The organism is Affinundibacterium flavidum, from assembly GCF_014284175.1.
Lineage (GTDB): Bacteria > Pseudomonadota > Gammaproteobacteria > Burkholderiales > Burkholderiaceae_D > Undibacterium > Undibacterium flavidum.
Genome location: NZ_JACOGA010000003.1, coordinates 288358 through 345743, shown reverse-complemented (window position 1 = coordinate 345743; position 57386 = coordinate 288358). Strand labels below are relative to the sequence as shown.

Genomic DNA, 57386 nt, shown 5'->3' with positions numbered 1-57386 from the left:
GCTTCAGGCTGGATGTGTTGATGAATTGCTGTTGTATTTCGCGCCGAAATTATTGGGACGGGGTGCATCCATGTTCGCTTTGCCCGAGTTGCAGAAAATTGCTGAAGCGCAGTCTTTGAAAATCCATGACTTGCGTCAAGTCGGTGAAGCAATCCGGGTGTTGGCTCGATTCAAATAAGTTGCACTTAATAATTTAGCCGACAATCTTAAAATAAGCCTGCTTAATATAAGTCGACTTCATAAGTCGATTTCAAATCAGCTAATATCAAAATTAGCCAACTCGACATCCAAACAAAAAAAGCCTCGCCGATTTCTCAACGAGGCTTAAACTTGGTCGGAGTACAAGGATTCGAACCTTGGACCCCCTGGTCCCAAACCAGGTGCGCTACCGGGCTGCGCTACACTCCGAAAACTGCTAGCAAATGAAAAATCATCTGCGATATCATTTACTGTAATTGGTGAAACTAAAAAGGATCGTCGATTTCTCAACGATCCTTCAAATTTGGTCGGAGTACAAGGATTCGAACCTTGGACCCCCTGGTCCCAAACCAGGTGCGCTACCGGGCTGCGCTACACTCCGAGAAGCGAGATAATACTTCGGGCTGCGATTCTTGTCAACCGCCTGCTAGTAATTTGATCAGCGTCATTATCGAATGTGGCTAAGTTCAAAGCAGTCCTAAAGATTTTGCTCACTATTAAATTCTCTTTTTTTGTGACTGATAGGATCGATAAAACTGATGGATTTTGCCAGTAATTTCAATGGTCGATTGTAGTCATCACTGCCAACGGGCAGGGCAACCGGATAAAACTGATCATTCAATATAGGCGCTCCCAAGCTCGCCATGTGCAGTCGTAGTTGATGCTTTTTACCAGTGTGTGGCTGTAATTGATATAAATCAATTTCTTCACGTCGTTCTAGTACGCTGATGAATGTTTCGCTATTCGCTGTGCCTGCAACTTCATGCATGATAAAGAAGCGATCGCTTTCCTCCATGCGGCTTGTTTTGCGATAAGGGAAAGTTTGCTGTGGCAAATGCGCAGCCAGTGCGTGATAGGTTTTTTCGATCTGGCGCATTTGAAACAAACTTTGATAGGCACCGCGACTTTGAATTTGTTTGGAAAATAAAATGACTCCCGCAGTTTCTCTATCTAAGCGATGCAAGGGAGTCAGATGATCGATACCGGTACTGGCTTTTAGTCTTGTTAATAAAGTCTCGCGCAAATATTGACCGCCAGGCGTCACTGGCAAAAAATGCGGTTTATCGACAATTAATAAATGCTCGTCTTCAAACAGTATTTTTTCTTGGAATGGAATCGCGACTTCATTTTCAATTTCGCGATAATAATAAATACACATGCCGCGCTTTACTTGACTATCTGCTTGCAAGCAATTGCCATCAGCGTCGCGAACCTCCAATTTTTCCATGCGCCTACGCCAGATGTCGGCGTGAATGTATGGAAATTGTTGGGACAAAAACGCTAAAGCATTTTCCCACTGGCCTTCGGGTAGCCAGATATAGCTTGGGCTAATGCCATTACGTGTAGCTAGCGCCGGAGCGACGACGAGTGGGGAGGTATGAAGTTGGTTCACGATTGCAGAAAATTGCTGATGAATTACATGTGACGAATTAGGCAAGATGATAGGCGCGTTTGTCATACTAACATTGCGAAGTGGTGCTAGGTATCTTCTCAGGTGTTAAGGCGGTAAAATAGCGTTTTTAATTTACTTACTTTTGCGCGACCCTTTCATTGAAGAATAGTTTTGACGATTTTTATTCTCGTTATTGCTTAAATTGAAATTCGCCCTGTATCCATGACTGCTTCTCATTTACCTACTCCTACCACACCGGTGCGCACGCGTTTTGCGCCTAGTCCTACTGGCTATCTTCACGTCGGCGGTGCGCGCACTGCTTTATTTAGCTGGGCATTTGCACGCCATTTTGGCGGCACCTTCGTCTTAAGGATTGAAGATACCGATGTAGAGCGCTCCACGCCAGAAGCAGTACAGGCAATTTTGGACGGTATGAACTGGCTAAATTTGCAGCATGACGAAGGTCCATATTATCAAATGAAACGTATGGATCGTTATACCGAAGTGCTGGCAAAAATGCTGGTCGATGGTACAGCCTATCATTGTTATTGCTCGACAGATGAAGTTGAAGCGATGCGTGAGCGTCAGCGTGCTGCCGGTGAAAAGCCGCGCTACGATGGCACTTGGCGTCCAGAGTCTGGAAAGACTTTGCCGGCAATTCCTGCAGATCGCAAACCTGTGATTCGATTCAAAAATCCACTTGATGGCGAAGTTAGTTGGAACGACGTTGTCAAAGGTACGATCACGATTTCAAACCGCGAATTGGATGACTTGGTGATTGCCCGCCCAGATGGCACGCCTACTTATAATTTCTGTGTGGCGGTCGATGATAGCGATATGCAAATCACGCACGTGATTCGCGGCGATGATCATGTGAACAATACACCACGTCAGATTAACATTCTGAATGCCTTGGGTGCGCCTTTGCCATTTTATGGACATGTGCCTATGATTCTCGGTACGGATGGCCAGAAACTTTCTAAGCGTCGTGACGCCGTTAGTGTGATGGATTATCTGGACAAGGGATATTTGCCAGAAGCTTTGTTGAATTATTTGGCACGATTAGGTTGGAGCCATGGTGACGACGAAGTTTTCAGTATGGAGCAAATGATCAGTTGGTTCGATCTCACGCATTTGTCTGGTTCGGCGGCACAATTTAATCCAGAAAAGCTCGCATGGTTGAACAATCACTATATCAAGGCAGCGGACAATCAACGCTTAGCCGATTTAATCCGTGCTGATATGGAAAAACTCGATGCGCAATTTGAAGGGGCGCCTGCACTAGCTGCCGTCATCGCATTGCTCAAAGAACGTACGAATACCACGGTGGAATTGGCGCAGTCTGCGATGCTGTTTTATCGCCAACCGACCCCTGATGCAGCTTTAGTGGCGCAGCATATTACCGATGCGATCAAGCCGGCTTTGCAAGAGTTCACACAAGCTTGCGCTAGCGTCGAGTGGAATAAAGCAGCGATTTCAGCAATGATGAAAGAAACTTTAGCAAAGCATAGTTTAAAAATGCCGCAACTCGCGATGCCTCTGCGTTTGCTGTTGACCGGTCAATTACAGACGCCATCGATTGACGCGGTGATTGAATTGTTTGGTCGCGAAGTCGTGTTAGAGCGCCTCGCCAAAGCTTGATCATTCCGGTTCAATACGGAATGAGCGAATAGTTTGTCAAGCGTTTAAGCTTTACAAGCAAAGTCGAAACTTGCTATACTCCCGTTTCTGTTTTGTGCGGGGGTATAGCTCAGTTGGTAGAGCGCTTGCATGGCATGCAAGAGGTCAGCGGTTCGATTCCGCTTACCTCCACCACGATCGGTTTATAGCTCAAATCAACAAAGTATTTTTTTAGAAGTTTAAGAAAAGTGCTTGCCAGAATGAAGAAGTTGAGTATATAATCTTGGTCTTACTTGATCGAAAACGTAAATAACGAAGCGAAAAAATCAAGTAAAAAGCAGTAAAAAAGGTCAGTAATACGGACAGATTTTATGTCCCCATCGTCTAGAGGCCTAGGACATCACCCTTTCACGGTGAGTACAGGGGTTCGAATCCCCTTGGGGACGCCAGTTAAAGCCGCTAAGTTTAAATACTTAGCGGCTTTTTTTTTTGGCGAAGAAAATCGAGCACTGCTCGCGCAGGGGAATCGAAGGGATAATCTTGTGTGGGAGAACCCCCTTGTGAGTGCAATATTGACGCAAGTGATTGATTTTAGAAATAAATTAATCGTTGATATCCGAAAATATACCAAGGTCTATCAACGAGATACATCGTCCGTGTACCTCGTTTTTATGCGCGAATAAAGAGCTGGACTATACGAAGTTTCAACACTACGTCGATGCTTTGCTAAGACTCTGCCTCATTACCTTCAGCCGTCGGATCAGGACAGATCAGACAAAGACAAATAATCAATTTTTTGGAAAATAAATATGAAAATCTACCTTAAATGCATCAACGTAGCATTGTTATTTGCGGTGTCTTTTTTCATGATGTCGGGGTTTGCTGCTGAACGTGAAGAAAAAGTTATTTATCACATCAGTGACAGCGCAAATGCCGCAGCTGGTTTGCGCAATGCCCGTAATCATCTAGAACAAAGCCCAAAAGCCAAGATCGTGTTTGTGACACACGGTGCGGGAATTGATTTTTTGTTGCTTGGAGCAAGCGACAAAAATGGCAATCCATACGACGTTCTTGTACAGGAATTGGCTGCACGCAAAGTCGAGTTTCGTGTATGTAATAACACTTTGATAGGCCGAAAAATAGATAAATCGCATGTCCTGTCCGAAGCTAGCATCGTGCCTTCGGGTGTGGCGGAGGTCGCTCGATTACAGATTCATGAAGGCTATGCTTACTTGAAGCCTTGAAGCCTAAATGCCTATGTGCATAGCGCGCATGATTGAGCATCTCGTAGAATAGACAAGAGCAAAAGTGAATATGCACTATATGTCTTAGCCGATGCTTGTAATCGGTGGATATTTTTCTGTCCATCAGCGGCATCGTCGTGAGCATTGCGACCCTAACTGATCACAGTGAGCGAGAAATTTTGCGTGGTTTAGTCTGAAAAAAACAGGCGATTTGTTATGATCGATTCCGTCGTAGTGCTAATCGGTACGAGCTTTATTTTGTAGAGTTAGCTTGCTGACGTAATTTTTCTAACTGTAGGTATAGCTTTTCCGTTTTGTCTGAACACGCATGTTTTACATGTGCTTGCGGGTCTCCCAGAAAATTTTGCTGAGGATGTTTGGAATGATATTGTGAACGCGCCTTAACTTGTTCGAGCTCTTCTAATGTCAGTGACAGATTTAGTTGGGACAACAGAGACTCCCATACTAATGCAGGCAATTCATGATAGTTCAAGAGTCGTAAATCGTGTTCTAGATGGTGAGAAATCGCACAAGTATAAAACTGATCTAAGACGCGCAAGCAGTAGCCATCTAAATCACCTGGCATTAAGTCAGTAAGATCCGCACAAATATTTCCTAAATTCACAAAGCCTGGAATCATTTGTGGTCCGCGTTGGCGCTGGTGGGATGCCAGAACTTGCTGCGGATCTCTATATAAAAAGAGCAGCGGCGTTTGTGGAAACGCTTTGCGAATAAAGGCCAACCGGCTGATATGCCAGCTGTCAAATTTAACGATGAAATGCTTTTCTTCGCCAGCCCTCCGTTGACCCAAGGCTGCAATAAGTTGTTGAAAAATAAGAATGCTTTCCGGAGAATTTTCCGAATAAACACGGAAAAACGCATCGATCACTGGAGGTTCGGACAATACTATGCACTGTGCTAAATGACTGAACATCTGCGTCAACAACGTAGAACCGCAACGTGAAACGTGAAAGATAAACGCGGTAGGGGCGACGCATTCAGTGAATTGAGATAAGGCGCTCACCGGAGTTCTGCAAACGCGTCTTTGATCGCGTGGCTGAGTGTTCAGGCTATTTTGAAAGAACGATTCAACAAATCTCTGCTGTCCCATATCGCGCCAATAGAGTTCATTACTCTGATGGCAAAATGTGATCGGATACCAGTTTCTTAGAGAATCGAGTGTCGATGAATCAACTGGTTCTCCGCGAATAAATGAACGTTCTTCTGAGACAAATCCGTCATATGCTTGCATAAGTGCGCTTGGAATAAAATAGCAATATTAACATCATGATCTGTATTTTCTTTACCTATTTGATTTATCTAACTTGGGTAGGTGTTCAGCGCAGTGCGAAAGCATAAGCAGGTAAAATTATCTGAAATGCAAATATCGATCAAAATCCAACGTTGAAAAAAATTTTCAAAAGATGCTTGCACAAACTACTGATTTTTTATACAGTGTCGACATGCAGTGGTTTGGAGCTGCAAATTCATAAAAATTGTAGTCAATTGCATTTACCTGAGAGAAATTATGGACGATAGAAAATCTGATAACGGCAACGATAAAAGTAAAGCATTGGCTGCCGCGCTAGCGCAAATTGAAAAGCAATTTGGTAAAGGTTCCATCATGCGCTTAGCGGATGGTGCAACAGTTGAAGAAGTACAGGTGGTGTCTACAGGCTCTTTGGGCTTGGATATCGCTCTTGGTGTTGGTGGCTTGCCACGTGGCCGCGTGATCGAAATTTACGGCCCAGAGTCTTCAGGTAAGACGACAATGACTTTGCAGGTTATTGCGGAAATGCAAAAGCTGGGTGGCACTTGTGCGTTTATCGATGCGGAACATGCTCTCGATGTTGGCTATGCGCAAAAATTAGGTGTAAATCTGAATGACCTGCTGATTTCTCAGCCAGATACAGGAGAACAAGCCTTAGAAATTACAGATGCTTTGGTACGCTCTGGTAGTGTTGATTTGATCGTTATCGACTCGGTTGCTGCACTGACACCAAAAGCTGAAATTGAAGGCGATATGGGGGATTCTTTACCTGGCTTGCAGGCGCGTTTGATGTCACAGGCATTGCGTAAATTAACCGGCAGCATCAATCGTACTAACACAACCGTGATTTTCATTAATCAGATTCGTATGAAAATTGGTGTGATGTTTGGTAGCCCTGAAACCACAACTGGTGGAAATGCACTCAAATTCTACGCTTCTGTACGTTTAGATATTCGTCGCACTGGTTCAATTAAAGCTGGCGATGAAGTGATTGGTAACGAAACTAAAGTGAAAGTCGTAAAGAATAAAGTCGCGCCACCATTCAAAGAAGCGCACTTCGATATTCTGTATGGCGCAGGCACTTCACGCGAAGGTGAAATTCTGGATTTGGGCGCTGATTGCAAGATCGTTGAAAAATCGGGTTCTTGGTATAGCTATAACGGCGAAAAAATTGGTCAAGGCAAAGATAATGCACGTAATTTCTTGATCGAGCGCCCAGCATTGGCACACGAAATTGAAAACAAAGTGCGTGAGCAATTAGGCGTGCCATTGTTGCCAGCACTCGCAGCAGAATAGATAGATGGCAGGCTCTGGATATTTTGAAGAATATTGAGCCTGATTTAGAGGCTGTTGGAATATATTCTGAGCCCTAGTACTGATCACGGTAGTCTTAAGTCGATTTACTTGGTAACAGGTAGTCGACTTTTTTTGTTCTTATTTGTTTTTTTTGTTTTCCACTTGCTGGCTATTAGTTGTAAGTAGAAGGTGGTAAGTTGTATTTTCAGTTTAATGGCTTAACCTATTTGGTTTTTAATTTCCATCAATGATCAGACCCAAGCTGAGCCTAAAAGCGCGTGCTTTGCGCTTTCTTTCTATGCGTGAGCACAGTCGTATTGAACTTGCTCGCAAGCTTTCTCCTTATGTTGAGGAAGTAGACGAGTTGAATACCTTATTGAATTGGCTGGAAGAGTCAAAATTCTTATCCGATCAACGCTTTTCAGAGTCATTGGTGCATAAGCGTCAGGGGCGCTTTGGGAATCAAAAAATATTGGCTGAGTTGCAAAGTCATAATTTGAGTAAAGACGATTTAACTGACATCAAACTTGAATTGCAAGAAACCGAAATGCAGAGAGCCGTGGATGTTTTATGGCGCAAATTCAGAGAATCACCAGTCGATCAACGCGAAAAGGCTAAACAAATGCAGTTCTTGGCGCAACGAGGATTTTCTAGTCGCGCAATTAGTCATGCACTGCGTCAATCTCGTGACGTAGACCAAGAGTAGATTCTTGCTTTCCTGCTATGAAAAAAGCATTTTCTGTGACCGTCATTCAATTTAAGCCATTTGAGTAAGCACAATATCTCGTTGAAACTTGTGAAAATTGGTATTTTTAAGTACTGGTTCTATTAAATTGGCCTAACCAAAAAATAGAAATCATGCTTTAGCTGTGCTAGAATCCACAGGTTTTTTGCAATGCCGCAAGAGCGGCTGTGATCGTAGAAGCTGCGAACACGCACGCAATTGTGGCTTTTTATATTCGAATTGCCGCCAGCAGGCATGATGCCTTTTTTAAATTGATGACTTTTTCTACCCCCTTATTCGGGTCTGATTTCCTTCTCCAAGTAGATGTTACCTACTTGGAAGAGTTGAATTGTGGTCAAGCGGATCGTGTTTTTGCTCGTATTAAGTTGATGCAAACAAAATTTTCCGAAGCTCTCAAGTAATTGCTAAATGAACGTGACATCCAATTCGGTTGTTGCGTTTTTTTGTTTGGGCTAGCGGTTTTGTATTGCTGACTTAATGAATATTCGAATGTTCCATGCTGTACAGTGTTTATAGAATTCCGTTTTTTTTGTTTTACTTTTTAACTAATACCTCAGTGTCTGAAGGGAAGTCGTATGAAAATCCATGAGTATCAGGGTAAAGAAATCCTCCGTAAATACGGAGTGACCGTACCGCGCGGTATCCCATGCATGTCCGTTGAAGAAGCAGTCAAAGCTGCTGAAACTTTAGGCGGTCCAGTATGGGTAGTCAAAGCACAAATTCACGCCGGTGGCCGTGGTAAAGGTGGTGGCGTTAAAGTCGCTAAATCCATGGAGCAAGTACGTGAATATGCGGAAGCAATCATGGGCATGCAATTGATCACGCATCAAACTAGCCCTGAAGGTCAAAAAGTTCGTCGCTTATTGATCGAAGAAGGCGCTGACATCAAAAAAGAACTGTACGTAAGTATGGTCACTGACCGTATCAGCCAACGCGTGGTGTTGATGGCGTCTTCTGAAGGCGGTATGGACATTGAAGAAGTGGCTGAATCTCATCCAGAATTGATTCACTCTATCGCGATCGATCCAACTGCTGGTTTGCAAGATGCTGAAGCAGATGACATCTCCCGTAAAATCGGTGTGCCAGAAGGCTCTATCGAAGACGCACGTGTTCAGTTGAAAGGCTTGTACAAAGCTTTCATGGAAACAGATTGCTCCTTAGCTGAAATCAATCCTTTGATCTTGACTGGCTCGGGCAAAGTTATCGCGCTCGATGCGAAATTTAACTTCGACGCGAACTCCCTATTCCGTCAACCAGAAATCGTTGCGTACCGCGATCTGGATGAAGAAGATCCAGCCGAAATCGAAGCATCTAAATTTGACCTGGCTTACATCTCCCTCGACGGCAACATTGGTTGCTTGGTGAACGGTGCAGGTTTGGCGATGGCAACGATGGATACCATTAAGTTGTTCGGCGGTGAGCCAGCTAACTTCTTGGACGTAGGTGGTGGCGCGACTGCAGAAAAAGTCACTGAAGCATTCAAGATCATGTTGAAAAATCCAGGCTTGAAAGCAATCTTGGTCAATATTTTCGGCGGCATTATGCGTTGTGACGTGATCGCTGAAGGCGTGATCACTGCATCTAAAGCAGTGTCCTTGCAAGTACCTTTGGTGGTACGTATGAAAGGTACCAACGAAGAAATCGGCAAGCAAATGCTGGCTGACTCTGGTTTGCCTATCATCGCTGCAGACACGATGGAAGAAGCGGCGCAGAAGGTTGTTGCCGCTGCTGCCGGTCAAGCTTAATTTTCGCAAGGAATCAATATGTCCATCCTGATTAATAAAGACACTAAAGTCATCACCCAAGGTATCACTGGCAAAACTGGCCAGTTCCATACACGTATGTGCCGCGATTACGCAAACGGTCAAAACTGTTTCGTTGCTGGCGTTAATCCTAAGAAAGCTGGTGAAGATTTCGAAGGCATTCCAATTTTCGCGAATGTTTCTGAAGCTAAAGCGGCTACTGGTGCAACTGTTTCCGTAATCTACGTTCCACCAGCAGGTGCAGCGGCTGCGATCTGGGAAGCCGTTGAAGCGGATCTCGATTTGGCGATTTGTATCACAGAAGGTATTCCTGTCCGTGACATGATGATGTTGAAAGACCGTATGGCAAAAGCTGGTAGCAAAACAAAATTGCTCGGACCTAACTGCCCAGGTTTGATCACACCAGACGAAATCAAAATCGGTATTATGCCTGGTCATATCCACCGTAAAGGTCGTATCGGCGTGGTTTCCCGTTCCGGTACATTGACTTACGAAGCGGTTGGTCAATTGACTGCACTCGGTCTGGGTCAATCTTCCGCAGTTGGTATTGGTGGCGATCCTATCAACGGTTTGAAGCATATCGACGTCATGAAGATGTTCAATGATGATCCTGATACAGACGCTGTCATCATGATCGGTGAAATCGGTGGTCCAGATGAAGCGAATGCTTCTTACTGGGTACGTGACAACATGAAGAAACCAGTCGTTGGTTTCATCGCTGGTGTGACTGCGCCTCCAGGCAAACGTATGGGTCATGCTGGTGCATTAATTTCTGGTGGTGCTGATACTGCGCAAGCAAAATTGGACATCATGGAAGAATGCGGTATCAAAGCAACGAAGAATCCATCTGAAATGGCACGCTTGTTGAAAGCCATGCTGTAATTTAGAAGATTGGTTGTTTTAAAAAAAGGGAGCTTGTGCTCCCTTTTTTGTTGCCGTCACCAGACCGATGGTGCAAAAAGAATGTTGTAGTTGCGCGATTGAAACATCAAAATTTCCACTCCAGGCTGATATTTCTCTCTGTTAATGGTAAGCTCGATAACTTCAGATTTGGTTGCGCCTTTCACTAGTTTTGGCTATCGTCGATTTCATTTCGTCTAATTCATACATGCATGCACATACTGTTTTGGAGTTTGCTAGTCATACTGACACAGGTTTAGTCCGCAGTCATAATGAGGACGCGATTGCTATTTGCCCTGAGGCTGGCTTGGCGATCCTGGCAGATGGAATGGGCGGGTATAACGCAGGAGAGGTAGCAAGCCAAATGAGTGTTGATTTGGTCAGCGAGCAGATCCGCCAAAAACAAGCAAATTCTTGGCTGCCTCGTATGCCGTGGCAGTCATCGATGCCTCAAAAATGGATACATGATGCCATTGTGTATGCCAATGAAAAGGTTATTGAACTAGCCAATGCAAATCCCGATAATTTTGGGATGGGGACCACCATAGTAACCGCATTGTGTCATCATGATAAGTTGGTGATCGGACATGTTGGTGACTCACGTGCGTATTTGTTTCGGGATAATTTTCTGGAGCAAATAACGCGCGATCATTCTGTGTTGCAGGCACAAATCGATGCGGGGCTGATTTCTCAAGCGGATGCACATTTGTCGCCAATTAAGAATCTTATTACACGTGCAGTTGGTTCACACGAAGAAATCGAAGTCGAAGTGCATGATCATCAATTGAGGCAAGATGATATTTTTGTTCTTTGTTCAGATGGTTTGAGCGACATGCTAGACCAGATTTACATTCAGACCGTACTGCGCGAGCAATCTGCAGATTTAGACACTTGTTGCAAGACTTTAGTGTATTTGGCAAATCGGCAGGGAGGCTTTGACAACATATCCGTTGTTTTAATACGTGTGAAAGAATTGCATGAGCGTGGCTTTATGGAGTATATTTTTGCTAGTTAAAAAACAAGCAATTTCATTCTAATTCAATTTATTTTCTGTATCCGGTGGGCATAATATGGCAAAAGTTGTGGTGACTTTTAATGGTCAGGTTCAAAAAGAATTTAATATTGACCGTGCGCGTCTGAATATTGGGCGTCGACCTGGTAATGACTTGGTCTTGGATCATCTCGCGGTAAGTGGACGCCACGCAGCTATAGACACGACCTCTGAAGGAACTTTTATCCTAGATTTGGGTAGCACTAACGGTACATCAGTGAATGGGCAGCCAATCAAAAAGCATTTGTTGCAAAATGACGACGTGATTGAGTTGGGTAAATATCAATTGAAATTTGTGGTCGAGGTTGACAACTATCAAATTTCTCCAGATGAGACTTTGAAGGTCGGAAAAATCAAGGTATTGAATGGTGCGAATGCTGGCAAAGAAATGATACTGTCTAAGCCTGTCACCACCTTGGGTAGTCCCGGTATTTTAGTCGTGTCGATTGCGCGCGAAGGGAATCGTTTTAAGATCACTTTCGTAGAGGGAAAAGTATTTCCAAAAATCAATGGTGAAACAATTGATGCGCGACCACGTATTTTGGCGCATGGAGACGAAATCGATTTATCAGGAACAAAGATGGAGTTCCAACTAAACTAGATTTACTTGAGCGGCAAAACGTCTAGCAATATTCTCAAGTGTAAAGAATGGCGAGGTGCTAAGCAACCTCGCCATTTTTGTATGTGCTTAGTTGATTGTGAGTGCATCTCCGTTACTCGCATCGACCACAACAAACAGTTGTTTAGCCTTAGTTTTTATAGGGCAAAATAGTACTTTCTTACCCTGCTTCTCGAAATTAAGTCGAATTTCTTCAAGTTGAGTTTGAGTTGTTTTATCAATATTTTGTTGTGCTAGTTCTTTGCTAGCGGTCAGCACCTGAACCTTAACTTGGGCATAGTCAACATAGTATTGCGGCAAATTCTCTATCCCCATATTCCACAATCCTGCGAATAAGATCTCTTGGCGTTTTTGCAGAGAGTCTGGTAGTTGTGTGCCAGTGAATATTGGACCCAATTGTGGTAATTGCTTAAATTCCTCAAGGCTCACTTTCGCAATATCGATATCGTCAATTTCATTCGCTTTAACTAGCACAAATTGTTTCTCGACAAACGCTAGATAGACTGGCCTTGCTGTGTACAATGCCCACACACCATAGCCGAGGAACAATAATTGACATATCAGTACCGCAGCAACATCAAATTTCAGAGATTTTTTTTGCGGATTGAAAATCACCAACATGACCAACGGGCCTAAAATTAGGTCTACTGCTATCAGTATTTTTAATAGTTCAAATCCATTTGCAACCTCGAATAGCTGATGGGGATACCAGACCAATTTCACGAAACTAAAAATGCAGGTAATGACGATCGCACTCGCCAGAAAGTGGAGGCCAAACGCTTGATAGCGGTTTAAGCTGGATAAACGGTTAGTCAGCATGTTATTCAATCGAAAGTTGGTAATGAAAAGGTGATGTTGGAGCCTTCCACAGATGCTCTATTTTGCACTAACAATGGCGGCTATAAAAAATCATCGATTAAAATAGTAGAGCTACTTCCAAAAATCAAGAGCAATCGGCTCACTAATTTTTTCTAAAAAAGATGTTTCCTATAAATCGCAGTTATTTATCCTTGTTTGTTTTTAGTGCCAGTGTGCTATTTGCGCAGCTTTACACCGGACATGTACATCCCTATCGTAGCTTTTATCATGAATTCGCCGTGTGCTTGGGGGTATTTGTGGCGATGATTCCGCTCTGGGGTGTAGGACAAGGAAGGTTCGTCCTGCCAGCCAATAGTTTATTGGTCTTTGCGTTAATCGCCTATGTCGGACTGCAAATGTTCATGGGGCTCAGTAGTTATGCCGCGCTTGCGTATCCCCTATTTATTTTATTTAGTTTGATATGTGCGATGTGTCTCGGGGCGACTTGGGTAACACTCGCAGGAAATATGCGAAGCTTATGCTGGGCACTGTCGTTAGTTTTTTTAGGTGCAACCTTGCTCTCAGTCGCCATGCAGCAAGTTCAGATTATGGGATTGGATTGGCGTCCATTCGTGATGTATATACGTAATGATGGTGTTAGCCCCATCCGCGCATTTGCCAATGTGGCACAGCCGAATCAATTGGCGCTGTTGATTTGCTTTGGATTCGCTTCACTTTGGTGGTTGCTGCAAGTGTCACGTATGCCTGGTTTGCTCGCGTGGTTGCTGGCTTGCTTTATGTTGTGGGGATTGGTTTTAACGCAATCGCGTATCGCCTGGATTATTTTGCCTCTGTTCGCGGGATTGAGCATATTGCTGCGCCAGCATAGTCGTAAGGCGAGTTGGCTGGGCGTGGCGAGTCTGTTGTTGATCTATGTCTTATTGCTGCTGAGTTTGCCAATATTGGCTAAGTGGATGGGATTTGTTGTTGGAACTTTGGGCGAGCGCGTTGGTGGTCGTTCTGAACGCACGGTTTTGCTTCAACATGCTTGGGCAATGGCGACCACACATCCTTGGTTTGGCGTTGGCTGGTTTGGATTTGGCGCGCAACAGGTGGCGATCGCGGCCGACTTTTCTTCAACGACGTATGCCGAGCATGCGCACAATATCGTGCTGAATTTCGCGGCGGAATTAGGGTTTCCATTTACGCTGGCTTTTTTTTCGGCATGCATAATCTGGTGTTGGAAGACCTGTTGTAACAAACTTGCGTTGCAAAATAATACCGTCGTCTTTGTGCTGATGATTTTAATGGCCGTTGGTGTGCATAGTTTGGTCGAATTTCCATTGTGGTACGCCTACGTATTGCTGCCAGTCGGGGTGTTGATGGGCGCTGTGCATCAGTTCCGTTGGCAGAATGCTGGAGTGTACATATCTCGTCGCGTTGTCGTGTTAATCGTCCCTATTTGTCTGGGTTTGCTGACGTGGGGTTGGATCGATTACCACCGTGTAGTTGACGGTTTCATCGCCTTTCGGCAAGTGAAAGACTATGCCGATATTCCGGCGCAAAAAATTACCGCACCTGCCGTCAGTTTCATGCCTGACTACTATGATTACTTCAAATTGCTCAGAGTGACGCCGCACTCAGGCATGAGTGACGTTGAAATTCAATTCGTAGAAAAAGCCAGCCATCGTTTTGGCTATGTACACATCTTAGATAAGTTGGCGCAGGTGTATTGCCTGAATGGACGTACCGATGCTGCTCAACGGACTATGCGGACTCTGCATCGCCTGCATCCTTTGGTATATACCGAGTATTACGATTATTGGAATGATCTGGCAAAAACGAATCAATGCTACGCAGATGTTTTCGCAAAAATGCCGCCCCGTGATGCTCAATAAAATGTTAATGCGTTTCTTCACCGAAGCCAGATTCAGTTCGGAAAAATAGTTCCCGTCGAAGAAGCGCATATCTATTAATCGCAATACTAATCTCGTCAAATTTGATTTGAAATTCCGCTGAGAAATCCGAATGTCAATTTGGAGGGAGTTTCCTCCTTGAGGGGGGAAGGAGCCGAATAAGGCGCGCTGAATTGCCAAGAAACTTATTTTGAACTGCATTGTGCGAAGGCGAGAAAATACCTCTTGTTACGTATGTCTTAATCGGCACGTATCAATCAATAACAGCAGTCCAATCCCCCGATTTTCCACCATGTTTTTCTAACACGCGAATATCGCTCATCACCATCCCGCGATCAACTGCTTTACACATATCGTAGATAGTCAGTAAGCCAACTTGCACGGCGGTTAGGGCTTCCATCTCTACGCCGGTTTTTCCGTAGGTTTCCACTTGCGCCTGACACTCAACGCTATGGTTTTCTGGCACGAGTTGAAAATCCACGGTAACGCGGGTGAGCGCAAGTGGATGACATAAAGGAATTAGATCACTGGTACGCTTCGCTGCCATGATCGCGGCAATCCGGGCAATCCCGATAACGTCGCCTTTCTTGGCATTGCCGCTTTGGATTAATTCGAAGGTGGCGGGTTGCATGCGTATTTTGCCTGCGGCAACAGCGATACGGTGCGTGCTATTTTTATCGCCAACATCAACCATATGCGCCTGACCACCTTGATCAAAATGGGTTAAGCCACCATTTGCAGGTGATGGAGAACTTGTAGAAGTTTTGCTAGTCATAAATGAACATTCGATTCGATTGTGAGCGATTGTGAGTTAATATAAGCTGTCTGTTTGGATAGGCGTCGCTTAGTCGCTGTAATAGCTGTAGTGACGGTGTTATTCGACTTTTAGCTTTGGTAAAGCAACATTATTTCGTGATCATATCACCGTGAAAAAAGATTTCCCGCAATTTCGTCTTAAGTTGATCTCGCTCACATTGCTGGCGAGCTTTACTTGTTCGACTGTATTCGCCCCCTTCAATGTCGCTACGGCACAGCCGCAATTTAGTGCCAAGCCCGGACCGCAGACGCCTGCGCCGAGTACCACGAAGAACCAAACTTTGCCCACCTTAGGCGATACCGCGCGCGGTGATCTCTCGCCCATCATGGAACGCAAAATTGGTGAGCAAATCATGAGTAGCGTTCGGCATGATCCGGACTATTTAGAAGATGGCCCGGTGACTGAATATCTGACTAAGCTGGGTAATTCTTTGTTAGATAAGCGTCCCGATGCACGTGGTGAAACCTCTTACGAATTTGAATTTTTTGCGGTCCGTGATCCAGTCTTAAATGCGTTTGCGTTTCCTGGTGGATTTTTGGGATTTCATTCTGGATTAATTTTAGCAGCACAGACCGAGTCTGAACTGGCGTCGGTAATGGGGCATGAAATAGGTCACGTCGCACAACGCCATATTGCGCGCATGTTGGGTAACCAAAAGCAAGATTTCTTGATTCCCATTGCAGCTCTAATCTTAGCCGCATTGGCCGCACGTTCTAGCCCCGATGCCGCGATGGCGATGGTGATGGGTGGACAAGGATTGGCGATCCAGCGCCAGCTCAGCTTCAATCGAGATGCCGAACGCGAAGCCGACAGGATGGGTTTTCAAATTCTGCGAGACGGCGGCTACGATACCTCGGGCATGCTCGCCTTCTTTGGACGCATGCAGCATGCCTCGCGTAATTACACCGATACCGGGATGTCGTACTTGCGCAGTCATCCTTTGACCAGTGAGCGTATGGCGGATATTCAAGGGCGTTTATTTGGTGAACGTTACCGGCAACGAGCAGACGGCCTCGATTTTTATCTGACTCAAGCGCGCGTGCGCGTGCTGCAAGACAGTAAGGCGCAAGGTTTGATTGATGCCACGGTAGCGTTTGATAATCAAATTAAAAACGGTAATGAAGAAAGTCGCTTAAGCGCGCAGTATGGTTTAGCCTTCGTCGCCTACAAAAAGAACGATTTTCTGAAAGCCGAAAAACTCTTAAACGAAGTCGTAGCGCAAATTGCTCAGTCGCCATCACAGAAGAAATGGTTGAAAGAAACCAGCGCCTTCGCCAGCCTCGCGATTGATATTGAGATGGGTAAGAAACGCCCAGATCTGGCTGTCCTTAAAGCCAAGAATGCTTTACGTGAATTGCCCCTAGCACGAGGACTGGCGCATCAATATGCCGAAGTCTTAATTGAAGCAAAAAACTATACCGAAGCAGAAGTCTTTTTACGCGATCAAATCGCCTTATACAGGCGCGAAGCCAAGTTACAACATCTGCTAGCCAAGGCCTACGCGGCGGAAGGCAAGCAAGCCCTGCAACATATCGCACTGGCCGAAGCCTATGCCTTAGAAGGCGCGCTACCAGCAGCTTTGGCACAATTGGATATAGCGCGACTTGATCCTGATGTGAAGTATTACGACTTGTCTGTGATCGACGCCCGCGAACGTGAGTGGAAAGAAAAGCGGCGTGAAGAAATGGAAGATGAGAAGAAGGGGAAGTAGGGGAAGTAGGGGGATGTTGTTTGAATTGTTAAAGTGTTTGGTAAAATGCAAAAAATCGTGACGCATTTCACAGAAATTTTAGTAGTGATGAAATGGACAGTGCAATGCCGGAAAGCCCATGTTTAAAAGCCTTTGGAGACGATGAATGAAAAGTGTTATGCGTCACGTTAAATTTTTATGCGACATCGTGTCGCCTATATCTAGTTAGGCTCGCGTATGAATCAAATTAATCTTGTAATTTCAGCACTCGAAAAGTTTGAATTGGAAGATGAAGATACAAATATTTGTAATCTCTATGAAATCCTTGAGGGTTTCAAAAGTCATCCTGATAGGGAACTCGCCATAGATGCTATATTTTCTTTTCTTGAAAAATATCCAGAAGAATTATTTGGAAGTCCGGGCCCTTTAGTTCACGCGCTAGAAAGTACACCTGAATACCAAAACAAATTAAGTGCTTCGCTAAAGAGGCAACCTACCGAAGCAACTGTGCATATGGTGAATCGAATCCTGAATAGTGAAATTCCAGCTTCTCAAAGAAATTTTTGGTTACTTGAGCTTGAGCATGTAAAGAGCAATATAAAATGTCCAGATTTCGTAGCTGAGTCAGCTAGAGAATTTCTGGAATATCAACGTAACAACGGTAATGCTTAACAAGTCGTTGCAGCACCGCTCCGGCACTACGTGCCTGCGCTGGACAGTTTTTAAGTCGCGGCTTTGTGGTTTTGCTGCGCAAAAGTATCCCACAAAACCACAACTTAAAAACTGCCGCTGAACTCGGCGTTAGGTGCCAGGATGCTGAATGAGTGAGGCTAATTTTTCTATTACTCCAGAAGGGTTCGTTCAGGAATTTAAAGACTTGAAGAACTATCTGGTTAGTAATTATTTTTCCGGTGATTCAAAGATTTCACGAATTGATAAATTGCAGAACGCTGGCCTAAGTGAAGAGCAAATTGAAATAACCAAACGAATTGTCAATGAAGCGCTTACTGATGCTCTTTATACTGTTTTACTTGGGCTTGATGGCTGTGCTTCAATTGGTCGACATCAAATCAACTATAAATTATTCGATGAAAAATCCAATGAACTGACTGGTGAACTCGAATCTATCGCTTGGGAGAAACTCCATGGCGAAAACACATAACACGACAATCGATAGGGAGTTGCATATGACAATTTCGTTCTTATTTAAATCCACGAATGCGGTCCCTTCATCTAAACGTTAGAGACATGGACGAAATTAACTCCAGCGCGGATGTTGTTCTCAAGTTCACCAATGAAATGAACGATTGGGAATCAAAAATGTATATCGTCAGTCGCATCGAAAACGGTAAATATGTATCTGACGAAAAGCGGGCATACGTAGCCGCCAATTCAAGATCCGATCTCGATCAGTACTACTTCAACATCCTAAGCAAGTACTGCACTTCAAAGGAAAGAAAGTATGGGGGGCATCCAGACCATTATGGAATGCCCACCAGATATGCCGGAATATGCGAAAGCGCTATCCTAGAGAAGAATACGTTGAATAGAAATCGAATCGAAATTACTGCAAAGAGCGAGTACTTGGACACGGTGTACATGTTTGTGTTGCTCAAAAAGACAGATGGTTGGCGAATAGACAGCCTTAAGACGAAGCGTAGCGAAGGTTGGGACAATGCCCTACTGTAACTCGGTAAGGCGTAATTACGTCGTAGGGCGTCAATAGCCGTAGGCGTATTGCGCCGTATGAAGCTTGATTATGGTGACCAATGATTTTCTTCGCTTCTTTTGATCGATAAATAAATTGCTTCGCCGTTGATCGCACAATCTTCGGACGGTGCAATACGCCTTTGGCTACTGCACCCAACTTATTATTGTGACTTGTCCTCAGAGAAGCGCGGCTGCTGGCAATTTGCAGCTTCGCGCATCAAACTGATCAAATCACTTTTTTCCAAACGAACTTCCTGATCAGCTATCCGCGCAGAGATGGTGAATTTTGAAATATCGTCAGCCGATGATTCCATAAATTTTAGTAAGCGCGCCTCACTCAAAGGCAATTGATTTTCCGTGAGCGCCTCTAGAAATAAAGCGATATCTCTATCGTCGAGCTGGCATAAAAACTGATCAGCCTGACACACAATATTTCCATCATCCAAAATCCAAACGCGCTCTGCGGGAGGCATGATCTGACCAGTATGCAAACGCCAGCTATTGTCAGGCAAAATCTGGGCGATATATGGCGTTGCTGCTAAGTCGACATAGACTTTTTGCGGGCCGTTTTGAAAGTACCAATTGCCGTCGTTATCGCATAGATAATTGCGATTGATAAAGCCTTGCAAAGTGGGATTGCGAATCAAATCACCTGCCAGATTGAGTGCCTGTGCGCGCTCATCGCGCATGCGCCAGTGACCGCGGGCATCGAGTGCTAGCCAGCCGTAGCAATGCGGTACATCTGGCCATTTGGTCATGGCGGCTAGAACGATGTCATCCATACGATTCTAAGTGGTGAATAATTTTTTCCGGTAGCCAATCTAATTTGCCTGGGAAACTGCCTTGCGCAAAGCCCACATGGCCGCCATGCTGTGGATAGTCGAGTGTGACATAAGTTGAGGCGACTTTGGGTAAGAATTGCGCTGGCATGAAAGGATCGTTCTGTGCATTCAACACTAATGTCGGAACTTGAATATCGTTTAATACCAGACAGGCGCTGGCGCGGTGCCAATAATCATCGACATCGCGATAACCATGCAAAGGCGCGGTCACGATATTATCGAATTCGTACAAATTCTTTGCGCTCAGCATGCGCTCACGATCAAATAGTTTGGGAAACTGTGTGAGCTTGTGCAGGCATTTTGGCTTTAAAGTCTGCAGGAAATTTTTTGTATAAATGCGGTTAAACCCGCGTGATAGTGTCGCGCCGCTATTGGTTAAGTCCAATGGTGCAGAGACCGCGCAAGTGGCATCGACGATGCTGGCGCTCGCTTGCGATTCACCCAGCCAACGTAACAATGCATTCGCGCCTAGCGAGACGCCGCTGGCATAAAACTTTGCCTGCGGATGTGCTGCTTTAAATTCGCTATGCAAGCGCCGGATAATCCAGTTGATTTCTTGTGCATCACCAGAATGATAAAAGCGCGGTGCCTGATTCGGTTCTCCTGAGCAGCCGCGGAAATGCGGTACCGCACCTGACCAGCCTAAAGCCTTGAGCTTATGCATCAAGGCACGCGCATAGTGACTATTGCTAGAGCCTTCTAAGCCATGAAACAAAACCAGAAAGGGCTTGCCCGCTTCACCATCCAGAAAATCGACATCGATAAAATCCTGGTCATGCGTCGTCCAGCGTTCGCGTCTGAGTTGGACTTCAGGTTTATGCATTAAAGTTGCAGGATAAATCGTTTGAGCATGACCACCAGCCAGCCACCAGGGAGAAGAATAATGCATTAGTGTAAAACGTCGCCTTTGGATAAATCGACAGGAGTAGGTCCGGCAGCAACGGAGGCGTGATGCGTCGCAATGCGCCAGCCGCGTGGTGTTTTGACATACACATTCGTAGCGATGATATGCACGTCTTGGGCAATCTGATCTTTGGGATGGAATTCTTCAATCAGGCTGTGCACCGCCGTCAACATATTATGCATGGCGTGTAATTGACGGATATGAATATGGACGCTACCGTTTTCAAAAATCGTTTCCCACGAAGCGCGGATTTCTGCATGCCCAATTAATCTCGATGAATTGGGATGTACGCAAATGATTTCTTCATCTTCTGCCCACAGCGCCATTAAGCCATCCAGATCGCCGCGCGAGATTGCATCATAGAAGGCAATTTCGACTTCGTCGGCACTTCCGTTGAGTTGCTTCTTGGCTGGCATTTGGGGTTCTCGGATTTTCTCTGGCGGGTGATTTCAGTGGGGTTTTAAAAATTAATGCGCCTTCAGGACAGTGCCAGGAGCTAGTTTGTACACGGTGCCGCAATAGGAGCAAGTGGCAGAATCACTGTGGGATAAGTCTAAATACACACGGGGATGTGATGACCACAAAGGCATCGCAGGGTTAGGGCAGTGCGCGGGCAAGTCGCTGGCTTGCAATTCAACTGCAGCGGCGGTAGATGGCTTATTTGACATATTTTTCTCCTCAATGAGTGAATTTTCTCTAGTGCATGATTTTAACGGATTCCACTGCTTTTGCGGAGAGCGATTATCGGTCGAGGTGGTGATTCGCAGCAGTTTTGCGTTGATGCTGAGCAAGTATGCAAGTAATTCAGCACGGCGTTACAATAGCGCTTTTGCTGCAAGCACTTGTCGGTAATCATTTCAGCAATCATTTTCAATTCAGACGCATTGGCGTTTTCCACTATGTTAAAAGATTGGCATTCCGCTCTCTATCGCGAAGGCTTTAAGGCTTCCGCGCCGTCTCTATTTGGGATGGCAGCCTGGGGGATGGTCGTAGGCGTTGCTATGATCAAAGCCGGTTTGACTCTGCCGCAGGCATTGGGTATGACCTTGTTGGTCTTTGCCGGCTCAGCACAATTGGCCGCTTTGCCCTTGATCGTTGCGAATGCACCAATTTGGGTGATATTTGCGACGGCCTTGATCGTGAATTTGCGCTTCCTGATTATGTCCGCTTTGATAGCACCGCGATTTGCCCATTTGGCTTGGCCCAAGCGCATTATGTTGGGATTTTTGACTGGAGATATTTCGGTGCCTTTGTTTATGCAACGATTTCCTGCCATGTGGCAGAACGCTACGGAAGAACGTGACCAAGTTTTATACCTAAAAGGATTGATTATTCCTAACTGGTTTGTCTGGCAGGCTGGGTCTATTTTGGGGATTTTGGCTGGAAGTCAGGTGCCTATGCACTGGGGCTTAGGGTTTGCCGGAACCCTGGCAATTTTGTGTATTTTATTGCCCATGATGCGCAATCGGCCCGGGTTTGTTGGCGTGGTAGTGGCTGGTGTGGTGGCAGTTGCCGCACATGCTATGCCGTATAAACTGGGATTGTTATTGGCCGTTTTGATAGGTATGGCAGTGGCGATGTGGGTAGAAGAGCATTCTGAATTACTCACTCCATCTATCGATAGCAAGCAGGAGCCGCGCGATGAATGACATCGAAATTTGGATAGTTATTATCCTGTTGACCGTTGCTACGATTATCAATCGCAGTGCATTTTGGGTAGTTGGTCATCATATTAATTTACCAAAGCGCGTACAAGAAGCATTGCGGTATGCGCCTAGCTGTGCCTTGGCGGCGATTGTCGCCCCTGATTTGTTCATCAGCGACAACCAACTCGTCACCTCGCTGCATAATCCTAAATTGATTGCTAGTGTCGCTGCGGCAATGTTTTATCTTTGGAAGAAAGATATGTTGCTGACCATTGTTTTCGGCATGGGAATATTTACCTTAGCGCGCCTCTACTTTTAATTCATCTTGCCATAAGGGGGGGGCAAAACCGCCGCGCCGTCGTTGTCATCACCTCTCCGTGCTTAAGCGCTGTCTTCATTGGCACGCCTAAGGAGCGGCAATTTTGAGTAAGCCATGCCAAATCTTAACTTTCTTGAAAGTTAAGATTTGCGAGAAAATTCGTGAATCGGGCTCGTGATTTGGTAAAATACGCGATTAATTTAAAAAATCACGGAATTATTGTTTGTCTTGCTTCAAATGCAATTTTGAGCGAGTCAGTGCAAATTAGCTAATTCGCTTATCCCGTGATTTCATGCCTCGATTTAATTCCTTCTCATCTTAATTGGTCCTGCTATGCAATTTAATCGTCTGAGCGATCTCATCGCTGCTAATAAACTCCAAGCTCAACGTGTCTTTATTCGTGCAGATTTGAATGTTCCGCAAGATGATGCTGGCAATATTACGGAAGACACGCGTATCCGCGCTTCAGTGCCAGCGATCCAACAAGCCTTACAAGCGGGCGCAGCGGTGATGGTGACTTCGCATTTAGGTCGTCCGACTGAAGGGGAATTTAAACCAGAAGATTCTTTGGCTCCGGTTGCAAAACGTTTGTCAGAACTCTTGGGTGTGGCAGTTGAACTCAAACAAAACTGGATCGACGGCGTCGAAGTGGCCGCAGGTCAGGTCGTCTTGTTAGAAAATTGCCGTGTCAATAAAGGCGAGAAAAAGAACGATGACGCGCTCGCGCAAAAAATGGCGAAGCTTTGTGACATCTACGTCAACGATGCGTTTGGTACTGCGCATCGTGCCGAAGCAACTACCCACGGTATCGCGAAATATGCGCCTATCGTTTGCGCTGGTCCTTTACTGTCAGCTGAGCTTGATGCTTTAGGTAAAGCGCTTGGTCATCCGGCGCGACCATTGTCCGCGATTGTGGCGGGCTCTAAAGTGTCGAGTAAATTGACGATCTTGAAATCGCTCGCAGAAAAAGTTGATCAATTGATCGTTGGCGGTGGTATCGCGAATACTTTCATGTTGGCCGCTGGTTTGAAGATCGGTAAATCTTTGGCGGAAGCCGATTTGGTTGGCGAAGCAAAAGCAATTATGGACATGATGGCAGCGCGCGGTGCGATTGTGCCTATTCCAACGGATGTTGTGTGCGCGAAAGAGTTCTCTCCAACGGCGGTCGCTACTGTCAAAGCCGTCGCAGATGTGCAAGACGATGACATGATTCTCGATATCGGCCCAGAGACTGCGCAAGTATTAGCCGCACAAATCCGTCAAGCTGGCACCATCGTTTGGAACGGCCCAGTTGGTGTGTTCGAGTTTGATCAGTTCGGTAACGGTACCAAAGTATTGGCTGAAGCCATTGCCGATTCCACAGGTTTCTCAATCGCTGGCGGTGGCGATACTTTAGCCGCAATTGCCAAGTACAACATCACAGAAAAAATTGGTTATATCTCGACTGGTGGCGGCGCTTTCTTAGAGTTCTTGGAAGGTAAGACATTGCCAGCAGTAGAAATTTTGTTGCAGAGAGCTGCAGCTTAAGAAAGCCAAACCTCTCAACACAGAGGCTCAGAGACACAGAGGAAAAACGGAGAAACGCTAAGAAAACACCAAAAAATATTCAAAGTTTTTTTGAATTCTCATGCTTTTCTCCGTGTCTCCGTGCCTCTGTGTTGAGAGGTTTTAAAAAAGATTTTTAGTTTTAAGCCCGACCTTGTAAAAATTATCCATCAGGAGATTCAATGTTACGCGGAACCAAAATTGTAGCGACAGTAGGCCCGGCATCCAATGATTTGGATACCTTAGTGAGCATGTTGAAAGCTGGTGTGAATGTAGTGCGTTTAAATTTTTCACACGGCAAAGCACAGGACCATATTGATCGCGCAAATCTGGTGCGCCGAGCTGCCGAAGTTTGCGGTATTGAAATCGCGATTATGGCGGATATGCAAGGTCCAAAAATCCGTATTGGTAAGTTTGAAAACAGCAAAATTCAAATCGAAAACGGCGATAAATTTATTCTGGATGCGGATTGCACATTAGGGAATCAAGAGCGTGTCGGCCTAGATTACAAAGCCTTGCCACGTGATGTCAAACCAAAAGACGTGTTGTTGGTGAATGATGGCTTGATCGTTTTGATCGTTGATAAAGTCATTGGCAATGAGATTCACACCACAGTCAAAATTGGTGGTGAACTGTCGAATAATAAGGGCATCAATCGCCAAGGTGGCGGCTTAACCGCGCCAGCATTGACAGCGAAAGACATGGAAGACATCAAAACAGCGATGTCTTTTCAAGCCGATTATTTGGCGATTTCTTTCCCGAAAAATGCCACGGATATGGAAATGGCGCGTCAACTCGCGAATATCGCTGGCGAGCCTTACAATCATAAACCGATGCTGATCGCGAAGATAGAACGTGCGGAAGCGATCCCCGCATTGCAAGAAATTCTCGATGCCTCTGATGGCATTATGGTTGCTCGCGGTGACTTGGCAGTTGAAGTCGGTAATGCAGCAGTGCCAGCTTTGCAAAAGCGCATGATTAAAATGGCGCGTGCATCGAATAAATTAGCGATCACCGCGACCCAGATGATGGAGTCCATGATTGTGAATGCAGTACCAACGCGTGCTGAAGTCTCCGACGTTGCGAATGCGGTTTTGGATGGCACTGATGCGGTGATGTTGTCAGCAGAAACAGCGTCCGGCAAATATCCAATTGAAACGGTAGAAACCATGGCAGCAATTTGCTTGGAAGCAGAGAAATTCCAAGAATGTAAATTGGATGCTGACTTTTTGAATTTGCAGTTTACCCGTATCGACCAATCCATTGCCTATGGCGCTTTATTCACAGCGCATCATTTGCGCGTGCAAGCGATCGCGGCTTTGACTGAATCAGGCTCGACCGCACTGTGGATGAGTCGCCAAAGTATTGATGTGCCTTTATTTGCCTTGACGCCAAGTGTGGCAACGATGCGTAAAGCCGCTTTGTACCGCAATGTGCAAACCTTCAAATTGCCGTATAACCCAGATCGCGATTTGGTGTTGAAAGAAGCAGAAAATGTCTTGCTCGATAAAGGCGCGGTGAAAAAGGGCGATTTGATCGTGGCGACTTGGGGTGAGCAAATGGGTAAGGTCGGTGGCACAAACGCCATGCGGATAGTCAAAATCGGCGAATAATTTCGGTACCTCTATAAATCCAATTATAGGGCGCATTGTTTCGTTGCAAATACTCGCAATACCGACGTATTGCTGCGTTTTGCGCCTTGCACTGCATCCCTAAAATTCAGTTTCTAGAGGTGCCGAGTAAGAAGAATAACGAACAAAATTCAAAACTGGCGAAGTCTAAAGGCCACAAGCTTAAAGAAGTGCTGAGTAAGCGTAGCGAGCGGTCACAGTTTGGATTGAGAAGCGCAGCTGTACTTGAGTACAGCGAGCATCGCCAATTCAAAATGTGGTCGCGCAGTAGCTTAATCAGCATTTCGACTGAAGATTTTTTTATTTGGAGTAAAACTATGTCTCTCGTATCTATGCGTCAATTGTTGGACCATGCAGCTGAAAATGCGTATGGTATTCCAGCGTTTAATGTGAATAATTTGGAACAAGTCACAGCAATCATGGAAGCGGCGAATGAAGTCGGCGCGCCGGTGATTATGCAAGCTTCTGCTGGTGCACGTAAATACGCTGGTGAAGCTTTCTTGCGTCACTTGATTTCTGCTGCGGTTGAAGCGTATCCGCATATTCCAGTTGTTATGCATCAAGATCATGGTCAATCGCCAGCAGTCTGTATGGCAGCGATCAAATCTGGCTTCACTTCTGTGATGATGGACGGTTCCTTAATGGAAGATGGTAAGTCTGTTGCTAGCTATGAATATAACGTTGCTGTATCAAAAGAAGTGGTGAAGTTTTCTCACTCTATCGGCGTAACAGTCGAAGCGGAATTGGGCGTATTGGGTTCTTTGGAAACCATGATGGGCGATAAAGAAGACGGTCACGGTGCAGATGGCAAGATGACGCGTGAACAGTTGTTGACCGACGTTGCGCAAGCAGCAGACTTCGTCAAACAAACACAATGTGACGCTTTGGCGATTGCGATTGGTACTTCTCACGGTGCGTATAAATTCTCCCGCAAGCCTACCGGTGATATCTTGGCGATAGACCGTATCAAAGAAATTCACACACGTATTCCTAACACGCATTTGGTCATGCACGGTTCTTCTTCCGTACCACAAGAATTGCTCGAAGAAATTCGTCAATTCGGTGGCGACATGAAAGAAACCTATGGCGTGCCAGTCGAAGAAATCGTAATTGGTATTCAAAACGGCGTACGTAAAATCAATATCGATACCGACATCCGTTTGGCAATGACTGCTGCGATCCGTCGTTACATGTTTGAAAACCCAAGCAAGTTTGATCCACGTGATTACTTGAAGCCAGCACGCGAAGCAGCGAAATTGGTGTGCAAAGCACGCTTCTTGGCATTCGGTTGCGAAGGTCAAGCGGCGAAGATCAAACCTTTGACTTTGGAAAAAGTTGCAGAACAATATAAATCAGGTGCTTTAGCGCAGCTTGTGAAGTAAGCACATAAGAGTAAATTTAGATTGAAGTAAACGGGCGCGTGCTGTGCCCATCGGGGAGTTTCAAAAGTGGTTCGATGACGAGTGTCTATCGAGTTGCGGATGAATCTCCCTTCAGCATTTTTTTTGAGACCACATTATGACTACGCAAATAAACTCCACTTTACATTCGCTACCACTGTTAGGTCGTGGCAAAGTCCGTGATAACTATGCCGTTGGCGAAGATAAATTGTTGATCGTGACGAGCGATCGCTTGTCCGCATTTGACGTGATCATGAATGAAGCGATTCCTGATAAAGGTCGTGTACTCAATCAAATGGCCAACTTCTGGTTTGAAAAGCTCGGACACGTTGTGCCAAATCATTTGACCGGCATCGATCCAGTATCCGTCGTTGCAGCTGATGAAGCTGAACAGGTCCGCGGTCGTGCGGTAGTTGCTAAGCGCTTGAAACCTATCATGGTGGAAGCGGTAGTACGTGGTTACATCATCGGTTCAGGCTGGAAAGATTACCAAGACACAGGCGCGATCTGTGGCATCCAATTGCCAGCAGGTTTGCCACAAGCAGCAAAATTAGAAGCGCCAATTTTCACACCAGCGGCGAAGGCTGAAATGGGTGAGCATGACGAGAACATCAGCTTTGCCGAAATGGAAAAACGCATAGGCGCCGAACTCGCCGCCAAGATGCGCGATATCAGTATTCAGCTCTACACCGAAGCAGCAAACTACGCAGCGACACGCGGCATCATCATTGCCGATACGAAGTTTGAATTCGGTCTCGATGACAATGGCGTATTGCATTTGATGGATGAAGTTTTAACAGCCGATTCCTCACGTTTTTGGCCTGCAGATTCTTATGCAACAGGCATCTCTCCACCATCCTTCGACAAGCAATTCGTACGCGATTATTTAGAAACGATTACGACGTGGAATAAGACTGCACCTGCGCCAACTTTGCCGGATGAAGTCGTGCAAAAAACCGCAGCGAAATACCGTGAAGCCTTAGAGCGCTTAACGGGTGAAAGTTTGAAGGCGTAATATGAGCGACGCAACATTAAATGCAACACCTATCATCGGCGTGGTAATGGGTTCGTCATCCGATTGGGATGTGATGCAGCACGCGGTGAATATGTTGAAAGAATTCGGCATTCCTTTCGAAGCGCAGGTTGTGTCCGCACATCGTATGCCGGATGAAATGTTTACCTATGCAGAAACTGCACGTAGTCGTGGCATACGCGGGATTATCGCCGGCGCTGGCGGTGCTGCGCATTTGCCAGGCATGATCGCGGCAAAAACCATCGTGCCAGTGTTTGGCGTGCCAGTGCCATCCAAATATTTGCGTGGCGAAGACTCATTACTGTCTATCGTGCAAATGCCTAAAGGTGTGCCGGTGAATACCTTCGCCATCGGTGAAGCGGGTGCAGGTAATGCCGCATTAGCCGCGATTGCCATGTTGGCGACGACCGATGATGCAATGGCAGCCAAGCTAGAAGCCTTCCGCGCCAAGCAAACACAAGTCGCGCGGGATATGCATTTGCCTTTGTAATACTGCGGCAAGCGCTTTTGATGTTTTTTCAGAGTTCGTGTTTTTCAGAACTTAGGCAAATAAAGTAGGGTGCGCCATGCGCACCGTTTTACTTTAGTTATTGATTGACGATGGTGCGCACGGCGCACCCTACCAGATACTGTTTTGTGTCAGTCTTATTCGTTTTAAATCGCATTTAATTTGTATCGCACCAGTATGGAAAATCCAACGATGTCCTCTTCATCAATCAACAACTCTCCGCAATTTCCAAATACCGAATCCAGCATGTTAGGCATGGTTGGTGGTGGACAATTAGGACGCATGTTTGTGCACGAAGCGCAGGCTTTGGGTTTTAAAGTGATGGTGCTGGAACCAGAAGTTGGCAGCCCAGCGGCACACGCAGCCGATGCGCATGTTCAAGCAGCTTATGATGATGCGGCTGGCTTGCAGCAACTCGCAGATGCTTGTTCTTCATTTACTACAGAGTTTGAAAACGTCCCAGCCGCTAGTTTGGCAAAACTTGCAGAAACTGGTTTTGTCGCGCCAAGCGCCGACTGTGTTTCGATAGCCCAAGACCGTATAGAAGAGAAAGCATTCTTCACTCGTTGCGCACCACAAACCGGCATCTTGCCAGCACCGCATGCGATTTTGCGCACAGCGGATGACCTTAATCATGTCAGTGCAGATTTATTTCCAGGTATCTTGAAAACAGCACGCATGGGGTATGACGGTAAAGGTCAGGTGCGCGTGAAATCCATAGAAGAGTTGCGCGCTGCCTTTGCTAATCTCAACGACGTAGTTTGCGTACTCGAAAAAATGTTACCGCTGGCGTATGAAGTTTCGGTGTTGGTCGCGCGTGGTGCAGATGGTCAGGCGGTCGTGTATCCGATTGCAGAGAATGTGCATCGTGATGGCATCTTGTTCACTACCACCGTACCTAGTCCGCACGTCTCGGCAGAAGCCGCTTTGAAAACGCAAAACGCGGCATTGAAACTCATCGCTGATATCAATTATGTTGGTGTGCTCTGCATAGAATTTTTTGTCTTGCAAGATGGTTCTGTCGTCGTCAATGAAATGGCGCCACGTCCACATAATAGTGGGCATTACACGATAGACGCTTGCGTAACCAGTCAGTTTGCGCAGCAAGTGAGAGCGATGGCGCGTTTGCCTTTGGGCGATGTACGTCAACATTCACCTTGCGTGATGTTGAATATCCTTGGTGATATCTGGTTTGACGGCACCACAGAGCAAGATAAAGAACGCCAACCAGCATGGGATAAAGTCTTAGCCTTACCATCGGCGCATTTGCATTTATACGGCAAGGCAGAAGCACGCCGTGCACGCAAGATGGGGCATATCACTTTCATCGCACCCACATTGGAACAAGCGCAAGACGAAATGCGTCAGGCTTGTGAAATCCTCGGCATCGCTGTTTGATCAAGACTGAGGTTGAGATTGGATTCTTCTGAACAAATTCTTGCCGCAGCACGTGCTTTAGAGCACGGCGCATTAGTAGGCTTTCCGACAGAAACCGTGTACGGTCTCGGCGCGGATGCTGAGAACATCGATGCGGTTGCGAATATTTATAAAGCCAAAGGTCGCCCCTCGAATCATCCAGTGATTGTGCATGTCGCACCGGAGGCTGATATTACTTACTGGGTGAAAGAAGTTCCCGCTCTAGCGCAAACATTAATCGATGCGTTTTGGCCCGGTCCTTTGACTTTGATTTTAAAGCGCGCAGAACAAATTCCTGACGCAGTGTCTGGTGGTCAGGATTCCATTGGGATTCGCTGCCCATCGCATCCCGTCGCACAAGCTTTATTGCGTGCATTTAAAGACGGTAAAGGAGGTGTGGCCGCACCATCTGCGAATAAGTTTGGGCACGTTAGTCCAACTAAAGCCGAACACGTCTTAGAAGAATTTCCCGCTGAAGTGGCAAATGGCATGATCGCAGCGGTACTCGATGGCGGGCAAAGCGATGTCGGCATAGAATCGACCATTGTTGATATGAGTCGCTTAGCCACGCATGGCCCCGTCTTGCTACGCCCGGGGCATATCACTGCAGCACAATTAGAGCACGTGCTGGGCATGTCTGTGAATGCGCCGGATCAAGCAGCACCGCGCGCATCCGGCACTTTGGAAGCACACTACGCACCAAGCACGCCAGTCGCGATGGTCGCGGTAGATGAGTTAGAAACGACTATTTTACAATTACTCTCTGCTGGCAAGCGTGTGGCTGTCATGGCCTATCAACCGCACACAGCGAACGCACAATTGCAAGGCTGGCGTCAACTTAATCCTGATCCAGTTTCCTATGCTCATGATTTATATGCCGACCTGCGCGAGCTAGATCATGTCGGTGCTGACATTATCTTGGTGGAAGCTTTACCGACTGAACGTGAATGGCAAGGTGTCGCTGATCGATTGCGCCGCGCTGCCTTTGACTCGCAAGGCCTGTTGCAAACTATGCTTACTGCTTGAAGTTTGTGCCAAGTGTGAATTTCGATACATGAATTGCTGTGCTTACTTGAATTAAAATTTAATCTCGAGGTTTACATTGGTAAATAGCACGCCACGACTTTCGCTGCGCACAGTGGTTTTTTCTTGTTGATTGAAGATACTGCTTTGAGTTCGAACTGGTTCTAGCAGCAGATTCGATGCCGACATTCGCAGCGTGCTCTCCTTGTTAATAGCCCAATGTGCATAAGCCGAAGTGGTGCGTCGTACTTGTACTAAATTGATTCGATCTTGCGCGACGCGTAGAGGTCCGCCAGATACGACGCCATAGTTGGCACCCATCTTCCAAGCGTCATTGAACTTGTAATCCAAATTCAAATTTGCATTAAATTTTGCTTGCTCAGCAAAACGATTGTTGGGGCCAGAGACATTGTTAACAGTCGACCAATTCCGTGACATATTGGCTTTTATATTCATGTTGGGTGCATTGTTAAATACGATGGAAATTGGGAAGCTGGTGTCGAACACCAAGCTTTGAGCTAGTGCGTTACCGTCGTTGATGGTCTGTTGCAGCCATAATTCATTGCTTTGAAATAGTCGATCTCGTAATAGATGTTTGACTTGTTTTAGGTAGTGGGAAATCGAATAATTGAAGCCATTCTCGCCGAAATGTTCGAAGGCACTATCAAGCCCCCAAGCAATTTCTGGTCTTAGATTAGGATTGCCGATAGTGTCCGGCGATGTTAGATCATTATTGAAGTGTGGTAATGTTGTTGTAATCATTTGGATTGCTTCTGGACTCTTGAAAGTGCGTGCTAGAGCAAGTCGAAACTGATTTTCCTTATTGCTTGGATTTTTCCAACGTGTTTGCACAATAGGACTAAGTATTGTGGCTATTTTATTGAGTTGTTGACCTTGTTCATTGTCGAGTTTCGATCGAAATGCTTCCCAGCGTAGACCGAGATAGTGCGACCAAATATCAGATTCATTCCATTCGTCCTGTGCGAAGAATGCCATATTTTGAGTTCGAATTTTCGTATGAGACTTTAATAGCGACTCTTGAGATTCGAGCGAAGTGGAATCGCGCGATTCTAGATTCCAACCAGACTTAAATGTTTGCGTTGAACTGAAATCATGGCTAAAGTTGCCGTTCCAAAGTACGTTCTTGTGACGCTCCAAGATTTTAGAAATGCTTTGGCGGCTTTGACGCTGAACATTTGAAATTGCCATCTGGCTTTCAGAATTGATTGATGCACGGTAGACGCTAACAGTGTTAGTGAGCTTGGTTTTCTCGCCAAGTTGTTTTATCCAAGATGTTTCTAGATATTGGACGCTTGGTTTCCAGGTACTCAGTTCATCTTCTTGCTGTAGTGAGTTTGTTGGAAGATCGTAAGACTGACGTTTTCCTTGAGTTCCAGAATTCGATGTGAGTTCCGTGATTCTTGATTTAAGTGACAGGCTATCTTCATCAGTCAATTTCCAATTGAAACTAGGATTGAGGCTGTATATCCAGTTATCAGTCGCAGTTTGCCGGCGAAGTGTTTGAAATAAGTGTAAGTCCTCTTTAGAGTCATCTTTTTCAATTTCTGTCAAATTCAATCTGCCAAATCGTGTCTTAGTCGTAAAAGCGTAGATGTCGTAAGACATATCATCGAATTTGTTGGCGATGCTGAGATTCATTCGCTTGGAAAATCCAGATTCATCTTGGTGCGTTAGTGCCAGTTGTAGTTTACGGTTGGCAGCCTTGATTTGTCGCTTGAGTACAATATTGATTGTGCCACCTATTCCTTGTGTGCTGAATTCGGCAACGGCCGAGCGAATAATTTCGATGCGCTCAACCTGACTGAGTTGGATATCCTCTAAACGAAAATTGCGGGGCGGTGATTGGCCATCAAGCAGGTATTGCGTGTAACCGCGTATGCCGTTGAGGTTGCCGTTAGTGATGCCTGGCTGGCGATTCAAAATATCGATCACATTAGTATCACCGTACTTTTCTATTTCTTCTTTGGTGACAACGAACTTTGTGGCTGTGTCATCGCGGCGCGGGTCGTATTTCTTAGTGCTGCCATTGATTTCGATTTGTTCGATTTGTTTGACTTGAGCCTTGCTATTGCTAGTCGTCGAGCCTGGATTTTCTTGTGCCCATGCACAATCCATAACTGCGCCATTTAAAATGTTAAAGGCAATAAAATAGGTGACTTTCGACCTTGCATAGGCGAGGAAGCTTTCTAAACTCATAGATGAATCTTAATTTCTTTGAAACGTGAAAGTATATAGTGTTCTCGTAATTAAAAGTCGTAGAGTTAGAGTCGGCCATTTCATATTTACTCGCTGCTAGCAAACCTGTCATGGTGATCGCGTATCAGCCGCATTCAGCCAATGCGCAAGTGCAAGGCTGGCGTTCTCGATCTTGATTCAGGCCCGTTTGCTCAGAGCGTGTTGGTAAAAATGTTGACGCTCTAAGTCGTACACAAGAATTCTTCAATCACAGCGCCAAGCGCCACATAGTTATCCACCACGCGATACGCGCCTTCAAACGCGAAGTGGCGGCTTAGGTGATTGCGTATCACGACGCAATTTAATCCAGCCGAGATCGCAGAACGTAAGCCACGTGGTGAGTCTTCTATCACCATGCAATGTTCTTTGGCGATTGCCAGTTTCTCCAACCCGAGTAAATAGGGATCGGGTGCGGGTTTGCTATTGACGTAGTCGGCGTCAGTCACAACGAATTCAAAATGAGGGAGCAGATCGAGTTTGCTATGGATCAGATGAAAGTGATCTGGGCGCGAACTCGTGACTATGCCCATTTTTACTTTAGTTTGCAGACTGGTGAGCAAAGGTTTTACACCAGTGATTTCTAAATCAGAAGTCGATTGTAAAAGTGCTGAATAACGTCGATTTCTCTCATCGCGTAGCAACCCAATTTCATCTGCATTCATGCCGCGCGCTTCGAGCAAATGCCAAGCGCCCAGATTCTCCAACAGAAACCAATCGAAAAATAATTCTGGCGTCAAATCGATATCGTGTTCGGCAAATAAGCTGCGATTGGCTTGATAGAACAGACCTTCTGTGTCCACCAAGACGCCGTCGTTATCCCACAATATTCCGTGTTTCATTGTTTTATTGTGGGATTATTTATAGATCAATTTCATTGCCAGAATGAAAGCAGACAGTGAGAGTGAAATCACGTTAGCCACAATAATTGGCCAGGCACCGAGCATTAATCCGTAGGTCAGCCAGCCAACCGTGCCTGTCACCATAATGCAATACATGCCGAGCGAAACGCCTTCGGCACGTTTGCGCCGCCAGGTGAGCCATGCTTGTGGGATGAACGCGCTGGTGGTTAAAAACGCGGCAATATAGCCGACGAAATCTAATTGAGTCATAAACTGAGTTATTAAGTAAGTTATAGCGCTTTACTAGTCAGGAAATGACCATGATGAAATACTAATGGCGGCTGATTTTTGAAGGCGCACTGCTCGACTTCACCGACAAAGATCACGTGATCGCCTTCTGGATAGCGGCTGCGATTGAAGCATTCAAACCAAGCCGAGGCTCCTTTGAGTATGGGCAGCCCAGTGCGTGATAGGTTGTATTCGACGCCTTCAAAACGGTCTTCGCTACGGCTGGCAAATTGTTCTGCGAGATGACGTTGATCAGCCGATAATACATTGATCACATAATGCGAATTTTTAGCGAATATCGGCATGCTCTGAGCGCGATCACCCAAGCTCCAGATCACCAAAGGCGGGTCGAGTGAGACTGAGTTGAAGGAGCTCGCAGTCAGTCCCAAGAACTTGCCATCTTCCAAACGTGTCGTAATGACCGTGATGCCAGTCGCAAACTGCGAAAGGGCATGACGAAAATGGCGGCTATCAAAATCAGGGGGGAGTGCGGTACTAGTTGGACTTAACATTGGTTTTCCAAGAACATTTTCCGCCATTATCCCAGATTTTGACTGATTGGATGGTGTTGCTAATTTGTGCATACCTGTGTGCAGGGGAATGCGCGTTGATCGTATCCGTCTGTGTTAAACTATCGCCCTTATTGCTCTGTGATTGCATTCGTAACTAATTGATTTTTAAGAAAATTATTGAAATCGTTTAAGCGGGATACTGCCATGCTAACTAGTAAATCACTGCGGTTTGTTGTTATTGCCTGTTTGTTCAGTTGTCTGAGTGGTTTTTTTAACGCCAGCGCCATGCAACTAGAACGTAAGTTTCCGCCAGAAGTGAAGCGTGGAAAATTGAGTACGACTGATCTGGCCGAGCTGGTAATCGACGGCAAATTGCGCATGTATTCACCGGCTTTGCGCATTTATAGCGAAGATAATCTGACGCTGACGATTGCTAGCGTCGATGTGCGCAATATCATCATTAATTATGTCGAAAATGAATTTGGTGAAATCCAGAAGATTTGGGTACTAACAGCGGAAGAAGCGCGTCAGCCTTTGCCTAAGAAGAACTAAGTCAAGAAGAAACCAAGTGAGCTAAGCTCGAAGATAGTATTTATTTTTATTTTATTTATTCAATAGTAGGAAGAAACTGGTTCCATGCAGAAGAAAGTATTCATCAAAACCTTTGGTTGCCAAATGAACGAGTATGACTCGGACAAAATGCAAGACGTGTTAACGGCAACTGACGGCATGATCAAAACCGATAATCCGGAAGACGCCGATGTGATCTTACTCAACACCTGTAGCGTGCGTGAGAAGGCATCGGAGAAAGTGTTTTCTGATCTCGGTCGCCTGCGTGAATTGAAAAAATCCAAGCCAGATTTGTTGATAGGCGTTGGTGGTTGTGTCGCCTCGCAAGAAGGTGAAGCTATCGTTCGTCGCGCGCCTTATGTCGATGTGGTGTTTGGACCGCAAACTTTGCACCGCTTGCCGCAATTGATTAAGGACCGTCGTGATTCTGGTCGTTCGCAAGTGGATATCAGTTTTCCTGAAATTGAAAAATTCGATCACTTGCCACCGGCGAAAGTAGAAGGCTCAACCGCTTTTGTCTCGATCATGGAAGGCTGCTCTAAGTATTGCAGTTATTGCGTGGTGCCTTATACGCGTGGCGAAGAAGTCTCGCGTCCATTTAATGATGTCTTGGTCGAAGTCGCAGGCTTGGCAGAACAAGGCATTAAAGAAATCAGTTTGCTGGGACAAAACGTCAATGCCTATCGCGGCGTGATGGATGATGGCGAGATCGCCGATTTTGCTCTGCTATTGGAATACATCGCAGAATTTCCACAAATCGAACGCATTCGTTTTGTCACGAGTCACCCGAAAGAATTTAATCAACGCTTGATTGATGCCTACGCCAAGATCCCGAAATTAGTCGATCACGTGTATTTGCCGGCTCAGCATGGATCTGATCGCGTGTTGGCAGCGATGAAGCGTGGTTACACGTCATTGGAATACAAATCGGTCGTGCGTAAGTTGCGTGCGGTGCGTCCGAATATGCACATCTCTTCGGACTTTATCGTTGGCTTCCCGGGTGAAACCGATGAAGATTTTGATGCGCTGATGAAACTGATTAAAGACGTGGAATTTGATAATAGTTTCAGCTTTATTTTCAGCGCCCGCCCGGGTACACCGGCAGCGAGTTTGGAAGACAGCACACCCGCGCCATTAAAACTCAAGCGCCTACAGTTCTTGCAAGCGGTGATTGACGCGAATACCAAGAAATATAGCAACGCGATGATAGGAACCATCCAACGCATTTTGGTGGAAGGCCCATCGGTGAAAGACCAGAATGAATTACAAGGTCGCACCGAAAATAATCGCGTGGTCAATTTTGCAGGCGGTAAAGAGTTGATCGGTACCTTGGTGAATACGCGAGTCACGGAATCTTATAATTATTCTTTGCGTGGTGAATTGGTCGATTAAGGCTTCAAGTACAAAAGATGTAGGGCGGGCGCAACCCGCGCCGCCAACACTAAGATTTTCTCTGCGTCTCTGTGTCCCTGTGTTGAGAGGTTTTGACTTTCACCTAAATTAATTTTAGAAAATAAAACATTTTGAAAACGAAAACGCCAGTTCCAGTTTTGTATTTTGTTCCTCAGCCCTTAGATAATTTACGGCTCGCGCATTTGTGCGGCCCTTTGGATGAAAATCTGCGACAAATTTCTGCTGCATTAGATCTCAGTATTTTCCGTCGCGGTGAGAAATTTATCGTGAGTGGACATAATGCAGAAAAGGGTTTGGAGTTACTCGAAAAATTTTACGCACAGGCGAAAAAAATCATCACGATCGATGAAGTGCAATTAGCCTTGGTTGAGCAGCGCGCCGCGGCAAGTTTGCAAAAGACCGCTGAGACTGCCTTTGCACCAGAAGAAGAGTCGGAAGCCGAGTTTGACGAAACAAAGCCAGTAAAACGTCGTAGCACTAAAGCGACTACGAAGACAGTCGCTTCATCAAAAAATACCATCAAAGAAGTCGCGCCTGTGGAAGTGGAAGAAGCTTTAGAAAGCCCTATTCTCAAAACCCGTCGCAGTGATTTGCGCGGTCGTACTCCGCATCAAAATACTTATCTGAAAGCCATACTCGAACACGATATTACTTTTGGTGTCGGGCCTGCCGGCACAGGTAAAACCTATCTGGCAGTCGCCTGTGCGGTTGATGCTTTGGAGCGTGATGCCGTCAAACGTATCGTGCTGACCCGTCCAGCCGTAGAAGCGGGCGAGCGCTTGGGTTTCTTGCCTGGTGATTTGGCGCAAAAGGTTGATCCTTACTTACGCCCCTTGTACGACGCTTTATATGATTTGCTCGGTTTTGATCGCACTCAGAAAATGTTTGAAAAACAGGTGATAGAGATCGCTCCCTTGGCTTACATGCGTGGTCGCACTTTGAATCATTCTTTCATCATTTTGGATGAGGCACAAAATACGACGCCAGAACAAATGAAAATGTTCTTGACTCGCATTGGTTTTGGCAGCAAAGCGGTGATCACGGGCGACGTGACTCAGATCGATTTGCAGCGACATCAAAAGAGTGGCTTAGTCGATGCTTGCCAGGTGTTACGTAATGTACGCGGTATCGCCTTCAATCAATTCACCAGCGTCGACGTAGTGCGTCATCCCTTGGTTGGTCGTATTGTCGATGCGTATGAAGAAGCAACGCAGCATCAAGATCAACAAGATGCTGAAATCGTTAGCTTGAAGCATGCAACTGCAATGAATAAACCCCGACGTAGATAATGTAGAGAATTATGGCAACCAGTTCTAAACCTAAATTAACACTGTCCGTACAATATGCCGATGAGCGTTTGAAAGACGTCTTGACTCGCCCCTTACTACGCAAGACCATACAAGCTGCTTTATTCTTCCCCGCAGAATTAACACTGCGCATCGTTGATGCCGAAGAAGGGCAAGAACTCAATCGCGATTATCGTGGTAAAGATTATGCGACCAACGTATTGACCTTTGCTTACACCGAAGACAGCGACGCCGAAGTCACTCAAGCCGATATTATCTTGTGCACTGATGTGCTTGAAAAAGAAGCCAAAGAGCAAAAGAAAACAGTACTCGAACATGCGCAACATTTAGTTGTGCACGGTGTCTTGCACGCACAAGGTTACGATCATGAAAGCGATGAAGAAGCCGAAGAAATGGAAGCTTTGGAAATCGAGATTTTGGCTAGTTTGGGGTTGGCGAATCCTTACCAAGAGTAAATCCCCACATTTGAGGTGACCATGAAAAATTTGCTAAACGCATTGTTGTTCATTATTGCTTGTCAGGTGAGTGCTGCAGCCTGGTCACAAACCATCTTCATCGTCCGCCACGGCGAAAAGGTCGACGAAAGTCGTGATCCTCAATTAAGTTTGAAAGGCAAGCAACGTGCAGCGAATTTGGCTATGCAATTGCGTGATGCCGATATCAAACGAGTGTATGTCACCGAATTTCAACGTACACAAATGACCGCTGCGCCACTTGTGGACGCGCGTCAGTTAGCATTAACACCGTATGCTGCGAAAGAATCTGCGAGTTTTGGAAAAACTTTGCTGACGGCGGAAGCGAATACTTTGGTGGTCGGGCATTCAAACACTTTGCTCGATATTCTGAAGGGCATGGGTATCACCGATGTGAAACCCGTAGCAGATGATGAATATGATCGCTTGATTATTGTGACGCTGAATAAAAATGGCAGTCCTTCTTACATTTTGCTGCGGTATTAGATCCTAGATGTTGGAAAACGAAAATTCCTCGATACGAAGTAATGGTGTTCAGTTAAGCCTTGTAAAATGAATTGTCATTCTCGCGAAGGCGCACTGCTGTTTAGAGTAATTTTCTTGAGTCTTCGGGCATTGTTATGCAACCCCTTCCCCTTCAAGGGGAAGGTTGGGATGGGGATGGGTTTCGGTCAAAAAAATGGTGCGGCTCATTCTATGGAAACCCATCCCCACCCCGCCCTCCCCTTGAAGGGGAGGGAGTTATCCGTCTATTTTGCGACCTGATTTTTTATTGAAATTTCAAGTCAACTTATCCAATCCCCTCGTCAAATTCAAGGCCATCATGCTTTTCCTGCGAATATCATTTTTTATTCCGGACAGTAGTGCGCCGTCGAGGGAATGACAAGCTTTGAGATTCTCCATTGAAATGAACGCTATTCCTCGTTGCTGAAGGTTTTTTATTAGCTTCACGCGCCACTGATCATCCCTGTGGAGCTAAATACCAGCAAAAGTACTGCAACATGCAATCCAAGACAAAACCAGCTAAACCATTTGAAAAAGGTTTTCTGCGTTTTGTGTCGGAAAAAGGATTGCGCGCATAAAGCGCCGATTGCACCACCAGCGAATGCCCAACTATGTAAAGCCTTCTCCGAAATTCGGGATTTTTTCGTACGTGCTGCGGCTTTATCCCAGCCGTATAGCACGAAACAAATCAGATTTACGCAGCCATAGTAGGCAATCAAGAACATCATGATTGGATAATTTTCCAGGAACTGGGAAACAACATTGGGCATTATTAAACGGTGGATGTAGAAAATGGGGTAAAAGGAAATTGACTATTTTAGGTGAGATTGCTGTGCTAAGTGTTTGAATTGCCATTAATTTTCTTGTTGATGTTTTTTGCTCGTGCAGTGCGATTTGTTCCCATAATTGATAGAGATACGTAGTTTTCCAGATAAAAGCCGTGCAAAATTTGGGAAAAGCGCGCAGATGTTGTATCCTGTAGGATTGAAACAACGGCGTTAAGCCCATTATGCAAGAGCACTCTAGTAAGGTCAGACCATCTGACCTTAAACCACACAGGTCATTGTTTGAACGATTGACCGCCTTAATTTCTCCCGAACCCGAAAACCGCGAAGAGCTGTTAGAAGTCTTGCACGACGCGCAAGAACGGAATTTGATCGACGCCGATGCCTTGGCGATGATCGAAGGGGTTTTCCAAGTCTCCGATTTATCCGCCCGTGACATCATGGTGCCTCGTTCGCAAATGGACGTGGTCGATGTGTCCAAGCCGATTGCTGAATGGATGCCAGAAGTGCTGGAAACAGCTCACTCACGCTTCCCCGCAGTGGACGGTGATCGCGATAAAGTCGTGGGCATTTTGTTGGCAAAAGATTTGTTACGCTACTACGCCGAAGACAGTTTTGACGTCCATAAAATGTTGCGTCCTGTGGTCTATATTCCAGAATCTAAACGGCTGAATATTTTGCTACGCGATTTCCGTGCGAATCGTAATCACATGGCGATGGTAGTCGATGAATATGGTGCAGTCGCTGGTCTGATTACGATTGAAGATGTGTTAGAGCAAATCGTCGGTGATATCGAAGATGAATACGATTTTGATGAAGAAGAAGACAATGTGATTGCTCTGGAAAATCAGGGCAATGGTAAACGTTGGCGCGTCAAAGGTTTGACCGAGATCGCACAATTTAACGAAGTCATCGGTACCGAATTCACTGATGCCGACGCAGATACAGTCGGTGGTTTTATTACCAATCACTTACATCGCGTGCCGCATAAAGGCGACGAATTCACGATAGGTCAATTGCATTTTGAAGTCTTGCGCGCGGATGCTCGTCAGGTGCAGATCGTATTGGTTGAAAAACGGAGTGCAAACTATAGTGCGGAAGACTAAGTCGGGCATGCAAGTATTGAATTCTGTTTTGCGAAATCTCTCATTGCCACGAGCTTGTCTCGTGGCTTTGTTGTTTGGGGCGCTGAATGTTTTATCGTTCGCGCCTTTTTTCATTTGGCCCTTACAAGTGATCAGCGCTAGTCTGATGATGTTGATCTTGGTGTCACATCCTGAATGGAATAAGAAACAGCAAGCATTGCTAGGTTTAAGTTATGGCTTCGGCAGTTTTGTGTTTGGCGTCTGTTGGTTAGTGATTGCGATGTCGCGCTATGGTGGAATGCCATACGCACTGAGCGTGATCGCTCTCGCGCTATTGGCTGCTTTCATGGCGATATTTCCGGCTTTGTGTTTTGTTGCTGTACATAGTTTGCAGTCAAAATGGAAAACTTCTGACCCGATTACTTTACTGGTGTTGTTTCCTGTCAGTTGGACCGTATTTGAATTTTTGCGTGGGCATTTGTTCACCGGCTTTCCATGGTTATCGATAGGTTACGCGCATAATGTCAGCCCCTTGGTCGGATTCGCGCCTGTGGTCGGCGTATATGGCGTCGGCGGAATCGCGATGTTGACTTCGGCTTGTATCGCGCTTTTGTTCTTGCGTCGTTCTGCACGCAGCTTGGGGGCGATAGGCTTGTTGTTGATTGTGATCAGTGGCATAGGACTGCAGCAGTTGAGTTGGACAGAAGCAAACGGTAAGCCTATCAGCGTGCGTCTGACACAAGGGAATATCGATCAGGGGATTAAATTCACGTCGAGTTTTTTGGATGAGACTTTAGCGATGTATGCGGATTTGATGACTGCGCAAGCGGCGGATTTGATTGCGACGCCCGAGACCGCATTACCCTTGTTGCTCACAGAGTTACCATCTACTTATCTGCCGCGATTACAAGATTTCGCTAGTCAAACTAATAGCCGCATAGTGATAGGTGTGGTGAGTGATGATGGGCGTCAGCAATATTCAAATAGTGTGATCGGATTGGGTGACAAACAAGGCACGGCCTATCGTTACGATAAGCATCATCTGGTGCCTTTCGGAGAATATGTGCCGTTTGGATTCCGCTGGTTTGTCAACATGATGCAGATTCCGCTCGGTGAATATAATAATCCCGGTGTTGTCCAGCCCGCGATGGCGGTCAAAGACCAATGGGTGATGCCGAATATTTGTTATGAAGATTTATTCGGCGAAGAGATCGCGCAGCAATTGCGAGCGCAAGCTGTGACGCCACAAGGCGCGGCAACGATCTTATTAAATGTCTCGAATCTAGCCTGGTTTGGCGATTTGACGGCGATTCCACAACATCTGCAAATCTCGCAAATGCGTAGTTTGGAAACCGGGCGTCCTATGTTGCGTTCGACGAACACTGGTGCGACTGCAATCATTGATGCACGTGGTCAGGTGGTATCGCAACTGCCCTCATTAACGCGTGGAACCTTGGCGGGGCAAGTGCAGGGCATGCGTGGATTGACGCCGTATATCCGCTTTGGGAATTGGCTGTGGATGGTGTTTGCAGCGATGGCGATGCTTGGCGCTTATATAGTCAGTCAACGCCAAGCCAAGAAGACAAGAACTTAATATTTTTTCGAAGTGACGTTGGTCGCTTCAATATCTGCCAGACATTCAAGACCGCGTGCGGTGATCACATTTTTGCCGCTGGCGGCATCAACTTCAATATGCGTTTTCTTACCTAAGAAAGTCGCGACTGGACCACTCAAGATAAAATCTGGATTCGCCGCAATCGCACGCAATCCATCGATACATTGTTTGATAAATAAGACCTGCTTGCCCGTGTCGGTTAATTCAAAACTGCCATCACGCTTATGCGCAATTAATTTGATCCCGACTAAACGCTTGGAATTGCGTGAAATGCAGGCATTCGGACGCGCACCTCTAGGTAACTTAGTAATTTGTTCGAGCGCATCATATTCGTCGATGCTGAGATTTTGATTCATTGTTATTTTCTTATGAAGAGATGGTTTACAAGCGACAGTTTAACACTCTTAAGGCCAGCATAAAAACGCAGCCTAGTTCTTTTGGCGTATCCCTAGTCAGATCAGCCTAGTCCTTTGCCTACTTCAGGCGAATTTATCATTTTGTGAAACTCCCCTAAGCTAGGGTCTGTTAATAGTTAAATCGGGAGTGCGAATGCGGTAAAACGGGCACAGGGCTAGGCGTCAAGTCGCGTAGCAGTGCGAGCACTGTAAGCGACTTGCAACAACGCCATGTGCCCGCGAGTTTACCCAATTCGCCCATTCCCGAAGGGTTCAAGCCAAAACGCGCGATGGATTGCGCGAGGTTTATTTCTGCTCTTGCCGAGGCAATAGCCTCGGCGGCGAACTACGCCTTGCCATCCCACCTTTTGGCTTGAACGCATCTCCCGATTTAACTGTTAACAGACCCTAGTAGCACTGATAAAAGTTAAGGGAGTAAATAATGACTACGCAGGTAAATAGTTCTGGCAAAGCCAATTCGGTACTAGGTGCCAGTACGCTGGCTTTCACCATTTGTTTCACTATCTGGATGATGTTTGGCGTGATCGGGATTCCGATTAAAAAAACTTTGGGTTTGAATGAAACCCAGTTTGGTTTGCTGACCGCGATGCCAGTGTTAACGGGTTCCTTGATTCGTGTTCCGCTGGGGATTTGGACTGACCGTTTCGGTGGTCGTATTGTTTTGTTCCTGCTCATGATCAGCACCGTGATTCCAATTTATTTGATCAGCTATGCCACGGCTTATTGGCATTTTCTGGTCTTAGGTTTATTCGTCGGTTTAGCTGGTGGTTCTTTTTCTGTCGGCACACCGTATGTTGCGCGCTGGTTTAAGAAAGAGCGTCAGGGTTTGGCGATGGGTATCTTTGGCGCTGGTAATTCGGGTGCGGCGGTGAATAAATTTATCGCACCAGCGATTATTGCATCGGCTGGTTGGGTCATGGTACCGAAGGTCTATGCCGTGATGATGTTGGCGGCGGCATTGATTTTTTGGTTATTCTCATCGACTGATCCTAGCCATAACGTGAAATCAACGGTCAGTTTTGCCGCGCAATTGAAGATGTTGAAAGATCCTAAAGTATGGCGCTATTGCCAGTATTATTCAGTCGTGTTTGGCGGCTATGTGGGCTTGAGTTTGTGGATGGTGAAATACTATGTCACTGAATATAACTTCGACATGAAAGATGCCGCCTTGTTGGCAGCTTGTTTTTCTTTACCAGGTGGCGTACTACGCGCTTTCGGTGGTTGGTTATCGGACAAATATGGTGCGTATAAAGTGACTTGGTGGGTGATGTGGGTATGCTGGATTGCCTTCTTCTTATTGTCTTACCCACAGACAGAATTCACGATCAAAACAGTTACTGGACCACAAGTATTCAATATCGCATTAACGCCTGTGATTTTTACCAGCATCTTATTTGTGGTCGGGATCGCGATGGCAGTGGGTAAAGCTTCAGTGTTTAAATTTATCTCCGATGAATACACCCACAATATCGGTGCGGTTTCCGGTGTGGTTGGTTTGGCTGGCGGTCTCGGTGGATTCGTATTACCGATTATGTTTGGTGCGATGGTGGATCTGACTGGCGTTCGTAGCTCTTGCTTCATGCTCTTGTATGGCACCGTTTGCGTATCTTTAATCTGGATGCACTTCCAATTCCGCAAAGAGATTATGCAATCAGCACAAACAGCTTTGAACACGACAGCGGTGACGGCATAAAAAATTGTGATTCGTGGCAAGCTTAGCTGCTAACCATGATTAAGCATTATTAATCATTACTAAGCTTGCTAATTAATAAGTATAAAAGCCCGACGAGGATGAAAATTCTCGTCGGGTTTTTTGTTGGCTTCTTTGATTTCCAAATATCTTAATATTAAGTTTGGCTCGTATTAGTTATGCGTCTTGTGTTGTTGTTAAGTTCCGATTTGATAGGGAGAACGGCGACTTGTTGGCTATTTAAAAAGCATTTCGTGTAAATTGTTGGCATTATTGCGTGTATGGGGCAGCTTGATTGGTAAATTAACGGGAACTCCATGCGCCTTGTACTAGTCTATCAAGCTTGCTTTGTTATTTCTCCTTCGCCGTTTCATCGTTGTAGCTTCACCCTCGTAGTTCACCTCCTTAGGATCTTTGTATGCCAACAAATACATGGAAGTCTCCAAGCACGATTGCAGCTGTTGTTTTAGTGGCCGCTAGCCCTCTCGTTGCAACTGCACAGAATCTCAATCCAGAGCAAAAACAATTGCGCTCGATTTATCAAGAGCTAGTCGAAATTAACACGACCAATTCGGTTGGCAGTTGCACTAATGCGGCGAAAGCAATGGCTGCGCGTTTGAAGAAAGCGGGCTACAGCGATGCGGATATGCAAATCATCGTGCCAGCAGGCGATGCCAGAAAAGGAAATTTGATCGCTCGTCTGAAAGCCACAGATAAAGATACCAACAAAAAGCCTTTGCTGTTATTGGCACACATCGATGTGGTCGAAGCGAAGCGTGAAGACTGGATACGTGATCCTTTCAAATTGGTGGAAGAAAACGGATTTTTCTATGCACGCGGAGCATCGGACGATAAAGCGATGGCGTCGGTATTTGTGGCGAATATGATCCGTTACAAACAAGAAAAATTGAAGTCAAAACGTGATCTGATTTTAGCTTTGACTTGCGATGAAGAGTTGGTGCCAGCGAAATACAATGGGGTCGAATATCTGTTGAAAAATCATCGCAATTTAATCGACGCAGAACTTGCTTTGAACGAAGGTGGCAGTGGCAGTTTGGATAAAAACGGTAAGCCAGTACGTCATGGCATTCAGGCGGGGGAAAAGATTTTTCAATCCTATAGTTTGGAAGTGACGAACACCGGTGGTCACAGTTCGGTACCACGCAAAGACAATGCGATTTATCATCTGGCAGACGGCTTGTCGCGATTAGGGAAATTTGATTTCCCTTTCCGTTTGACAGCGACTACACGCGGCTTTTTCGACACGATGTCAAATCTGGAAAGCGGGCAGTTAGCCGCAGATATGAAAGCCATTTTACGCGAGCCAGTAGACTCTGACGCGTTGGCACGTTTGAGTGCGACCAGCCCGTTTTACAATGCCAGCCTGCGCACCACTTGTGTTGCCACCATGGTCAATGCGGGACACGCTGCGAATGCCTTGCCACAACGCGCACAAGCCAATGTTAACTGCCGTATTCTGCCAGGTGAAACGGTAGAGCAAACGCAGGCGACGATTAATACGGTGTTGGCGGATAGCGCAATTAAGGTAACACCAGTAGGTATGGCGACTGCATCTCCAGCACAACCATTACATCCCGAATTGATGAAAGCAGTGACGGATCTAACGAATCAGATGTGGCCTGGCATTCCTGTCGTTCCGACCATGTCACCAGGCGGAACTGATGGACGTTTCCTGAATAATGCAGGCATCTGGACTTACGGTGTTAGCGGTATGTTTCATTACCCAGAAGGCTCAAACGCGCATGGCTTGAATGAGAGCTTGCCGGTGAAGTCGCTGTATGAAGGGCAGCAGTTTTTGTATGAACTTGCTAAACGATTGAGTCAGTGAGCCACTTCCTTTTCCGGCTAGCGGGCTATTTTTCTAAAATATTTACTTAAATTTTGGTGCTTGGAATTTGTGCTTTTAGCTCCTTCCCCTTCAAGGGGAAGGCTGGGATGGGGATGGGTTTTAGTCGTTCGACAGAAACTGAATTGCTCCACCATAACCCATCCCCACCCTAGCCCTCCCCTTGAAAGGGAGGGGATTATTAGTGGCGTTCCGACTTATGTAGATACCGATGCCCGTAAGCGCGAGAAAGAAGTGCTTCCCAGAATACAGAAAGCTCTTTGCGCCAGAGAAATCACCCGCCAACCGGCAACAAAATACTAAAACAAGTCAGCTCGTTTTCAGAGCTCACCGTAATCTGACCACGATGACCATCCACGATGGCTTTGACGATCGCCAAGCCCAATCCAGAACCTTCCCCATCGCTATGTTGACGTGCATGATCGGCACGGTAGAAACGTTCAAATAGACGTGGTAAATGCTGCGCCGGAATGCTGGGGCCGGGGTTGCAAATTTTGATTTCACAGTATTGTGTATGCTGCCAGAGCTGAACCTGGAGTTGTACTTGTATGCTCTTGCCATGCGCCGTATAGCGCAGTGCATTCGACAAAATATTACTCAAGGCACGGCGTAACATTAAACGATCTGCTGGCACGATAGTGCTTGTTTCGTCGGATAAATTTAACTGTAAACGTATCTGTTTTTCTTCCGCAAGTGCTTCATAAAATTCAAATAAATTGTTGACTTCTTGCACCAGATCGACAGCTTCGACTTTTACCAGGCTTAAGCCGTTTTCCGCTTTCGCCAGAAATAACATGTCGGCAATCATGCTGGCTAAACGACTGTATTCTTCCGCATTTGATTCGAGAATTTCACGATAGTTATCTGCATCGCGAGCCTGCGATAGCGACACTTGCGTTTGTGTCATGAGGTTGCTGATAGGCGTGCGTAACTCATGTGCCAGATCAGAAGAGAAATCGGATAGCCGTTGAAAGGCTTCTTCCAGTCGCGCCAGCATCTGATTCAAACTCGTCGCTAATTCTGCGAGTTCCGGCGGTACCGCATCTAGTGATAGTCGTTGATCTAATTTGCTAGCGGTGATGCTGGCGGCGCGATCGCGCATTAGGCTGAGAGGTCGTAAGCCGCGCTTCGCAGCTAACCAAGCCAAGATGCCAGTCAATAGGGCAGCAACCAATACAAATAGCCACAGGGTTTTGCGAAAGCTCGCCATGAAGGCTTGGTGATGTGCGATGTCAGTCGCAATCGCTACCGTGATTGGACCATAAGCCGGATTTTTCGTCGCAAATATCGCTATTAAACCACGATAATATTCACCCTTAGTTTCCCATGAAAATAAAGCTGGTGTGACGTTTTGATGTGGTGATTTTTGTGCGCTCTTAAGTGCCTGTTGTAGTTGTGTCTGTGGAAATTCTATTGCCTCGGAAGCGAGTAAAATTTTTTGTTGATTATTCAGAATCGTGATCGCCAAATCATGATGTCCGACCAGTGCCTCACTCAGTTGATCGGCGAGTCTGGCGACATCTTGTTCGGTATTGACGCGCTCGATAATGTGCTGGGCTAATTCTAATTTTCCACTCAAGGCGTGATGATCTTGTTCTTCAAAATGGGCTTCTATCGAAGCACCAATTAGCCAACCCAGGCTAAGCAAAACAAGGCAGGACAGAGCAGTAAAGAACAGCGTCAGACGTGCCGTTAGTGAGAGTTTGTGGATCATACTGATTTCACTTCCAGCACATATCCCATGCCGCGTAAGGTGTGGATTAACTTGGGTTCAAAATGGTCATCGATCTTGCTGCGCAATCTGCGCATTGCGACTTCGATCACATTGGTGTCGCTGTCGAAATTCATATCCCAGACTTGCGAGGCGATGAGGGAACGGCTTAAGACTTCACCTTGACGTCGCATGAATAGTTCGAGCAAGGAAAATTCTTTGGCCGTGAGTTCTATGCGCTGCCCATTGCGCGTGACGCGGTGTTTGAGTAAATCCAATTCCAGATCGGCGATTTTCAGCACACTGGCTTCGATCTGATGCCTGCCACGTCTCAGCAAAGTTCTGACCCGCGCGACTAATTCTGAAAATGCAAAGGGCTTTACCAGATAATCATCGGCACCCAGTTCTAAACCCTTGACTCTATCTTCTACCTGATCTTTGGCGGTCAAAAATAGTACAGGCATTTGTAAGCCTTGCTGGCGCAAAGCATCGAGCACTTGCCAGCCGCTTAACTCGGGCAACATCACGTCCAAAATAATGAGATCGTAATCACCGGATTTACCCAGATGTAGGCCATCTAAACCATTGCGTGCTAAATCGACTATGAAGCCAAATTCGGTCAAACCTTGTTTCAGATAATCACCGGTTTTTTGTTCATCTTCGACTATCAAAATTTTCATGGCAATACGTTAGGATTGAATTTATCTGTGGGAGCGGGGTTGATTGCAGTAATTTTACTCGCGAAATCCGCAGAAACACGACTAAACCGAGGCAAATCAAGTCTAGATTACAGATTTGTAATCTGGCAGTCAGCAAACTGACGCCTTGCAACAGCGATAATGCAAGCTCAATATATAAGCTCAATACAGCCAGAATTATTTTTCCGAAATTTATCCGATACCACCGCAGCGAGGAGTGTGTTTTGAAGTCTTTGTTTATCCTGATGATGTTTTTAATTAGCCTGTCAATGATGAGTGAGGCTAACGCGCATGGCAATGATGACCATGAACATGCTGCACCTGCTGCATCTATCATACAAGTTGCGCCGCGTGCCAGTGCGCAAACGGAAGATTTTGAACTCGTCGTGGTGTTGCAAGGCCGTTCCCTGATTATTTACCTCGATCGTTTTGCCAATAACGAACTCGTCGCTGGCGCGCAGATCGAGGTTGAAAGCGGCAACGCATTGAACGCGCCGGCAAAACAAATCGCGCCGGGTGTGTATGTATTGGAATTAGCCAAAGGTGTATTTGATAAAGCAGGTAAATATCCCTTGGCTATCAGTGTGCAGGCCGGTGAAATCGGTGACGTGATGGCTGCAAGTTTAGAAATTCCTGACCTCAGCGAACAAGAGCATGCCCATGCTGAGGAATCTAGGTCGTGGTGGTGGCCAGCGCTTGCCGCTGCTTCGCTTATACTCGCTTTGCTGACAATCGTCTTTGTACGCCAACGTCGTGCGAAGGAGGAGTTCAAATGATGCGTTCATTCTCTTACTCATCCCCATTATCATTCCCATCGTCATCCTCATTATCATCCTCATTAAGTCGCAGCTTGCTGACGGCGGTATTGTTACTTGGTATGAACTCTGCACAGGCACATGGTGATGATGATCACGGCAAGAAAACGACTAAGCCCGTCGCCAGTGTGAAATCTAATTTGTTAGACGCGACTGCACCACAACGCTTGTCGGATGGCAGTCTGTTTGTCCCCAAAATCGTGCAAAGACAATTGGGCTTGCGTACGCTATTAAGTGTGCAAGATGAGTTGCCGCATACGATAGAACTCAACGGCAAGATCGTCGCCGATCCAAATGCGGGTGGGCGCGTGCAAGCGAGTCAATCAGGTCGGGTTGAAGCAGCAGTTTCGGGTTTGCCGAATCTTGGGCAACGTGTCAGTAAAGGTCAAGTGTTGGCCTATTTGCGTCCGGTGATGAGTAGTTTAGATCGCGGCAATAGTCAATCGATTTTGGCTGATATCGATGCTCAACTTTCTATTGCCGAACGCAAAGTGCAACGCTATGAACAACTCGCCGAAGCCTTACCCAAAGCGACGGTTGAAGCCGCGCGTTTTGATTATGAAGCTTTGAAAAAACGTAAAGTCGCAGTGGAAGCGAGCTTATCTAAAACAGAAGCTCTGCTAGCGCCAGTTTCAGGCATCATCAGCGTTGCCAATGCCGTATCCGGCCAAGTCGTCGATGCGAAAGAAACCTTGTTCGAAATTATTGATCCAAGCCGTTTGATGGTAGAAGCCTTGGCTTACGATCCTGTGATTGCCACCGATATTGCACGTGCTAGTGCCAGTTGGCGCTCAAGTCACACCAATCACACCAATCAAGCGCAAAGTGACGATACGAAAGTAGTTAGCCCACAAGCTAGCTTGCAACTGAGTTTTCTCGGTGGCGGTCAGCAAATGCGTGAACAGGCAATTCCCTTATTGTTCCGTGTGACCGCAAAATCCGTGGCGGTGGCAGTCGGACAACCAGTGAAGGTGATGTTACAAACCAAGCGTTTGATCAGCGGGATCGCAGTGCCAAATTCTGCTGTCATTAAATTGAGCGGTGGCGAATCTGTGGTGTGGGTGCATACCGACGCCGAACGATTTGTGCAACGTAAAGTACAAGCGCAAAGTTTAGATGCCGATCAAGTTGCTATCACTTCCGGTTTGAAAGAAGATGAACGCGTGGTGATTGCAGGTGCGAGTTTGCTCGCACAGGTAAAGTAAGGTAGACGGCATGTTTCAATTTATTATTCACACCAGCCTGCGTCAACGCCTGATCGTCCTCGCGGCTTCTTTGTTACTGATCGTCTACGGTTTAATCAGCATGCGTCAGATGCCGGTGGACGTATTCCCCGATCTGAATAAACCGACCGTGACTTTGATGACGGAAGCCGGTGGTATGGCGCCGGAAGAAGTTGAGCAACTGGTTAGTTTTCCTATCGAATCGAGTATGAATGGTATGCCCGGTGTAACGCGCGTGCGTTCAGTGTCGGGCATAGGCCTGTCGATTATCTATGTGGAATTTGATTGGGGTACAGATATCTATCGCAATCGTCAGCAAATTGCTGAACGCTTGAGTTTAGTGCGCGAACAATTGCCAGCCGGTGTCACACCACAGATGGGGCCGATTTCGTCCATCATGGGAGAAATTCTATTGATCGCCTTACCAGTGAGTGCGGATAAGAGTGCCGACGAGAGCGTAGATCAGCGTGATGCAAAAGATGCTGTCACCAGCCCAGCCATGCGTGTACGTGAATATGCCGATTGGGTCATGCGCCCGCGCTTGTTGAATATTCCAGGCGTGGCGCAAGTGACGCCAATTGGTGGCGAGGTGCGTCAATATAGAGTGGAGATTAAGCCCGCACAATTGCAAGCCTTAGGTATTCCACTCGATCAGGTTGAGGCCGCATTAAAAGATTTTGGTGCGAATACCAGCGGTGGTTTTACGGAAGCGAATGGACGTGAATATTTGATTCGTCAAATCGGTCGCACCAGCCGCATTGAAGATTTACAAAACATCGTGGTCACGCTCAAGCAAGGACAAGCGATTTTGCTCAAGCAAGTGGCGAATGTCACGATAGCTTCTGCATTTAAACGCGGTGATGGCGGTTACAAAGGCAAGCCTGCGGTGATCTTGTCGGTACAAAAACAGCCAACTGCCGATAGCGTCAAACTCACACGTGAAGTTGAACGCGCTATTGCTGAGTTAGGAAAGAATTTGCCGCAAGGTGTAGAGCAGCCGCAATTTTTATTCCGTCAGGCGGACTTTATTCAGAACTCATTAGATAACGTCAAAGAGGCATTGCGTGACGGTGCCATCATGGTAGCGATCTTGCTGTTTCTCTTTTTGTTGAATGTACGCACGACGATTATTTCTTTAGTCGCGATTCCACTTTCTTTGCTAGCGACGATCTTAGTTTTCCGCTATCTGGGTTTATCGATTAATACCATGACCTTAGGTGGTCTTGCGATTGCTATTGGCGAGCTGGTCGATGATGCAGTGGTGGATGTAGAAAATGTCTTGCGACGCCTCAAAGAAAACAGTGTGTTGGCGCAACCGCTATCGACCTTACAAGTGATCGCAAATGCATCGAGCGAAGTACGCAGCGGGATTGTATATGCGACAGTGATCGTGGTGCTGGTATTTGTTCCGCTATTCGCCTTGCCGGGCATAGAAGGGAGTTTATTTACACCACTGGGGATTGCCTATGTCGTCTCGATCTTGGCGAGTATGGCAGTGGCAATGACGGTGACGCCAGTTTTGTGCTATTTCTTATTACCGAAGATGAAGCAGTTAGGGCACGGTGATAGCCCCTTGGTTGTGTGGCTTAAAAAATGGGATACACGTTTGCTCAACTGGTCGTTTCAGCATGTACGCAGTTTGTTCGCGGTTGCACTGGTCGCGGTCTTAGTAGCCGCGATAGCGGTGCCATTTTTCCCGCGTGCGTTTTTGCCGGCGTTTAATGAAGGCACGTTGACTGTGAATCTGGTACTTAATCCCGGCACCTCTTTGCAAGAGTCGAATCGCCTTGGCAGCTTGGCAGAGGAATTGATATTGGCCGTGCCGGAAGTGACGCAGATAGGGCGCCGTACCGGACGTGCGGAACTCGATGAACATGCAGAAGGCGTGCATTACACCGAGATGGATGTGGATCTGAAAAAATCCAAACGCAGCCGCGATGACATTATTCAAGACATCCGCGATCGTCTCAAAGTCTTGCCTGCGAATAGCAATGTTGGGCAACCGATTTCTCATCGCCTCGATCATTTATTGTCGGGCGTGCGCGCGCAAATTGCGTTAAAAGTCGTGGGCGACGATCTCGATACTTTGCGCAATATCGCGAGTGATCTGCGTGAACGCTTAAGTCGCGTACCTGGCATTACTGATTTGCAAATTGAAAAACAAGTTTTGATTCCGCAAATCAAAATCCATGTTGATTACGCGCAAACCAGTCGTTACGGCATTGCCCCCGGCGTGTTGTTGCGTAGCTTGCAGCAGCAAATCGAAGGGGAAAAAATCACTCAAGTTATTGAAGGCAACCGACGCTTTGATTTGTTATTGCGCTTGCCTGAGCAGGGACGTAACTTACAGCAATTACAGCAACTCTTGATAGAAACGCCGCGTGGTCATGTGCCTTTGATGCAATTGGCAAAAGTCGAAGAAAGCGATGGCCCGAATCAAATCAATAGAGAGAATTCACGGCGTCGTATCGTGTTGTCTGCCAACACCGATGGTCGCGATATGCGTCAAGTGATACAAGACATTCGGGAAGAGCTTGCCGCCAAGACTTTACCGGTTGGTTATTCAACAGCGCTGGAAGGGCAATTTCAGGCGCAAGAACAGGCGTCGCGCTTGATCGCCTTGCTGTCTTTAGTTTCTTTGTCATTGATGTTCTTGGTTCTGTATAGCCGCTATCGCTCCGTTGCTTTGACCATGATTATCATGGGTAATATTCCTCTCGCCCTTGTCGGCAGTGTGGTCGCACTTTGGTTGGCTGGGCAAACTTTATCGGTGGCAGCCTTAGTCGGTTTCATCACCTTGGCAGGTATTTCGACTCGCAATGGGATCTTGAAAATCAGCCATTACATTAATCTATGTTTGTTTGAGGGAGAGAGTTTTGGCAAGCAAATGATTATTCGTGGTTCGCTAGAGCGATTAACGCCAGTCTTAATGACAGCTCTGGTCGCCGCTTTCGCTTTGGTGCCATTATTGATTTCAGCAGATGCGCCAGGCAAGGAAATTTTGCATCCGGTGGCGGTGGTGATTTTTGGTGGATTGATCAGTTCCACCTTACTTGACACCGTGTTGACGCCTTTAATGTTTTGGCGTTGGGGTGAACGCCCTTTGTTAAAGCTATTGGCGGCAAAGCAGAATAGCCAAGAGCAAGAAGTATTCTAAGTGCGATTTTGCGTATTGTTTTTGGATGTAGGTTTCAGTTTTTTAGATATTTTTAGAAGTTTTTTGAAAGGGAAAGTAGCATGAGTTTGCGTCAATATGTGAATAAATCTGTAGCGGGAATCTTCCTTGCCTTGTTGGGGATGAGTCTGAGCCTGAGTATGAGTAAGGGCAATGCCTTTGCACACGATGATAAATATTTCGATTCCATCAAATCACCGAACGGCGGCCAAACTCGTATGGCCGGTGTTTATCATTTTGAATTGGTGCTAGTGCAAGATAGCAAAACAGCGAAAGAGAATTCCGTCACGGTGTTTGTGACAGATCACGCAGGTAAAGCTTTGTCCACTAAGGGTGCCAGCGCCAGCTTGACGTTGGTGCAAGGCGCGAATAAGTTGACTGTTAACTTACAAGCAGAAGGCGAAAATCGTTTGGTCGGAAAAGCCTCCTATGCGTCGACTGCTAACTTGAAAGCTGCATTGACAGTCACAATGGCAGGGAAGCCAGCGGAGCAAGCCCGTTTCACGCCATTTGCGATAGCGAAAAAATCTTCTGCTAAAGCAGCAAGTTCAGCGAAACCAGAGCCGGAGCACCAGCATGAACATTGATACGAAGTCGAGAGCGAAGATAACAGTGAAGATAACAGCGAAGTTACACTTTTCGGCTGGCTTGGCGTTGCTTGCCAGCACGTTTTTTTTCAGTCAACATGCGGCAGCAGGTTTGGTCGATTTGAAGTGGAATGAACAAGGGCAATTTCAACATAGCGCTGAAATCAAAGCCGGTGGGTTTTTGGAAGTCTGTGGAAAATTGCCCGCTGGGCTAAAAATTGACTGGCAATATAAGAGCCAGCAAGCACTGGACTTTAATATTCATTATCACGAAGGAAAAAAACTCAGCGTACCAGTGAAACATCAAGCAAAGCAAACGGTTGCCGAACAATTTGAAGTTAAAGTGGCGCAGGATTATTGCTGGATGTGGTCGAATAAGAGCAAAGAAGCGACGACGGTTGATTTGAGTTTGCATCGGGTTGCGCAATAGCTTGTTGTGAATTTAGTCGATAGTCTCAAAGCAGGGCGCAAAAAAATGAAGAATATCCGCGATAATGCGTTTATCATTTTTTTGCGCTTTTCTTTTCGTTTTTTTTATTAGGCTGTCCGATGAAGAATCAACCAGGAAATCCCGTTGTACAAACCTTTGCAAATTCAACTAAGGACTTCAGAATAGTTGATGCAGTCAGATTCAAACAGCTGATTTGCTCGCTCAGCCTGATCGCTTTGGTCGTCGCCATACCATGCGGCTTGCAAGCGAAAGAAACCCAAGCTTCGTCTGGCAAAAACACCAGCACTAGCACAAGCGCCAGCGCCAGCTACCCACATGCTCAAGAAAGCATAGGTACAGTCCGTCAAATTTACGATGGGGTTTTATCACCAGCGATGGCGGTCAATACTTTCCGTAATATCGATCGCTTGTTTCCTGTAAATCGTATCGCCAAGTCTGGCAAACCTTATCCCTTGCCACTAGCAACGAAGCCACTGACTAATGTGAACTTTGTTGATCGCGGTCGCCATTTTTCATTAGAACAATATCTGGAGCTCAATCAAATTGCCGCTCTTTTGATTATTAAAGATGGCAAAATTCAGGCGGAGCGCTATCGATATGGAAATACGCCCAAGACACGCTGGATGTCGATGTCGATTGCTAAGTCAATTACGTCCACCTTGATCGGTGCTGCGCTCAGAGACGGCAAAATTAAAAGCCTGAATGACCCGGTGATTAAGTATGTCCCCAATCTCAAATCTAGCGCCTATCAACAGGCATCCGTGCGCGATGTTTTGATGATGAGTTCCGGTGCGCGTTGGAGCGAAGCGTATTCCGACCCGCGTTCAGATCGTCGCCATTTATTAGAAGCGCAGATCGCGCAAGTGTCAGGTGCCGCAATGAAAGTCATGGCGAGTTTGCCGCAACAGGCCGCCGCCGGTACACGCTTTAATTACAACACGGGTGAAACACAAGTCGCAGCCCAGTTATTGCGTAATGCATTGGGGCAGTCTTTATCCAGCTACTTATCCGAGCGAATCTGGAGCCGGTTTGGGATGGAAGCAGACGCCTATTGGTGGTTAGATTCGCCGAATGGGGTAGAGATAGGTGGTAGCGGCATTAGCGCGAATCTACGCGACTATGGGCGTTTTGGCTTGTTTATGTTGGCTGGTGGATTAGCGAACAAAGAAATGGTTTTGCCTGTGGGCTGGACTTATGAGGCGACGACACCGCAAACCTTGCGGGATGGCACGCTAATCCCGTATGGCTATTTGTGGTGGCCAGTGACTTCACGTGCGGGACTGCAAGATGCTGCTTACAGTGCGATTGGCATCCATGGTCAATATTTGTACATTAACCCGCGCCAAAATTTAGTGATCGTTGTATGGGGTGCGCAGCCGCAACCTAGCGGCGGTGCGATGATTGATGATCAGGCTTTTTTTGCTGCAGTCAGCGCGGAGCTATCCGCAAAATAAATCTCCTCACTATTGCCACAAATACGCGCCTGCTTTTTTTCGATTTGCATCAGCAACTGCCTTGCTTGTTCTTGCTGGGCAGGCACCGCTTCCTGAATGACATCTTCCAATAAGAGACAGGCACCCTCGCTATCCGCAATATCAATGTAGGCATGCGCTAGTTGTAAGCGCACTTCATTCGCGGCAAATACGGATTGCTCGTTAATCACTTCAGCAACTGTTTCTTCGATAGCTTGTGTCGGACTCTGTGCGGGCGCTAACTTGGTGCTTGCCTGTTTCTGTGCCTGTTCCGACCTAGGCTGCAGAGCTTGCTCTTGTATCGGATTTTTGTATGCAACAGGGGCTGCTGAGGCGA

56 protein-coding genes and 4 tRNA genes (2 of these 60 only partly in view) are annotated in these 57386 nt (G+C 46.3%); 41 read left to right on the top strand and 19 right to left on the bottom strand.

Annotated features, from left to right (window positions below; all coding sequences use genetic code 11):
- A protein-coding gene (ribD, locus tag H8K55_RS04990) for a bifunctional diaminohydroxyphosphoribosylaminopyrimidine deaminase/5-amino-6-(5-phosphoribosylamino)uracil reductase RibD (RefSeq protein WP_230408485.1) crosses the window boundary here: on the top strand, nt 1-178 show its 3' portion. It extends 980 nt beyond the left edge of the window; 178 of the gene's 1158 nt are visible here — the last part of the coding sequence; its start codon lies off the left edge, out of view; its stop codon occupies nt 176-178.
- Nucleotides 179-331: 153 nt separating this feature from the next.
- Here the strand turns inward: ribD and H8K55_RS04985 are convergent.
- The 3 genes from H8K55_RS04985 to H8K55_RS04975 all read right to left on the bottom strand — a co-directional run bounded on the left by H8K55_RS04985 (nt 332) and on the right by H8K55_RS04975 (nt 1657).
- Nucleotides 332-408: transfer RNA gene (locus tag H8K55_RS04985), tRNA-Pro, on the bottom strand.
- 95 nt (nt 409-503) lie between these two features.
- A tRNA-Pro gene (locus H8K55_RS04980) sits at nt 504-580 on the bottom strand.
- Between the two features lie 96 nt (nt 581-676).
- The gene (locus tag H8K55_RS04975; RefSeq protein ID WP_186940962.1) at nt 677-1657 is read right to left on the bottom strand and encodes a pseudouridine synthase; all 981 of its coding nucleotides are present in this window, start codon (nt 1655-1657) and stop codon (nt 677-679) included.
- Nucleotides 1658-1813: 156 nt separating this feature from the next.
- Between H8K55_RS04975 and gltX the strand changes: the two genes are divergently transcribed.
- The 4 genes from gltX to H8K55_RS04955 all read left to right on the top strand — a co-directional run bounded on the left by gltX (nt 1814) and on the right by H8K55_RS04955 (nt 4455).
- Nucleotides 1814-3232 (top strand): glutamate--tRNA ligase, encoded by a 1419-nt coding sequence (gene gltX / locus H8K55_RS04970; protein ID WP_186940961.1) that lies wholly within the window; start codon nt 1814-1816, stop codon nt 3230-3232.
- Between the two features lie 98 nt (nt 3233-3330).
- Nucleotides 3331-3406, top strand: a tRNA-Ala gene (locus H8K55_RS04965).
- A 178-nt stretch (nt 3407-3584) separates the two neighbouring features.
- Nucleotides 3585-3660: transfer RNA gene (locus tag H8K55_RS04960), tRNA-Glu, on the top strand.
- 360 nt (nt 3661-4020) lie between these two features.
- Entirely contained in the window at nt 4021-4455 is a 435-nt protein-coding gene (locus H8K55_RS04955; RefSeq protein ID WP_186940960.1) for a DsrE family protein, read from the top strand.
- A gap of 253 nt (nt 4456-4708) precedes the next feature.
- Here the strand turns inward: H8K55_RS04955 and H8K55_RS04950 are convergent, their stop codons facing one another.
- On the bottom strand, nt 4709-5707 hold the full coding sequence (locus tag H8K55_RS04950) for a sulfotransferase family protein (RefSeq protein WP_186940959.1): 999 nt from the start codon (nt 5705-5707) through the stop codon (nt 4709-4711).
- 276 nt (nt 5708-5983) lie between these two features.
- Here H8K55_RS04950 and recA point away from each other — a divergent pair, with 276 nt between their 5' ends.
- From recA to H8K55_RS04915, 7 genes are all read left to right on the top strand, one after another.
- The gene (gene recA, locus H8K55_RS04945) at nt 5984-7021 is read left to right on the top strand and encodes a recombinase RecA (RefSeq protein ID WP_186940958.1); all 1038 of its coding nucleotides are present in this window, start codon (nt 5984-5986) and stop codon (nt 7019-7021) included.
- 247 nt (nt 7022-7268) lie between these two features.
- Nucleotides 7269-7727 carry a recombination regulator RecX gene (gene recX / locus H8K55_RS04940; RefSeq protein ID WP_186940957.1) on the top strand — a complete coding sequence of 153 codons (459 nt, stop codon included), beginning with the start codon at nt 7269-7271 and terminating at the stop codon, nt 7725-7727.
- A 206-nt stretch (nt 7728-7933) separates the two neighbouring features.
- On the top strand, nt 7934-8167 hold the full coding sequence (locus tag H8K55_RS04935; protein WP_186940956.1) for a hypothetical protein: 234 nt from the start codon (nt 7934-7936) through the stop codon (nt 8165-8167).
- A 159-nt stretch (nt 8168-8326) separates the two neighbouring features.
- Nucleotides 8327-9511: an ADP-forming succinate--CoA ligase subunit beta gene (sucC, locus tag H8K55_RS04930; protein ID WP_268977982.1), complete on the top strand. Its 1185-nt coding sequence runs from the start codon at nt 8327-8329 to the stop codon at nt 9509-9511.
- 18 nt (nt 9512-9529) lie between these two features.
- Nucleotides 9530-10411: a succinate--CoA ligase subunit alpha gene (gene sucD / locus H8K55_RS04925; RefSeq protein ID WP_186940955.1), complete on the top strand. Its 882-nt coding sequence runs from the start codon at nt 9530-9532 to the stop codon at nt 10409-10411.
- 226 nt (nt 10412-10637) lie between these two features.
- A complete protein-coding gene (locus H8K55_RS04920; protein ID WP_186940954.1) occupies nt 10638-11444 on the top strand; it encodes a Stp1/IreP family PP2C-type Ser/Thr phosphatase in 807 nt (268 codons plus the stop codon).
- A gap of 55 nt (nt 11445-11499) precedes the next feature.
- Nucleotides 11500-12081, top strand: coding sequence for an FHA domain-containing protein (locus H8K55_RS04915; protein WP_186940953.1), 582 nt, complete (start codon nt 11500-11502; stop codon nt 12079-12081).
- Between the two features lie 87 nt (nt 12082-12168).
- On the opposite strand, the gene H8K55_RS04910 is transcribed toward H8K55_RS04915, so the two are convergent.
- A complete protein-coding gene (locus H8K55_RS04910; RefSeq protein ID WP_186940952.1) occupies nt 12169-12918 on the bottom strand; it encodes a hypothetical protein in 750 nt (249 codons plus the stop codon).
- Between the two features lie 161 nt (nt 12919-13079).
- Between H8K55_RS04910 and H8K55_RS04905 the strand changes: the two genes are divergently transcribed.
- Nucleotides 13080-14795, top strand: a complete 1716-nt coding sequence (locus H8K55_RS04905) for a PglL family O-oligosaccharyltransferase (protein ID WP_186940951.1) — start codon at nt 13080-13082, stop codon at nt 14793-14795.
- Nucleotides 14796-15066: 271 nt separating this feature from the next.
- On the opposite strand, the gene moaC is transcribed toward H8K55_RS04905, so the two are convergent.
- Nucleotides 15067-15588, bottom strand: coding sequence for a cyclic pyranopterin monophosphate synthase MoaC (gene moaC / locus H8K55_RS04900; RefSeq protein ID WP_186940950.1), 522 nt, complete (start codon nt 15586-15588; stop codon nt 15067-15069).
- Between the two features lie 151 nt (nt 15589-15739).
- On the opposite strand from moaC, the gene H8K55_RS04895 reads away from it, so the two are divergent.
- From H8K55_RS04895 to H8K55_RS04880, 4 genes are all read left to right on the top strand, one after another.
- Nucleotides 15740-17341 (top strand): M48 family metalloprotease, encoded by a 1602-nt coding sequence (locus H8K55_RS04895; protein ID WP_329604995.1) that lies wholly within the window; start codon nt 15740-15742, stop codon nt 17339-17341.
- A 216-nt stretch (nt 17342-17557) separates the two neighbouring features.
- Nucleotides 17558-17992 carry a hypothetical protein gene (locus tag H8K55_RS04890; protein ID WP_186940949.1) on the top strand — a complete coding sequence of 145 codons (435 nt, stop codon included), beginning with the start codon at nt 17558-17560 and terminating at the stop codon, nt 17990-17992.
- 148 nt (nt 17993-18140) lie between these two features.
- Nucleotides 18141-18482, top strand: a complete 342-nt coding sequence (locus H8K55_RS04885) for a hypothetical protein (protein ID WP_186940948.1) — start codon at nt 18141-18143, stop codon at nt 18480-18482.
- An 86-nt stretch (nt 18483-18568) separates the two neighbouring features.
- Nucleotides 18569-19009: an NTF2 fold immunity protein gene (locus H8K55_RS04880; RefSeq protein WP_186940947.1), complete on the top strand. Its 441-nt coding sequence runs from the start codon at nt 18569-18571 to the stop codon at nt 19007-19009.
- Between the two features lie 182 nt (nt 19010-19191).
- Here H8K55_RS04880 and H8K55_RS04875 read toward each other — a convergent pair whose 3' ends face one another.
- From H8K55_RS04875 to H8K55_RS04860, 4 genes are read right to left on the bottom strand one after another with little or no spacing between them, the layout of a single operon-like run.
- A complete protein-coding gene (locus H8K55_RS04875; protein WP_186940946.1) occupies nt 19192-19812 on the bottom strand; it encodes a DUF2946 family protein in 621 nt (206 codons plus the stop codon).
- Complete coding sequence (locus H8K55_RS04870) at nt 19805-20761, bottom strand: YheT family hydrolase (RefSeq protein WP_186940945.1); 957 nt, start codon at nt 20759-20761, stop codon at nt 19805-19807. Before H8K55_RS04870 ends, H8K55_RS04875 begins: the two co-directional genes overlap by 8 nt.
- Nucleotides 20761-21192 (bottom strand): YybH family protein, encoded by a 432-nt coding sequence (locus tag H8K55_RS04865; RefSeq protein ID WP_186940944.1) that lies wholly within the window; start codon nt 21190-21192, stop codon nt 20761-20763. The genes H8K55_RS04870 and H8K55_RS04865 overlap by 1 nt, the downstream gene beginning before the upstream one ends.
- A gap of 51 nt (nt 21193-21243) precedes the next feature.
- A complete protein-coding gene (locus H8K55_RS04860) occupies nt 21244-21444 on the bottom strand; it encodes a zinc-finger domain-containing protein (RefSeq protein ID WP_186940943.1) in 201 nt (66 codons plus the stop codon).
- A 231-nt stretch (nt 21445-21675) separates the two neighbouring features.
- Here H8K55_RS04860 and H8K55_RS04855 point away from each other — a divergent pair, with 231 nt between their 5' ends.
- The 9 genes from H8K55_RS04855 (at nt 21676) to H8K55_RS04815 (ending at nt 31300) form a co-directional block, all read left to right on the top strand.
- Nucleotides 21676-22425: an AzlC family ABC transporter permease gene (locus H8K55_RS04855; protein ID WP_186940942.1), complete on the top strand. Its 750-nt coding sequence runs from the start codon at nt 21676-21678 to the stop codon at nt 22423-22425.
- Entirely contained in the window at nt 22418-22741 is a 324-nt protein-coding gene (locus tag H8K55_RS04850; protein WP_186940941.1) for an AzlD domain-containing protein, read from the top strand. Before H8K55_RS04855 ends, H8K55_RS04850 begins: the two co-directional genes overlap by 8 nt.
- Nucleotides 22742-23074: 333 nt before the next feature.
- The gene (locus H8K55_RS04845; protein WP_186940940.1) at nt 23075-24268 is read left to right on the top strand and encodes a phosphoglycerate kinase; all 1194 of its coding nucleotides are present in this window, start codon (nt 23075-23077) and stop codon (nt 24266-24268) included.
- 200 nt (nt 24269-24468) lie between these two features.
- Nucleotides 24469-25899, top strand: coding sequence for a pyruvate kinase (gene pyk, locus H8K55_RS04840; protein WP_186940939.1), 1431 nt, complete (start codon nt 24469-24471; stop codon nt 25897-25899).
- Between the two features lie 335 nt (nt 25900-26234).
- Nucleotides 26235-27299: a class II fructose-bisphosphate aldolase gene (fba, locus tag H8K55_RS04835; protein WP_186940938.1), complete on the top strand. Its 1065-nt coding sequence runs from the start codon at nt 26235-26237 to the stop codon at nt 27297-27299.
- Nucleotides 27300-27435: 136 nt separating this feature from the next.
- On the top strand, nt 27436-28332 hold the full coding sequence (locus H8K55_RS04830) for a phosphoribosylaminoimidazolesuccinocarboxamide synthase (protein WP_186940937.1): 897 nt from the start codon (nt 27436-27438) through the stop codon (nt 28330-28332).
- Nucleotide 28333: 1 nt separating this feature from the next.
- Complete coding sequence (gene purE, locus H8K55_RS04825; protein ID WP_186940936.1) at nt 28334-28840, top strand: 5-(carboxyamino)imidazole ribonucleotide mutase; 507 nt, start codon at nt 28334-28336, stop codon at nt 28838-28840.
- 210 nt (nt 28841-29050) lie between these two features.
- Nucleotides 29051-30256, top strand: a complete 1206-nt coding sequence (locus tag H8K55_RS04820; RefSeq protein WP_186940935.1) for a 5-(carboxyamino)imidazole ribonucleotide synthase — start codon at nt 29051-29053, stop codon at nt 30254-30256.
- A gap of 12 nt (nt 30257-30268) precedes the next feature.
- Entirely contained in the window at nt 30269-31300 is a 1032-nt protein-coding gene (locus H8K55_RS04815; protein WP_408057951.1) for an L-threonylcarbamoyladenylate synthase, read from the top strand.
- A 51-nt stretch (nt 31301-31351) separates the two neighbouring features.
- On the opposite strand, the gene H8K55_RS04810 is transcribed toward H8K55_RS04815, so the two are convergent.
- The 4 genes from H8K55_RS04810 to H8K55_RS04795 form a co-directional block, all read right to left on the bottom strand.
- A complete protein-coding gene (locus H8K55_RS04810) occupies nt 31352-33514 on the bottom strand; it encodes a TonB-dependent receptor plug domain-containing protein (protein ID WP_186940934.1) in 2163 nt (720 codons plus the stop codon).
- A 221-nt stretch (nt 33515-33735) separates the two neighbouring features.
- Nucleotides 33736-34392 (bottom strand): HAD family hydrolase, encoded by a 657-nt coding sequence (locus tag H8K55_RS04805; RefSeq protein ID WP_186940933.1) that lies wholly within the window; start codon nt 34390-34392, stop codon nt 33736-33738.
- Nucleotides 34393-34407: 15 nt separating this feature from the next.
- On the bottom strand, nt 34408-34662 hold the full coding sequence (locus H8K55_RS04800; RefSeq protein ID WP_186940932.1) for a SemiSWEET transporter: 255 nt from the start codon (nt 34660-34662) through the stop codon (nt 34408-34410).
- A 20-nt stretch (nt 34663-34682) separates the two neighbouring features.
- Nucleotides 34683-35192 (bottom strand): flavin reductase family protein, encoded by a 510-nt coding sequence (locus tag H8K55_RS04795; RefSeq protein ID WP_186940931.1) that lies wholly within the window; start codon nt 35190-35192, stop codon nt 34683-34685.
- Nucleotides 35193-35396: 204 nt separating this feature from the next.
- Here H8K55_RS04795 and H8K55_RS04790 point away from each other — a divergent pair, with 204 nt between their 5' ends.
- The 5 genes from H8K55_RS04790 (at nt 35397) to H8K55_RS04770 (ending at nt 39441) form a co-directional block, all read left to right on the top strand.
- Nucleotides 35397-35744 (top strand): hypothetical protein, encoded by a 348-nt coding sequence (locus H8K55_RS04790; protein ID WP_186940930.1) that lies wholly within the window; start codon nt 35397-35399, stop codon nt 35742-35744.
- A gap of 84 nt (nt 35745-35828) precedes the next feature.
- Nucleotides 35829-37154, top strand: coding sequence for a tRNA (N6-isopentenyl adenosine(37)-C2)-methylthiotransferase MiaB (miaB, locus tag H8K55_RS04785; RefSeq protein ID WP_186940929.1), 1326 nt, complete (start codon nt 35829-35831; stop codon nt 37152-37154).
- Nucleotides 37155-37285: 131 nt separating this feature from the next.
- Nucleotides 37286-38464: a PhoH family protein gene (locus H8K55_RS04780; protein WP_186940928.1), complete on the top strand. Its 1179-nt coding sequence runs from the start codon at nt 37286-37288 to the stop codon at nt 38462-38464.
- A gap of 11 nt (nt 38465-38475) precedes the next feature.
- On the top strand, nt 38476-38937 hold the full coding sequence (gene ybeY / locus H8K55_RS04775; protein ID WP_186940927.1) for an rRNA maturation RNase YbeY: 462 nt from the start codon (nt 38476-38478) through the stop codon (nt 38935-38937).
- A 21-nt stretch (nt 38938-38958) separates the two neighbouring features.
- The gene (locus H8K55_RS04770; RefSeq protein ID WP_186940926.1) at nt 38959-39441 is read left to right on the top strand and encodes a histidine phosphatase family protein; all 483 of its coding nucleotides are present in this window, start codon (nt 38959-38961) and stop codon (nt 39439-39441) included.
- 461 nt (nt 39442-39902) lie between these two features.
- Here the strand turns inward: H8K55_RS04770 and H8K55_RS04765 are convergent, their stop codons facing one another.
- Entirely contained in the window at nt 39903-40187 is a 285-nt protein-coding gene (locus tag H8K55_RS04765) for a DUF1294 domain-containing protein (protein WP_186940925.1), read from the bottom strand.
- Between the two features lie 281 nt (nt 40188-40468).
- Here H8K55_RS04765 and H8K55_RS04760 point away from each other — a divergent pair, with 281 nt between their 5' ends.
- Together H8K55_RS04760 and lnt are read left to right on the top strand one after the other, a co-directional pair.
- Nucleotides 40469-41350 (top strand): HlyC/CorC family transporter, encoded by an 882-nt coding sequence (locus H8K55_RS04760; RefSeq protein WP_186940924.1) that lies wholly within the window; start codon nt 40469-40471, stop codon nt 41348-41350.
- Between the two features lie 61 nt (nt 41351-41411).
- Nucleotides 41412-42923, top strand: coding sequence for an apolipoprotein N-acyltransferase (lnt, locus tag H8K55_RS04755; protein ID WP_329604994.1), 1512 nt, complete (start codon nt 41412-41414; stop codon nt 42921-42923).
- Here the strand turns inward: lnt and H8K55_RS04750 are convergent.
- Nucleotides 42920-43300, bottom strand: a complete 381-nt coding sequence (locus H8K55_RS04750) for a hypothetical protein (RefSeq protein WP_186940923.1) — start codon at nt 43298-43300, stop codon at nt 42920-42922. The genes lnt and H8K55_RS04750 overlap by 4 nt on opposite strands.
- 481 nt (nt 43301-43781) lie before the next feature.
- Between H8K55_RS04750 and H8K55_RS04745 the strand changes: the two genes are divergently transcribed.
- Both H8K55_RS04745 and H8K55_RS04740 read left to right on the top strand, forming a co-directional pair.
- Complete coding sequence (locus H8K55_RS04745; protein WP_186940922.1) at nt 43782-45053, top strand: MFS transporter; 1272 nt, start codon at nt 43782-43784, stop codon at nt 45051-45053.
- A gap of 415 nt (nt 45054-45468) precedes the next feature.
- Nucleotides 45469-46899, top strand: coding sequence for a M20/M25/M40 family metallo-hydrolase (locus H8K55_RS04740; protein ID WP_186940921.1), 1431 nt, complete (start codon nt 45469-45471; stop codon nt 46897-46899).
- A 292-nt stretch (nt 46900-47191) separates the two neighbouring features.
- Here H8K55_RS04740 and H8K55_RS04735 read toward each other — a convergent pair whose 3' ends face one another.
- Together H8K55_RS04735 and H8K55_RS04730 are read right to left on the bottom strand one after the other, a co-directional pair.
- Entirely contained in the window at nt 47192-48631 is a 1440-nt protein-coding gene (locus H8K55_RS04735; protein ID WP_186940920.1) for a heavy metal sensor histidine kinase, read from the bottom strand.
- The gene (locus tag H8K55_RS04730; RefSeq protein ID WP_186940919.1) at nt 48628-49308 is read right to left on the bottom strand and encodes a heavy metal response regulator transcription factor; all 681 of its coding nucleotides are present in this window, start codon (nt 49306-49308) and stop codon (nt 48628-48630) included. The genes H8K55_RS04735 and H8K55_RS04730 overlap by 4 nt, the downstream gene beginning before the upstream one ends.
- Before the next feature lie 242 nt (nt 49309-49550).
- Between H8K55_RS04730 and H8K55_RS04725 the strand changes: the two genes are divergently transcribed.
- From H8K55_RS04725 to H8K55_RS04700, 6 genes are all read left to right on the top strand, one after another.
- Entirely contained in the window at nt 49551-50102 is a 552-nt protein-coding gene (locus tag H8K55_RS04725; RefSeq protein ID WP_186940918.1) for a hypothetical protein, read from the top strand.
- Entirely contained in the window at nt 50099-51346 is a 1248-nt protein-coding gene (locus H8K55_RS04720; protein ID WP_222612361.1) for an efflux RND transporter periplasmic adaptor subunit, read from the top strand. The genes H8K55_RS04725 and H8K55_RS04720 overlap by 4 nt, the downstream gene beginning before the upstream one ends.
- A 10-nt stretch (nt 51347-51356) precedes the next feature.
- On the top strand, nt 51357-54521 hold the full coding sequence (locus H8K55_RS04715; RefSeq protein WP_186940917.1) for an efflux RND transporter permease subunit: 3165 nt from the start codon (nt 51357-51359) through the stop codon (nt 54519-54521).
- An 80-nt stretch (nt 54522-54601) separates the two neighbouring features.
- Nucleotides 54602-55126, top strand: coding sequence for a hypothetical protein (locus H8K55_RS04710; protein WP_186940916.1), 525 nt, complete (start codon nt 54602-54604; stop codon nt 55124-55126).
- Nucleotides 55116-55556, top strand: coding sequence for a hypothetical protein (locus tag H8K55_RS04705; protein WP_186940915.1), 441 nt, complete (start codon nt 55116-55118; stop codon nt 55554-55556). The genes H8K55_RS04710 and H8K55_RS04705 overlap by 11 nt, the downstream gene beginning before the upstream one ends.
- A 119-nt stretch (nt 55557-55675) precedes the next feature.
- Nucleotides 55676-57031: a serine hydrolase domain-containing protein gene (locus H8K55_RS04700; RefSeq protein WP_186940914.1), complete on the top strand. Its 1356-nt coding sequence runs from the start codon at nt 55676-55678 to the stop codon at nt 57029-57031.
- Here the strand turns inward: H8K55_RS04700 and H8K55_RS04695 are convergent.
- On the bottom strand, nt 56986-57386 hold the final stretch of the coding sequence (locus H8K55_RS04695) for a FimV C-terminal domain-containing protein (RefSeq protein WP_186940913.1). 1225 nt of this gene lie beyond the right edge of the window; only the last 401 of its 1626 coding nucleotides appear in the window; its start codon lies off the right edge, out of view; its stop codon occupies nt 56986-56988. The genes H8K55_RS04700 and H8K55_RS04695 overlap by 46 nt on opposite strands.

Excerpts from the sequence above, each read along its gene's own strand:
- H8K55_RS04770 (WP_186940926.1), top strand. The coding sequence starts at position 38,959 with ATGAAAAATTTGCTAAACGCATTGTTGTTCATTATTGCTTGTCAGGTG.
- H8K55_RS04955 (WP_186940960.1), top strand. The coding sequence starts at position 4,021 with ATGAAAATCTACCTTAAATGCATCAACGTAGCATTGTTATTTGCGGTG.
- H8K55_RS04850 (WP_186940941.1), top strand. The coding sequence starts at position 22,418 with ATGAATGACATCGAAATTTGGATAGTTATTATCCTGTTGACCGTTGCT.
- H8K55_RS04705 (WP_186940915.1), top strand. The coding sequence starts at position 55,116 with ATGAACATTGATACGAAGTCGAGAGCGAAGATAACAGTGAAGATAACA.
- H8K55_RS04920 (WP_186940954.1), top strand. The coding sequence starts at position 10,638 with ATGCATGCACATACTGTTTTGGAGTTTGCTAGTCATACTGACACAGGT.
- H8K55_RS04765 (WP_186940925.1), bottom strand. The coding sequence starts at position 40,187 with ATGATGTTCTTGATTGCCTACTATGGCTGCGTAAATCTGATTTGTTTC.
- H8K55_RS04915 (WP_186940953.1), top strand. The coding sequence starts at position 11,500 with ATGGCAAAAGTTGTGGTGACTTTTAATGGTCAGGTTCAAAAAGAATTT.
- H8K55_RS04890 (WP_186940949.1), top strand. The coding sequence starts at position 17,558 with ATGAATCAAATTAATCTTGTAATTTCAGCACTCGAAAAGTTTGAATTG.
- H8K55_RS04750 (WP_186940923.1), bottom strand. The coding sequence starts at position 43,300 with ATGAATCAAAATCTCAGCATCGACGAATATGATGCGCTCGAACAAATT.
- H8K55_RS04910 (WP_186940952.1), bottom strand. The coding sequence starts at position 12,918 with ATGCTGACTAACCGTTTATCCAGCTTAAACCGCTATCAAGCGTTTGGC.
- H8K55_RS04710 (WP_186940916.1), top strand. The coding sequence starts at position 54,602 with ATGAGTTTGCGTCAATATGTGAATAAATCTGTAGCGGGAATCTTCCTT.
- H8K55_RS04950 (WP_186940959.1), bottom strand. The coding sequence starts at position 5,707 with ATGCAAGCATATGACGGATTTGTCTCAGAAGAACGTTCATTTATTCGC.
- gltX (WP_186940961.1), top strand. The coding sequence starts at position 1,814 with ATGACTGCTTCTCATTTACCTACTCCTACCACACCGGTGCGCACGCGT.
- H8K55_RS04830 (WP_186940937.1), top strand. The coding sequence starts at position 27,436 with ATGACTACGCAAATAAACTCCACTTTACATTCGCTACCACTGTTAGGT.
- recA (WP_186940958.1), top strand. The coding sequence starts at position 5,984 with ATGGACGATAGAAAATCTGATAACGGCAACGATAAAAGTAAAGCATTG.
- H8K55_RS04730 (WP_186940919.1), bottom strand. The coding sequence starts at position 49,308 with ATGAAAATTTTGATAGTCGAAGATGAACAAAAAACCGGTGATTATCTG.
- H8K55_RS04865 (WP_186940944.1), bottom strand. The coding sequence starts at position 21,192 with ATGCCAGCCAAGAAGCAACTCAACGGAAGTGCCGACGAAGTCGAAATT.
- H8K55_RS04820 (WP_186940935.1), top strand. The coding sequence starts at position 29,051 with ATGTCCTCTTCATCAATCAACAACTCTCCGCAATTTCCAAATACCGAA.
- H8K55_RS04845 (WP_186940940.1), top strand. The coding sequence starts at position 23,075 with ATGCAATTTAATCGTCTGAGCGATCTCATCGCTGCTAATAAACTCCAA.
- purE (WP_186940936.1), top strand. The coding sequence starts at position 28,334 with ATGAGCGACGCAACATTAAATGCAACACCTATCATCGGCGTGGTAATG.
- H8K55_RS04810 (WP_186940934.1), bottom strand. The coding sequence starts at position 33,514 with ATGAGTTTAGAAAGCTTCCTCGCCTATGCAAGGTCGAAAGTCACCTAT.
- miaB (WP_186940929.1), top strand. The coding sequence starts at position 35,829 with ATGCAGAAGAAAGTATTCATCAAAACCTTTGGTTGCCAAATGAACGAG.
- H8K55_RS04735 (WP_186940920.1), bottom strand. The coding sequence starts at position 48,631 with ATGATCCACAAACTCTCACTAACGGCACGTCTGACGCTGTTCTTTACT.
- H8K55_RS04885 (WP_186940948.1), top strand. The coding sequence starts at position 18,141 with ATGAGTGAGGCTAATTTTTCTATTACTCCAGAAGGGTTCGTTCAGGAA.
- ybeY (WP_186940927.1), top strand. The coding sequence starts at position 38,476 with ATGGCAACCAGTTCTAAACCTAAATTAACACTGTCCGTACAATATGCC.
- H8K55_RS04855 (WP_186940942.1), top strand. The coding sequence starts at position 21,676 with ATGTTAAAAGATTGGCATTCCGCTCTCTATCGCGAAGGCTTTAAGGCT.
- recX (WP_186940957.1), top strand. The coding sequence starts at position 7,269 with ATGATCAGACCCAAGCTGAGCCTAAAAGCGCGTGCTTTGCGCTTTCTT.
- H8K55_RS04870 (WP_186940945.1), bottom strand. The coding sequence starts at position 20,761 with ATGCATTATTCTTCTCCCTGGTGGCTGGCTGGTGGTCATGCTCAAACG.
- H8K55_RS04805 (WP_186940933.1), bottom strand. The coding sequence starts at position 34,392 with ATGAAACACGGAATATTGTGGGATAACGACGGCGTCTTGGTGGACACA.
- H8K55_RS04795 (WP_186940931.1), bottom strand. The coding sequence starts at position 35,192 with ATGTTAAGTCCAACTAGTACCGCACTCCCCCCTGATTTTGATAGCCGC.
- H8K55_RS04740 (WP_186940921.1), top strand. The coding sequence starts at position 45,469 with ATGCCAACAAATACATGGAAGTCTCCAAGCACGATTGCAGCTGTTGTT.
- H8K55_RS04700 (WP_186940914.1), top strand. The coding sequence starts at position 55,676 with ATGAAGAATCAACCAGGAAATCCCGTTGTACAAACCTTTGCAAATTCA.
- H8K55_RS04790 (WP_186940930.1), top strand. The coding sequence starts at position 35,397 with ATGCTAACTAGTAAATCACTGCGGTTTGTTGTTATTGCCTGTTTGTTC.
- H8K55_RS04905 (WP_186940951.1), top strand. The coding sequence starts at position 13,080 with ATGTTTCCTATAAATCGCAGTTATTTATCCTTGTTTGTTTTTAGTGCC.
- H8K55_RS04975 (WP_186940962.1), bottom strand. The coding sequence starts at position 1,657 with ATGACAAACGCGCCTATCATCTTGCCTAATTCGTCACATGTAATTCAT.
- H8K55_RS04760 (WP_186940924.1), top strand. The coding sequence starts at position 40,469 with ATGCAAGAGCACTCTAGTAAGGTCAGACCATCTGACCTTAAACCACAC.
- H8K55_RS04715 (WP_186940917.1), top strand. The coding sequence starts at position 51,357 with ATGTTTCAATTTATTATTCACACCAGCCTGCGTCAACGCCTGATCGTC.
- fba (WP_186940938.1), top strand. The coding sequence starts at position 26,235 with ATGTCTCTCGTATCTATGCGTCAATTGTTGGACCATGCAGCTGAAAAT.
- pyk (WP_186940939.1), top strand. The coding sequence starts at position 24,469 with ATGTTACGCGGAACCAAAATTGTAGCGACAGTAGGCCCGGCATCCAAT.
- H8K55_RS04875 (WP_186940946.1), bottom strand. The coding sequence starts at position 19,812 with ATGGATGACATCGTTCTAGCCGCCATGACCAAATGGCCAGATGTACCG.
- H8K55_RS04720 (WP_222612361.1), top strand. The coding sequence starts at position 50,099 with ATGATGCGTTCATTCTCTTACTCATCCCCATTATCATTCCCATCGTCA.
- sucD (WP_186940955.1), top strand. The coding sequence starts at position 9,530 with ATGTCCATCCTGATTAATAAAGACACTAAAGTCATCACCCAAGGTATC.
- H8K55_RS04860 (WP_186940943.1), bottom strand. The coding sequence starts at position 21,444 with ATGTCAAATAAGCCATCTACCGCCGCTGCAGTTGAATTGCAAGCCAGC.
- H8K55_RS04880 (WP_186940947.1), top strand. The coding sequence starts at position 18,569 with ATGGACGAAATTAACTCCAGCGCGGATGTTGTTCTCAAGTTCACCAAT.
- H8K55_RS04745 (WP_186940922.1), top strand. The coding sequence starts at position 43,782 with ATGACTACGCAGGTAAATAGTTCTGGCAAAGCCAATTCGGTACTAGGT.
- moaC (WP_186940950.1), bottom strand. The coding sequence starts at position 15,588 with ATGACTAGCAAAACTTCTACAAGTTCTCCATCACCTGCAAATGGTGGC.
- H8K55_RS04800 (WP_186940932.1), bottom strand. The coding sequence starts at position 34,662 with ATGACTCAATTAGATTTCGTCGGCTATATTGCCGCGTTTTTAACCACC.